Here is a 44,474-nt window from a genome sequence, read left to right as displayed (position 1 = left end):
GAGGGTGTGGGAGAGTAGGTCACCGCCGAACACACATTAGGTCGAGGCCCCAACCACACCGGTTGGGGCCTCCCACATTTAACAACCAACCAGCAGACGCCCCACCACTTACCGCCCTGATCCAAGGGACGCCCCACCACCTACCGCCCTGATCCAAGGGACGCCCCACCACATACGGCTGCAACGCCAAAGGAAGTGATGGGGCATCCGATAAGAAGCGGCGGAACGTGATCGGGCGTCCGGCGGGAAGCGGCGGGAGATGATGGGGCGTCCGGCAGGAAGCGGCGGGAGATGATGGGGCGTCCGGCAGGAAGCGGCGGGAGATGATGGGGCGTCCGGCGGGAAGCGGCAGAACGTGATGGGGCGTTGTAAAAGGGCTGCCAGATTGTTGAACAATCTGAGTTTTTAGGGCATTCTTGGATGAACAGCAATTCGAGACGGAGATCACAATGCCCACCATCGACCTGAACAGTGACGTCGGCGAGTCCTTTGGGAACTGGTCCTTCGGTGATGACGCCGCCATTTTCGAGAGTGTTTCCAGTGCCAACGTAGCCTGCGGCTTCCACGCCGGGGATCCCGTGGGCATCATGGCCACGTGCCAGGCGGCTGTGAAGGCCGGCGTTACCGTCGGCGCCCACCCCGGCTACCGGGACCTGGCAGGCTTCGGCCGCCGGTTTGTGGACATGACGCCCGCGGAACTGACAGCTGACGTCGTCTACCAGATCGGCGCCGTCCAGGCCGTGGCCCTCGCGGCGGGAACCGCCGTCCGCTACGTCAAGCCCCACGGCGCCCTCTACAACACCATCGTGAACCACCCCAAGCAGGCCGGCGCCGTCGTGGCCGCCATCCTCGCCGTGGACCCCACCCTGCCCCTCATGGTCCTTCCCAACTCCGAGATCCAGCGGCAGGCGGATGCCGCGGGGCTCCGCACCGTGGCTGAAGCCTTCGCCGACCGCGCCTACAACCCGGACGGAACCCTGGTGTCCCGCCGCGAACCCGGCGCCGTGCTGCACGAGGTGCGTGACGTCGTCGAACACGTCCTGCGCCTGGCGGGGGACGGCGTGGTCCGCGCCATCGACGGATCGCTGGTGTCCGTCAAAGCGGAAAGCATCTGCCTGCACGGTGACACCCCCGGCGCAGTAGCGATGGCCGCCGCCGTCCGCGCCGCCCTGGTGGACGCCGGCATCCAGATCCAAAGCTTCGCCTAACCATGACCACCACGCAGCAGTCGGCCAACAACGGCCCCCACACGGAACTGACAGGCATCCGCCCTGCAGGAGACCGTGCCATCCTCGTGGAGCTTGCGTCCCTGGACGCCGTCCTCAGCCTCCAGGCCCAGCTCACCGTCCACCCGCAGCCGGGCCAGGTTGATGTCATCGCAGCCGCCACCACCGTCCTCATTACTGCCGATTCAGCCGACTCGGTCCGTGCCCTGACGGCTTATGTGAGCACCCTGGACCTGGAGGCTCCCGCGGACACCGAGAGCGCGCTGGTCACCATCGAGGTGGTGTACGACGGCGAGGACCTGGACGAGGTGGCAGAACTCACCGGCCTGGGCCGGGAGGGAGTGGTGGCCGCCCATACGGGCCAGTTGTGGACCGCGGCCTTTGCCGGCTTCGCCCCGGGCTTCGCCTACCTCACGGGTGAAAACCCCAGCCTGGAGGTCCCGCGGCGACGTTCACCCCGGACAGCCGTCCCCGCCGGAGCCGTGGCCCTGGGGGGCGCCTACTCGGCGGTCTACCCGCGGCAGTCGCCCGGTGGTTGGCAGCTGATCGGCCGCACCGGCGCGGTCATGTGGGACCTCAGCCGGGAGAACCCCGCGCTGGTCCGCCCCGGGGATACCGTCCGTTTCACTGCCGTCCGCGAACAGGCCACCGTACTGCCCAAGGCCTCCCCCGGCCACAGCACAGGGACGGGCCAGGCCGCCGAGGGCCTTGCCGTCCGCAAACCCGGACTGCAGGCCACCGTGCAGGACCTGGGCCGCCCCGGCTTCGCGTCGCTCGGCGTCAGCAGCGCCGGCGCCATGGACCGCGGGGCACTGCGCCGCGCCAACCGCCTGGTGGGCAATGCTGAAGGAGCCGCAGCCGTCGAACTCCTCTTCGGCGGCCTGGAGCTCGAGGCCCTCTCCGACCAGGTCCTCGCGGTCACCGGAGCGGACGTTCCGCTGCAGATCACGCCTCCGGCGCAGGAAACAGGAAGGGGTACGACGGCGGTGCGGCACCCCGGGTGCGGTGCCCCCTTCGCGCTGCTGGCAGGGGAGAAGCTGACGGTGGGCAACGCCACGGCCGGGCTTCGTTCCTACATCGGGGTCCGCGGCGGGATCGGCGGGTCCGAGGCGCTTGGCAGCCGGTCCACGGACACCATGTCAGGGGTTGGCCCGGAACCGCTCAAGCAAGGCACCATCCTCCCCGTGCTCACCCCGAAGCCGGGAAGCTCCGTGGGCCATCCCGAGGCATCACCCCTCCCGGACCATCCCGGGGCCACCGTGCTGCGCGTGGTCCCCGGACCCCGGCAGGACTGGTTCAGCACCGAAACACTGCAGGACTTCCTGGCCCGGGAATGGACCGTCACACCGCAGTCCAACCGGATCGGATTGCGCCTCAAGGGCCACGCCCTCACCCGCAACCGGGACGGCGAACTGGCCAGCGAAGGAACCGTTCGCGGTGCCGTGCAGGTGCCGCCGGAAGGCCAGCCCGTACTCTTCCTCTCTGACCACCCGGTGACCGGCGGGTATCCGGTGATTGCCGTCGTCGTCCACGCCGACCTGGACAAAGCCGCCCAGCTTCCCCCGGGCGCCCCCGTGCGGTTCGCCGCCGCGGAAACCGCCGCAGCACTGCCAGAAACACTTAAGGAAACCTCCCATGCGTAAAGTCCTCATTGCCAACCGCGGCGAGATTGCCGTCCGCATCGCCCGGGCCTGCGACGACGCAGGCCTGGAAAGCGTTGCCGTCTATGCCGACCCCGACGCCGACGCCCTGCACGTTTCCGCCGCCACTGAGGCCTACTCGCTGGCTGGCTCCAGGCCCCAGGAAACCTACCTGGACATCGACAAGATCCTCGCTGTCGCAGCCAAAAGCGGCGCCGACGCCGTCCACCCCGGCTACGGCTTCCTGTCCGAGAACGCCGGCTTCGCGCAGGCTGTCCTCGACGCCGGCCTGACGTGGATCGGACCGTCCCCGGAAACCATCCGGCTCCTCGGGGACAAGGTCAGCGCCCGCGAGGTGGCCGTCCGTGCCGGGGCTCCGCTGGCCCCGGGCAGCGACGGGCCCGTGGCCAGCGCTGCCGAGGTCCGCGCCTTCGCCGAGCAGGTGGGCCTGCCCGTGGCCATCAAGGCGGCGTTCGGCGGCGGCGGCCGCGGCCTGAAGGTAGTCCGGAACCTCGCCGACATCGAGGAAAGCTTCGACTCCGCGGTCCGCGAATCCCTGGCCGCCTTTGGCCGCAGCGAGTGTTATGTGGAGAAGTTCCTGGACCGGCCCCGGCACGTGGAGGCCCAGGTCGTCGCGGACACGCACGGCAACGTGGTGGTGGTGGGCACCCGTGACTGCTCGCTGCAGCGCCGCCACCAGAAACTCGTTGAGGAGGCGCCCGCCCCGTTCCTCACCCCCGAACAACGCGCGGAAATCCATGCTTCGGCCAAGGCCATCTGCCGTGAAGCCGGATACGTGGGCGCCGGCACCGTGGAGTACCTGCTGGACGGCAGCGGTTTCCTGAGCTTCCTGGAGGTCAACACGCGCCTGCAGGTGGAGCACCCCATCACCGAGGAGACGTCCGGCGTGGACCTGGTGGCCGCCCAGCTGGCCATCGCGGCGGGGGAGAAGCTGCCCATCCTGGAGGACCCGGAACCGCGCGGGCACGCCTTCGAGTTCCGCATCAACGCCGAGGATCCGGGCCGGGGCTTCCTGCCGTCCCCGGGCACGGTGGAGTCCTTCGAGGTGCCCACCGGGCCCGGGATCCGCCTTGACACCGGCGTGCGCGCGGGATCCGTGGTTCCCGGACAGTTCGACTCCCTCCTGGCCAAGCTCGTGGTCGCCGGCGCCGACCGGCAGCAGGCCCTGCGCCGTGCCCGCCGCGCCCTGCGCGATTTGCGCATCGGCGGGTTGGCCACCGTTTTGCCGTTCCACCGCGCCGTGGTGGAGGCTCCGGACTTCATTGGCGCGGACGGTCTGGACATCTACACCACCTGGATCGAAAACGAGTTCACCACGGCCCTCGACGCCGACCCCGCGTTCAGCCCCGCCGCGCCGGAGGAACCCCGCCGGACCATCGGGATCGAGGTGGACGGCAAGCGGATGGAGCTGGGACTTCCCAAGGCGCTGCTGGATTCGCTGCTCGACGGCGGCGGCCGGCGCAGTGCAGGCGGCAGGGATGGTGGGGACGGAGCTGACAATCACGCGGAGACCCAGGCGGAGAAGAACGACGGCGACCTGCTGGCCAGCATGGCCGGCACCGTGGTGAAGTGGCTGGCGCAGCCCGGGGCAACGGTCGAGGAGGGCGAAACGGTGCTGGTGCTCGAAGCCATGAAGATGGAGACAGCCGTCGCCGCCCACCGTACGGGGACCCTGGGCGAGCAGTTCGCTGCTGCAGGAGACCCGGTCGCGCCAGGCCAGGTGCTCGCCAATATCGAGTGAGGCCGGGGGCGGATGACAGGGAGTCGGGCCCGGGCAGGGGCAGTAAACCTTTGGTGCAGTTCCGGGCCGATATCGTGGTGCCATGACGTTTGACGAGGTACTGGCCGATCTGCAGGCCCAGGCCAGGACCACAAAGCACGCCGAAACCGGTCTCTGGGTGGCTGCCCAACTGCGCAGCCGCATCGCGGCCGGCCAGCTCAAGCCCGGCTCCAAGCTCGCGGAGGAAGCCCTGCGCGAGGCCCTTGGCGTGTCCCGCAATACCCTGCGGGAGGCCTTCACCGCTCTCCACGCCGAGCACATCGTCACCCGCATCCCCAACCGGGGCGTGTTCGTGGCGCACCCCACGGCGGACGACATCCGCGAGATCTATCGCGTCCGCCGGTTCCTGGAACCCGCAGCGGTGCTGTGGTCCGGCCAGGCCTCCATGGAGGCGCTGGCGGGCATCATCAAGGCCGCCCGGGCCGCTGCCGCGGCGGGCGACATCCCGGGGATGGCCAGCGCCAACCAGGATTTCCACCGTGCCATCGTGGACCGCGCCGGCAGCGAACGGCTCAACAGCCTCATGGACCAGGTCCTGGCGGAGATGCGCCTGGTGTTCCACTCCATGGCCGCCAACCCGGCCTTCCACGAGCCCTACGTGGAGGACAACGCCAAGATCGTGGAACTCCTGGAGGAAGGGCAGCTGGCCGCGGCAGCGGACTTCCTGGCCGCCTACCTGGACCGCGCGGAAGCCCAGCTGCTGGACGCCGTCGGCCGCTAGGCCAAACCTCCGGGAAAAAGGGGGTTGCAGGATTGTTGAACAAAAAGCTATGCTTTAGATCACACCGTTGTTCTGCAGCTCACTTAACCCTGCAGCGCCAACGTGACGGGGCTCCCGCCCCTCGGCGCAGCCCCACCCCGTAAAACGAGGCATCCACGCGCCGGCCCCCACTTTCGCAGACCCTCCACGGGTCCCCTGGGAAGGGATAATCATGCTTGTACTCATCGGGGTGCTGCTGGTGATCGTTGGCTTCGCCATCCGCCTGAACCCCCTGATCGTCGTCACCGTCGCCGGCATCGTCACCGCACTGCTCGGCGGCATGAACCCCGCGCAGATCCTGGACGCATTCGGCACCGGCTTCGCCAGCAGCCGCTCGGTCACTATCTTCGTTGCCGTGCTCCCGGTGGTGGGCATCATTGAGTTCTTCGGTCTGCAGGAGCAGGCCAAGATCCTCATCGGCCGGCTCGCCAAGCTCACCGCAGGCCGCGTCCTGATCGGTTACCTGGCCGTCCGCCAGATCACCGCCGCCGTGGGCCTGAACAGCATCGGCGGCCACGCCCAGACGGTCCGCCCGCTGGTGTTCCCCATGGCCGAGGGCGCAGCGCTGCGCCGTTACGGCCACGTGCCGGAGAAGATCAGCGAGAAGATCAAGGGCCACTCGGCCGCTGCGGACAACGTAGGCGTGTTCTTCGGCGAAGACGTGTTCGTGGCCGTCGGCTCCATCCTGCTGATCACCACGTTCGTGGACACCACCTACCACCTGCACCTGGAACCGCTCCAGCTGGCCCTCTGGGCCATCCCCACGGCCATCGCGGCGTTCCTCATCCACGGCTTCCGGCTCCTGCGCCTGGACAAGCAGCTGGACAAGGAATACCGCGAATACGAGCTCACCGCCCAGAAGGAAGCTGCAGGAGAAGCCAAATGATCAACGTTGAAGCCGTCTACTGGCTGATCGGCATTTTGTTCGTCGCCTGGGCGTCACTGATTGCCGCCGACACCAACCACCCCCGCCGCTGGGGCAGCTCCGCCTTCTGGGGCCTGCTGGGCCTGTGTTTCTTCTACAGCACCTGGGTCCAGGCGGGCACCGCGCCGGGCTGGATCCTGGGCGTGGCTGTCCTCATCCTTGTGGTGCTGGCCTCCACCGGCCTGCTGGGCCACGGGAAGCACCGGTCCTCCACCGGGCCCGAGCGGGAGTCCTACGCCAAGCGGTTCGGAAACAAGCTCTTCATCCCGGCCCTGACCCTGCCGCTGGTCACCGTGATCCTGGTGCTCGCCGCCCCCGTGCTGAACATCGGTGGCACCCCGCTGCTCGATCCCAAGAACACCACGCTGGTAGCCCTGGCCATCGGCGCCGTGGCCGCCGTCGTCGTCGCCCTCCTGATCCTCAAGCCCAAGAACCCGGCGACGCCCATTTTCGAAAGCCGCCGCATCCTCGAGTCCATCGGCTGGGCCGCGCTGCTGCCGCAGATGCTCACCACCCTGGGCATCCTCTTCACCAAGGCCGGCGTGGGCACCGCAGTGGGCAACCTGGCCTCAGGGCTGCTGCCCAAGGGCTCGCTGATCGCGGGTGTGCTGGTCTACTGCATCGGCATGTTCCTCTTCACGGTGCTGATGGGCAACGGCTTCGCCGCCTTCCCCATCATGACCGCGGCCATCGGCTGGCCCGTGCTGGTGCAGACCTTCCACGGCGATCCCGCCATCGTGTTTGCCATCGGCATGCTCGCCGGTTTCTGCGGCACGCTCTGCACCCCCATGGCCGCCAACTTCAACCTGGTGCCGTCCGCGCTGCTGGAAATGAAGAACAAGTACGGCGTCATCACGGCGCAGGTGGGCACGGCCATCCCGCTGCTGGCGGTCAACATCGCACTGATGTACTTCCTGGCCTTCCACTAACCCTTCCCTGCAAAGGAGCAGCATGGACAACGACCTCCGCGCACAGGCGGCCCGGGACTACGCAGCCGTGGTGCTGGGCAACCTTTCCGAGCCCTTCCCGCACTCGGCACACCACACCCAGGTGTCCGCCGACGACAGGCCCACCCCGGAACAGATCCACCCCGCCTTCTACACCTCCTTCGACTGGCACTCCTGCGTGCACATGCACTGGCTGGGGGCCAGCCTGCTGGGTGGCACACCCGGGTCGCCCCTTGGCGGGGCTGCTGGGAAAGGGGCGTCCGACGGCGGCACGGCAGCCTGGGTGGACGCCCCCACCGAGGCGGCGCTCCGGGAAGCGGTGGGCGCCAACCTCACACCGGCCAAGCTGGCGGTGGAGCGGGACTACCTGCTGGCCAACCCGTCCTGGGAGCGGCCCTACGGCTGGGCCTGGCTGATGCGGCTGGCCGCCACGTGTGCCGCCTCCTCCGATGCACAGCTCCGTGAATGGGGCACTGCGCTGGATCCGCTGGTGGACGCCGTGGCGGAGCTCAGCGTGGCGTGGATGGCCAAGGCCCAGTACCCGGTGCGGCACGGGCTGCACACCAACGCCGCGTTCGGCGTCGGCTACATGCTGGATGCCTTCCGGTCACTGGGACGGGCTGATGCTGCCGCGGCGTGCGAGGAAGCAGCCGGCACCTGGTTCGGGAACGACCGCGCCTGGCCGGGTGACTGGGAGCTCAGCGGCCAGGACTTCCTTTCCGCCGGGCTGAGCGAGGCGGACCTGATGCGCCGCGTGCTGTCCGCCGACGAGTTTGCAGCGTGGTTTGCCGGGTTCCTGCCGGAGCTTTCCGTGGAGTCGCGGATCCTGCAGCCGGTGAGTGTGACGGATGAGACCGACGGCTACCTGGTGCACCTTCACGGCCTGAACCTGACCCGCGCGGGACAGGTGGCACGGATCATCGCCGCGCTTCGCCAGTCCGCCAAGCCCGAGGCGTCCGCCGCGTCGGTGGTGCTCGGCGAGGCGCTGGATCCGTTGCTCAAGGCCGGGCTCCGCGGGCTGGAAAGCGGCGACTTCATGTCAACGCACTGGCTGGCCAGCTTTGCGTGGGACGCGCTGGGATCCGTGGCGGCGCTGGACTGACCTTCCAGCAGTGCGCGGCATGAACCAGTCACACTCGGTTTGAACGGACGCGGCGGTGCCCATCTGGGCACCGCCGCGTTAGTCTTTTCCCACCACGCCCGGTGCGTGACCTGGGAGCAGCGGGCAGGGTCGTAATGAGCTGACCGTCCGCCCGCGAGCCCCGAGGAAGCCCATGCGCCAGCACGCCAGCACCTGCCCGTCAGACCCTGCAACGGCAGGGCAAACCGCCACGCTCAAGCCCAGGAGGAAACGGACCAGGCATCCACGGCTCGCCGTGGGGGACAGGGTCCGCTTTGCCGAGGGAACCGTGTCAGGAACGGGGGTGGTGGATGCCGTGACGTCCGACTACTCCGTCATTTGGGTGTGGACGGACGAAGGCCAGGGCCGGCGCATGTTCCTTCAGGGCTACGGAAGCATCGTCACCGCGGTGGTTTAGGTTCGACGGCGAACCCCGGGCCGCCGGGGACGGCCGGCAACGGCCGCGTTCATATGATCAGTATGCGCCGGTCCTTTGCCATCTTTTGGTGAAACAATGGACCTAGGACAAATGCCACGGCGCCGGCCCGGCGACGGCACGTCCGGCCACTCATAGGAGGGGATCCTGATGGACCCCACCACCATCATTGTCATCGTCGTCGTCATCCTGCTGCTCATCGTCGCGAAGATGTCCATCCGGATCGTGCGCCAATATGAGAAGGGCGTGCTGTTCCGGCTTGGCAGGGTCGTCGGTGTCAGGGACCCGGGCCTGACGCTGATCATCCCCGTGATCGATCGGCTGCCGCTGGTCAGCCTGAGGATCGTCACCATGCCCATCCAGTCGCAAGGCATCATCACGCAGGACAACGTCAGCGTCGATGTCTCGGCGGTGGCCTACTACCGCGTGGTGGACGCCGTGAAGTCCGTCATCGCCATCGAAAACGTGGCAGCGGCCATCGACCAGATCGCGCAGACCACCTTGCGCAAGGTCGTCGGACGCCACACGCTGGACCAGACCTTGTCCGAGACCGAACGCATCAACGTGGACATCCGCGAAATCCTCGACGTACTCACCGTCGAATGGGGCGTGGAGGTCACCCTGGTGGAGCTGAAGGACATCCAACTGCCCGAAAGCATGAAGCGTGCCATGGCACGCCAGGCAGAAGCCGAACGGGAAAAGAGAGCGAAGATCATCGCAGCCGAGGGCGAAGCCATCGCGGCCACTGCCCTGGGTGACGCCTCCGACACCATGATGGCCCACCCGCTTGCGCTGCAGCTTCGAAACCTGCAGTCCCTGGTTGAAATCGGCGTCGACAAGAACACTACGGTCGTCTTCCCCGCGCCGCTCATGAGCACCATCGGCGAACTCTCCGCATTCCTGGCCCGCGAAAACCAGGCCGCATCCGCCGGCGGCAAGTCGCCCATCAAGGCGGCCTGAGCCGCGCAGGGAACACACCCGGGCAGGGCCTCAGGGCCTCGTGGCCTCCTCAAGGATTTCCAGCAGGTGCCGGTAGGAGCGGCCGGTCGCCTTGGACATGCCCAGCTCGCAGGTGCGGTTGGTGGAAGCGTAGGCGTCGAACTCCCGCCCGTTGATCTCGCGGGCCTGCCGGTCCGTCGCGGAGTCCGTCAGTTCAGGATGCAGCAGGCCGCGGTCTCCGGCGAAGGCGCAGCAACCCCAGTTCAGGGGCACGAACACATCGTCCGTGACGGCGCCGGCGATTTCCAGCAGTGCCGGGTTGGTTCCCAGCTGGGTGGATGAACACGTGGGGTGGAGGGCGATGGAACCCAACGGCGCAGTAACCGTGAGGCGGCCCAGGATGTGCTGGTGCACGAACTCCACCGAGTCAACAAAACGCAGCCCGGCGTAGCGTTCTCCATCCGCCGCCGCAAGGCGTTTCATGGTGTCCAGGCCTTCGGTGCAGGAAGCGGCATCGCAGACGACGGGCAGTTCGCCGCGGCCGCTGGCCTCGTACAGCCGGTCCAGGACCTTGGCGGTCATGGCCTCATACCCCTGGGAGAAGCCTTTCGACTTCCACGGGGTCCCGCAGCACAGGCTCTCGATGCCTTCAGGAACGGTGATCCGCACTCCGGCGCGTTCGCAGAGGTCCAGGAACGCTTGGGCCGAACCCTTCCCCCCGCCGGCGGGTCCGTCCGCCGGGCCGAACATGGTGCCGATGCAGGCGGGGAAGAACACTGCGGTGCTGCCTGCTTCCGGGCGTGCGCGCCGCTTGGACCCGCCGCCGGGAAGCACTGTGGTGTACGCGGGCACTGCCTCCGGTCCCAGCAGGGAACGGCCGACGGCGGTCGCGGCCTTGGGCAGCGGAGCCGGCATTGCCTTGGCCACCGTCAGGGCCAGCCCGCCGGCGGCGGTCACGGCGCCCCAGTTTTCGGCGGCTTTATTCCAGCCGGCAGCGGCGACGGTGTTCGCGTTCTCCTTACGCAGCCTCCGTACTAGGTCTCCAGTGTTGATCAGCACCGGGCAGGCGGTGACGCACATGCCGTCGGCGGCACAGGTCTGCACGCCGTCGTAGTCGTAGTCCTTGCGCAGGCCGGCGGCGAGGGCATGGTCACCGCGCTGCTCCGCGGCAGCGATGTCGCGCCGAAGCACGATGCGTTGGCGGGGTGTCAGCGTGATGTCCTTGCTGGGACAGACCGGTTCGCAGTAGCCGCACTCGACGCAGCGGTCCACCTCCTCCTCGACGGTGGGGGCCACTTTCAGGTTTTCGATATAGGAGAGCGGCCCATCGGCGAGCAGCACGCCCGGATTCAGAAGGTTGGGCGGGTCGATCAGCCGCTTGATCTCCTGCATGACGGCATAGAGTTCGTCGCCGTACTGGCGGCGGACGAAAGGTGCCATGATGCGGCCTGTGCCGTGCTCGGCCTTGAGTGAGCCGCCCGCGCCGAGGACCAAGTCTACCATTTCGTCAGTAAAGGCCTGGTAGCGCAGGAGCTGGGCGGGGTCGTCGAAACGCTCATTGAGCATAAAGTGGACGTTCCCGTCCTTGGCATGGCCGAAGATCACGGATTCCTCGTAGCGGTGCTCGCGGAAGAGCCGCGTCAGCTCGCCACAGGTGCCCGCCAGGGCGGGGACAGGGACCACGATGTCTTCCAGCAGTGCGTTGGTTCCCGAGGGGCGGGCGCCGGCCACGGCTGTGTAGAGGCCTTTGCGGACGTGCCAGAGGGCAGCCCGGTCTTTCGGGTCGGATGTCAGTGCGAAGGGCGTGGCCAGGTCCAGCGAGTCGAACAGTGGCTGTGAGGCTGCCCGCTTGCCGGACAGCTCTGCGGCGTCGGAGCCCTGGTGTTCCACCAGTAGTGCTGTGTGTCCCTGCACCGGCAGCGTGCGGATCGCAGCCGGGGCGTCGGCGGCACGCTGGGCAACCTTCAACGCCGCCGGGTCCATGAGTTCGATGGTCGCAAGGCCGGTGGAAACGAGGTCCGGCAGGGCCATCGTGGCCGCGTCGAGGCTGTTGAATACCAGCAGCCCGGTGGCGACGGCCGGTTTCACCTCGATGGTCCGGAAGACAGCCTCGGCCACGAAGCCGAGCGTGCCTTCGCTGCCGATCATGAGGTGCATGAGGATGTCCACGGCACGTTCGTAGTCAAGGAAGGAGTTCACGCCGTAGCCCATGGTGTTCTTCATCGAGAACAGTGAACGGATGATGCGGACGGATTCGTCGTTGCCCACCACCCGACGGCGCAGCCTCAGCAGCCCCTCATGAAGTTCCGGCTCCAGCGCGTGCAGCCGCCGGTCGGCGTCGGCATCGGCGGTGTCAATGACGGTACCCGAGGGCAGCACCAGCACCATCGATTCCAGCGTCCGGTAGGTGTTGAACTCGGTGCCGCACGCCATTCCGGAGGAGTTGTTGGCGATGACACCGCCCACGGTGCAGGCGATCTCGCTGGCGGGATCCGGGCCGAGCTTGCGGCCGAAGGCGGCGAGCCGGGCGTTGACGCTGCGTACCGTGGCGCCGGGCTGGACGCGTACCCGTGCGCCGCCGTCGAGCACCTCGATGCCGCGGAAATGCTGGCGGGTGTTGATCAGCAGGCTGTCACTGAGCGCCTGGCCGGAGAGGCTGGTTCCGCCGGACCTGAAGGTGGCGGGAATCCCGAGCTCCCGGCTGCGGCGCAACAGGGCTCCGACGTCGGCGGCATTGCGTGGGGTGGCTACTCCCTGCGGGACCAGGAGGTAGTGCGAAGCGTCGTGGGCCAGGGCATGGCGGTCCAGGTCCCGCGTGCTCACGGTGTCCAGGTCCAGTTGATCGATGGGTGTTCCGGCTCCTGCCGTGGGGGTTCGCATTCGAGGCTCCAAAAATGTCAGGTAACTGTGCCGGGCCGGGGCGCCGTGGCGTCCCCTGCCCGCTGGTAGAACCATTCGATGTGCTCGCGCAGCAGGCGCGCGGCGAGCTCGCCGTCCCGGGACTGGACGGCATCGAAGATTCCGTGGTGTTGGGCGCGGAGGACTTCCAGGACGTCCGGCCAGTCCTCCATCGCGTCCATGGCGCCCTTGACGTAGCCGACGATCGAACCGCTGAGGGACTCCATGATGGTGGCCATTACCTCGTTGCCGGCGAGTGAACTCAGCGCCACATGGAACCTGGCGTCCAGCTCATGGAAGGCTGCCCGGTCCAGTCCCGGGTGGTCCATCGCCTCCAGCAGTTGGGCCGCCTGTTCACGGTCCTCGTCACCGCCTTCACGCGCCGCCCCTGCGCGGGCAGTCCAGGTTTCCAGGAGGATGCGGGTTTGGACGATGTCCTCGACCGGCAAGCGGTTGCTGGCAACGTGCAGCCGGAGGGCGGACGAAAGCCCCGCGGACGGGTCGGAAACAACAATGGCACCGGACATCGGCCCGGAACCCACCGAGCTGCGGACCACCCCCATGGCGTCGAGGATCCGGATGGCTTCGCGCACGGACGCCCGCGATATGCCATAGTTTTCCGCCAGGGTCCGTTCGCCGGGGAGCCGGTCGCCGACTTTGATTTTGCCGGCCCGCAGGTCCGCCTCAATGTCTTTCAGCAGAGCGTCTTGGGTTCGACGGCGGGGGGCTGCTCCGGCTGCGGCGGTTGTCACGGGCGATCCTCAGGGTGGGGGGTGCGGGCCCAGGGCCCGCACCCTTGTTTTGCACGGGCGGTTTGGCTAGGGAAGCATCCATCCCAGGACGGGGGTGGACTGCAGGAAGACAATAGTGCACAGCACCACCAGCAACCCCACGCTCCATCCGACTACCTTACGCAGAAGGACCGATTCCTGGCCGTCGAGGTTGACGGCGGTGGCGGCAATGGCGAGGTTTTGCGGACTGATGAGTTTGCCCACCACCCCGCCGGCCGTGTTGCCGGCCACCAGCAGGTTGGGGTCGATGCCTGCGTTCACGCCCGCCGTCTGCTGCAGCTTGGCAAACAGGGCGTTCGCGGAGGTGTCCGAACCGGTCACTGCCGTGCCCAGCCAGCCGAGCACGGGGGAGAGGAACGCGAAGAAGCTGCCGGTCCCGGCCAGCCACACGCCGATCGAGACCGTCTGGCCCGAGTTGTTCATGACGTAGGCAAGGGCAAGCACCGTGATGATGGTCAGGCCGGCCCAGCGCATCTTGAAGATGGTCCGTCCGATTTCGGCCACGGCATCGCTTACCGTCATGTGGAAGCGGCCCCGGTCATCGAAGCGGGCGTAGACGATTGCCACGACCAAACCCGTGATCAGGAGGAGTGTGCCGGGGCTGGACAGCCACTGGAAGACGTAGATGGTGGACGACAGCGGTTTGCCGTCGGCGCCCACCAGGGCGTCGTGGAGGACCGGCCACGGGATCTTGATATCGGTGGCGGCGAGGGCGGCAGGAAGGTCGACGCCGAGCTTCCAGAGTTTTGCGATGCCGAACACCACAATGACGAGGAAGTAGGGAAACAGTGCGAGCCACGTGCGTGCCGGGGTGAGGCCTTCGCCGTCGGCAGCTTCTGCGGTGGCAACACCGCCTGTGCGGGCAGTGTTGCCACCGCCGTGGCTGCCCTCGGCGGCACCGGCGGCACCTGCGGCAGCGGCCTCCGCGGCGACGCCAAGCCGGTCACGTGCTGCCCCGGTGCCCCTGGGCTTCCACAACCGGAAGAACACGACAGCCGCGCCCAGGCCGACCAGCGAGGCCATGATGTCGGTGAGTTCGTAGGAGAAGAAGTTGGAGCAGAGGAACTGCGCGGCCGCGAAGGAGAACCCGATGACCAGCGCGGCAGGCCAGCAGTCCTTCAAACCTTTGCGTCCGTCCAGGATGAAGAGCAGGATCAGCGGGACGAAGGTTGCCAGCAGCGGCGCCTGGCGGCCCACCATGGCGCCGATGTCCGTGGCGTGGAGGCCGGTGAGCCCGGCGGCGGTGGTGATTGGGATGGCCATGGCGCCAAACGCGACCGGAGCGGTGTTGGCCACCAGTACGGCGGCAGCCGCCCGGAGCGGCGGAAGGCCCAGGGCCAGCAGCATGGTGGCGGTGATGGCCACCGGTGCGCCGAATCCGGCAAGGGCCTCAAGGAGGCCGCCGAAGCAGAAGGCAATGAGGACACCCTGCAGGCGGACGTCACCGCCGCCGATCACATCGAAGACGCGGCGAAGGTCCTCGAAGCGGCCGCTGAGCACCGTCACCTGGTAGAGCCAGACGGCCATGACCACGATCCACAGCACGGGGAAGGCGCCGAAAACCCCGCCCTGGGTTGCGGACAGGAGGGCCAGGCCAGCGGGCATCTTGAAGGCCAGGATGCCCACGGCCAGGGCCACCAGCAGGGCAAACGCCCCGGCCACGTGGGCTTTGGTCTTGGCCACGGCGAGCAGGACAAAGAAGGTCAGCAGCGGCAACAGGCCGACGATGGCCGACCAGGCAACGCTGTTCAGCACCGGGTCAGTGCTGGGGGTGAAGTGGTCCACGGAGTTCCTCCACATTGAGGGGCGAGCGGCTTATTTGGTCAGACCACAATGGTCTGACCACGGAAGTGTAGCCCATCTTTCCTCGATTGTGTGAGCCGCTTCACCTTCCCGGATGGGCTTGTGGGTGGTAGCCATCACATGGTCTACTGTGGTCAGACCATAGAAGCATTCCCAACCCTCCCGGAAGGCCGCCATGAGAATTGCCTTGTTCGCCACCTGCATCGTGGATGCGATGTACCCGGCCACGGCGAAGGCCACGGTCAAGATCCTGGAGCGCCTGGGGCACGAAGTGGTGTTCCCCTCTGGGCAGGCCTGCTGCGGCCAGATGCACGTCAACAGCGGCTACCTCAACGAGGCCGTTCCCGTGGTGGCCAACCACGTGGCAGCCTTCGACACCGCGGACTATGACGTCGCCGTCGCCCCCTCCGGGTCCTGCGTTGCCTCCGTCAAGCACCAGCACCCCATGGTGGCCCGCTCCTGCGGTGACGCGGCGCTGGAAGCCCGCGCGACAGCCGTCGGCGCCAAAACCTATGAACTGTCCGAGCTGCTGGTGGACGTGCTCGGTGTGACCGACGCCGGCGCCCAGCTGGGCTCCTACTTTCCGCACCGGGTCACCTACCACCCCAGCTGCCACGGCATGCGCCTGCTGCGGCTCGGGGACCGGCAGTCCCGCCTCCTGCGGACCGTGCAGGGGATTGACCTTGCCGATCTTCCCGAGGCGGACCAGTGCTGCGGCTTCGGCGGTACGTTCTCCATGAAGAATGCCGATGTTTCCTCGGCCATGCTCCAGGACAAGGCGGCCAACGTCGAGTCCACGGGGGCCGAACTCTGCACCGGCGGCGATGCCTCCTGCCTGATGCACATCGGCGGCGGCCTGTCCCGGCAGGGCAGTTCAACCGCCACCCTCCACCTGGCCGAAATCCTCGCCAGCACCATGGAAGAGCCGGCGTCCGTCACCGGCGAAGTCCGCGTCTCCACCGGAAAGGCCCTCCGATGACCACCTTTTTGGGAATGCCCGCCCTTCCGGCCTACGGCTCGGGCAACCTTTTCGCGGGAGAAACCTTCCCCGCCGCCGCGCACCGCGAACTGGGCAATGCCCAGCTGCGGGCCAACCTTGGCCATGCCACGCACACCATCCGCGACAAACGCCAGGCAGTGGTCTCCGAACTGCCCGACTGGGAGCAGCTGCGCGATGCCGGATCCGCCATCAAGGAGTCCGTGATGGCCAGGCTGCCCGAACTGCTGGAGGAGTTCGAAAAGAACTTCACGGCCCGCGGCGGCGTAATCCACTGGGCCCGCGACGCCCGGGAGGCCAACGACATCGTGGCCGGACTGGTCCGCGAAACCGGCGAAACCGAGGTGGTCAAGGTCAAGTCCATGGCCACCCAGGAGATCGGGCTCAACGAGTACCTCGAGGAGCAGGGAATACAGGCCTTCGAAACGGACCTCGCTGAACTCATCGTCCAGCTGGACCATGACAAGCCCAGCCACATCCTGGTCCCTGCCATCCACAAGAACCGCACGGAGATCCGGGACATCTTCCTCCGCGAAATGCCGGACGCCGACCCGGCGCTCACCGACGATCCGCCCGTCCTGGCCATGGCGGCCCGCGAGCACCTGCGCCGCAAGTTCCTCACCGCCAAGGTGGCCGTGTCCGGGGCCAACTTCGCCATTGCCGATTCCGGCACCCTGGCCGTCGTCGAGTCCGAAGGCAACGGGCGCATGTGCCTCACCCTGCCGGAAACTCTGATCACCGTGATGGGCATCGAAAAGCTGCTGCCCACCTGGCAGGACCTGGAAGTGTTCATGCAGCTGCTCCCGAGGTCCTCCACCGGGGAGCGGATGAACCCCTACACCTCGCTGTGGACCGGCGTCATGGAGGGCGACGGTCCACAGAACGTGCACCTGGTGCTCCTGGACAACGGCCGCAGCGCCGCGCTCGCAGACGGGATGGGCCGCTCGGCCCTGCACTGCATCCGCTGCAGCGCCTGCATGAACGTCTGCCCGGTGTACGAGCGCACGGGCGGCCACGCCTACGGCTCCACGTATCCCGGCCCCATCGGCGCGATTCTTTCCCCGCTGCTGACCGGCATCCAGGCGGAGGAAAACAGTTCCCTGCCGTACGCCTCCTCCCTCTGCGGGGCCTGCTATGACGCCTGCCCGGTGAAGATCAACATCCCGGACATCCTGGTGCACCTTCGCAGCGTGGACGTGGACAGCAAGCGCGGGACAAAGAAGCTCCCCAGCCAGATGGATGTGGGCATGAAGGCGGCGTCCTGGGCATTGTCCTCCGGCAAGCGACTGGGCCTGGTGGAGAAGGGCCTGCCGCTCGGCCGCCTGGCCGCCGGGCCCGACCGGAAGATCACCAGGCTTCCCGGCATCGCCGGCGGCTGGACCCAAAGCCGCGACATCCCGGCACCCCCGGCGCAGTCGTTCCGGGACTGGTGGGCCAAGGAACACCGGGACGCCGGCTCGCCTGGACAGCGGGACCCGGGACACTCCCACGAACCGTCACGAGACGATAAGGAAGCCCAGCAATGAGTGCACGCGAAGACATCCTCACGCGGATCCGGACCGCGTTGCAGGACAGCCCCGAGGCGCCGCAGATCCCCCGGGAGTACAGGGCAGCGTCCGGGATGGGAACAGACGAACTGATTGAACTGCTGGTGGACCGGCTGGTGGACTACAAGGCGCAGGTGGCCGTGGTGCAGGAAAGGGACGTGCCCGCCCGGATCGCATCGCTCCTGGAAGGCGCGAAGACGTACGTTGTGCCCGAAGGGCTCGACGCCGGCTGGCTGGCAGGGAGGGCCGACGACGGCACCGGCAGCTCCCGCCGTCGGACGGACTCTCCGGCGGAACCGCTCAGCGTTGCCGGGCTTGATGGCATCGACGCGGTGGTGACCGGCAGCGCCGTAGCCGTGGCCGAGACGGGAACCATCATCCTGGACGGCAGCGCCAACCAGGGCCGCCGCGCCATCAGCCTGGTCCCGGACCACCACATCTGCGTTGTGAAGGCCGCGGACATCGCCGGCATCCTGCCCGAGGCGCTGCGCAGGATCGACGGGACGCGGCCCATCACCATGATCAGCGGGCCGAGCGCCACCAGCGACATCGAGCTTGAACGCGTGGAGGGCGTCCATGGCCCGCGCAGGCTTGATGTCATCATTGCCCGCTAAAGTCGTGCCATGACCACTGCTGCTCTACGGCCTGTCTACTTCCTGTCGGACAGTACCGGCATCACCGCGGAAACCCTGGGCAACACATTGCTGACGCAGTTCCCGGTGGACAACTTTGACCGCGTCACCATCCCGTTCATCACCACGGCGGAACAGGCCCGGTCCGTGGTGCGGACCATCGACGGCCTCGCCGCCAGCGGGCCCCAGCCCCTCGTCTTCTCCACCGCGGTCAGCAGCGACATCCGGCAGATCCTGGCCGGCTGCAAGGGCGTAATCGTGGATCTGATCGGCACCCATGTGGGCGTCCTGGAGAAGGCGCTGGGAACCCCGGCCAGCGGTGAGCCGGGCCGGGCGCACGGACTGGGGAATGCCGCCCGCTACCAGTCCCGGATGGCCGCCGTGGAGTATGCCATGGAGCACGACGACGGCCAGAGCCTGCGTGCCCTGGAGAAGGCCCAGGTGATCCTGGTGGCGCCGTCACGGTGCGGCAAGACCCCCACCACCATGTACCTGGCGCTCCAGCACGGGATCTTCGCCGCGAACTTCCCCCTCGTGGACGAGGATTTCCAGCGGGACGGGCTGCCCAAGCCGCTGCGGCCTTTCGTGTCGAAGTGTTTCGGTCTGTCCTCCAACCCGCTGCGCCTCAGCCAGATCCGCACCGAGCGCCGGCCCAGCTCGCCGTATGCGTCGCTGCGGCAGTGCGGCTTCGAACTGCGCAGCGCCGAGCAGCTGTACGTCTCGCACCGGATCCCGTACCTGAACTCGGCCACCGTCTCCGTGGAGGAAATGGCGGCCACCATCCTGCAGCGGATGAACCTCAAGCACTAGCGCCCTTTCACAAATGTGGCATGGCGCACATCATGTGGAAAGTGCGCCGGGAACCTGCCACTGTTGACAGGAATTTCCTCCGGCTGCCCACTACCGTGGGCAGCCGGTCCACGCCATGCCACCCCACTGCAAAGGAGCAGCAATTATGACCACAGACGTTCTCTGGTTCTCTGAACTTGGACTGAAGGACCTGGACAAGGTGGGCGGCAAGAACGCCTCCCTGGGCGAAATGGTGCAGAACCTCACCTCTGCCGGCGTCCAGGTGCCTGACGGGTTCGCCACCACGGCGGACGCCTACCGCCGGTTCCTGTCCGACTCCGGCCTGGACCAGAAGATCGCGGACCGGCTGGTAGGGCTGGACACCGATGACGTGACCGCGCTGGCCTCCGCAGGCCAGGAAATCCGGGGCCTGGTCCGCGATACCCCCTTCCTGCCGGACTTCGAGGCGCAGGTGCGCGAGGCGTACCAGCAGCTGGTGGACAAGCACGCCGGCTCCGCGGACCTGTCCTGGGCGGTCCGGTCCAGTGCCACGGCTGAGGACCTTCCCGATGCCTCCTTCGCCGGTCAGCAGGAAACTTTCCTGAACGTCCGCGGCATCGACAACATCCTGCAGGCCATCAAGGACGTCTTCGCCTCGCTCTACAATGACCGCGCCATCGCCTACCGTGTGCACCACAAGTTCGAGCATGCCGAGGTGGCACTGTCGGCGGGCATCCAGCGCATGGTGCGTTCCGACGTCGGCGCGTCCGGCGTCATGTTCACCATGGACACCGAATCCGGCTTCCAGGACGCCGTCTTCGTCACTTCCTCCTACGGGCTGGGCGAAGCTGTGGTGCAGGGCGCCGTGAACCCGGACGAGTTCTACGTGTACAAGCCCGCCCTGGAGGCCGGCCGCCCGGCGATCCTCAAGCGGGGCCTGGGCGAGAAGGCCCTGCAGATGACGTACACCGACAGCAGCGAGGTGGGCCGCACCATTGATTTCGTGCCGGTGGAGGAGTCCCAGCGGGCGCGCTTCAGCCTCACGGACGACGACGTGGAGCAGCTTGCGCGGCACGCCATCGCCATTGAGAAGCACTACGGCCGTCCGATGGACATTGAGTGGGGCAAGGACGGGATCGACGGCGGCCTGTACATCCTGCAGGCCCGCCCGGAAACCGTGCAGTCCCGCCGCGCACCCGGCAGCATGAGCCGCTTCCGCCTGGCCGGCACCGGCCCGGTGCTCGTGGAAGGCCGCGCGATCGGCCAGCGCATCGGCGCCGGCAAGGTCCGGATCCTCACCGCCATCGACCAGATGGCCTCGTTCCAGACCGGCGATGTCCTGGTGGCCGACATGACCGACCCCGACTGGGAACCGATCATGAAGCGCGCCTCCGCAATCGTCACCAACCGCGGGGGACGCACCTGCCACGCAGCCATCATCGCCCGCGAACTGGGGATCCCCGCCGTCGTGGGCACCGGCAACGCCACCGACACGCTGTCCGACGGCCAGGAAGTCACCGTGTCCTGCGCTGACGGCGAGACAGGGTCCATCTACCAGGGCCTGCTGGACTTCAGCGTGGAGGAAACCGGCATCACCACCCTGCCCGAGGCGCCGGTGAAGGTGATGATGAACGTGGGGACGCCGGAGCAGGCCTTCACGTTCGCGCAGCTTCCCAACCACGGTGTGGGCCTGGCCCGGCTGGAGTTCATCATCAACCGGCAGATCGGCATCCACCCCAAGGCCCTGCTGAACCTGGACAGCCAGCCCGAGGATGTGGCCGCCGAGATCAGGAAGCGGATCAGCGCCTACGACAGCCCGCGCGACTACTACATCAAGCGGCTCGCCGAAGGAGTGGCCACCATCGCCGCGGCGTTCGCGCCGGAGCCGGTGATCGTGCGCATGTCCGACTTCAAGTCCAACGAGTACGCCAACCTGATCGGCGGTCCGGCGTACGAGCCGCACGAGGAGAACCCGATGATTGGGTTCCGCGGCGCCTCCCGGTACCTGGAACCGTCCTTCCGGGACTGCTTCGACCTCGAGTGCGAGGCCCTGTCCTTCGTCCGCAACGAGATGGGCCTGACCAACGTCAAGCTGATGATCCCCTTCGTGCGGACCCTGGACGAGGCGCAGGGCGTCATCGAACTGCTCGCCGAAAACGGCCTGCGCCGCGGCGAAAACGGCCTCGAGGTGATCATGATGTGCGAGCTGCCGTCCAACGCGCTGCTCGCCGACGAGTTCCTGGAGCACTTCGACGGGTTCTCCATCGGCTCCAACGACATGACCCAGCTGACCCTTGGCCTGGACCGCGACTCCGCGATCGTGGCCAACAGCTTCGATGAGCGGGACCCTGCGGTGAAGAAGCTGCTCAGCATGGCCATCAAGGCCTGCCGGGCCCGCGAAAAGTACGTGGGCATCTGCGGGCAGGGCCCCAGCGACCACCCCGACTTCGCCGAATGGCTGGTGAAGGAAGGTGTCAACTCCGTCTCCCTCAACCCGGACACCGTGGTGGACACCTGGCTTCGGCTGGCGGGAGCATCGGAGGGTGCTTCGGACAGCGGGGCCCAGGGCGCGGCAGTTGCCGCCGGCGCTGCCTGACCGGTAACGCATAGTTCAAGGGGCGGTTCCGTCACCGGCCGACTGGCCGGTGACGGAACCGCCCCTTGGCGTGGAAAGCCCACCAAATTGGGGGATTGCCGCGTTGGCTGCGGGGGCGATACTGGACGTATGTGGGAGGTGCCGTTCGAGCAGGGGTGCAGGACCGGCGTCGAGCAGGGGAGAGCTGGTAGCCCGGCCCGCGGCCTGAACGGCGGAGGGATTCGATGCATGCCTTGACGGCTTCCATACGCAGGCACCCGCTGCCCTGGTACTTCGCGGTGACCTTCCTCCTGTCCTGGGGCGCCATCGTAACGGCGGTGTGGTTGGTCACCGGCGGCCTCTCACCCACACCGGAACAGTTCCAGCGAACCATCCCTGCCACGGTGCCGGCCATGCTGCTGGGGCCTGCGTTGGCCAGCCTGGTCCTGACAGGGATCCTGTCCGGACGGGAGGGGTACCGGGACCTCTGGACGCGGCTGCTCACCTGGCGGGTCGCGGGTCGCTGGTACCTCTTCGCCCTTCTGGTCGCTCCAGTGACGTTGGCCGCCCCCGTGCTGATGCTCTGGATATCCTCCCTGGATTATGCGCCGAGGATTGCCACGGAGCCGGACAGGGCCGGAACACTTGTCACGGGAGTTGTGCTGGGGCTGGTAGTCGGGCTTCTCGAGGAGATCGGCTGGACCGGGTTCGCCATTCCCAGGGCCAGGCAGCACTACAGCGTTCTCTGGACAGGGGTCCTGGTGGGCGTGCTGTGGGGCGCCTGGCACTTCTTCGTGAACTACTGGGGCGGCGGCGGGACGAACGGCGGCGTGCCCCTGGCGATCTTCATGTCGCTGTGGTTTGCCACGGTACTTGTCGGCCAGCTGACGGCCTACCGGGTGCTGATGGTCTGGGTCTATGACCATACGGGCAGCGTGCTGGTGGCGGCGTTGATGCACGCCAGCCTGTCGGCATTCCAGTTCATCCTCAACCCGCTGACACCTGGCGTTCCCCAGCAGGTCTACCCGTGGGGGCAGGCGGCCACCATGTGGCTGTTGGTTGCCGCCGTGGCACTGACAAGCCGGGGCGAGATGACCGGTCCACGACGGTTCCTGCCCATTCACGTCAGGTCAGGGCACAGGTCCCCGCGCCGGCGCAGGTAACCTAGGGGGTCCTGCGGGTGGCGGGCAGATGCCGTGCGGGGTCGAACGGGTCGAAGGCCGACGCGCCAATCACGAAGAGGCCGCGCTGCGGGCTCCAGAAGTCAGCCAGCCGGGCCTGCACGTTGAGTGGCTGCGGCGTGCCGAGGTCCTCGCCGCCGAGGGTTGCCGAGCTGCGGGAGATGAACCACATGCGCCGGGGCTTGGCCAGGAAGCCCTGCTTGTTGGGTACGCTCCCCGCCAATCCGAGGTGTCCCGCGCCGAGCATGGGCCCGGCAGCGGAACCCATGGTTTTCAGGAACACCTTGTTGGACAAGAGCATGTTCGGCATCGCCGTCATGACCGCGCTCATGGCCGCGGTGATGGGCTTTGATTCGAGCTCCACGTCCCAGGTGAGGTCCACGTCCTGGCCGACTGACACGGTGAAGGACGTGTCGCCCGTCCAGTCGAGGCCTACATCGCACTGGACGGCTTCGTGGAGGCCGGCACTGATATAGCGGGCGCAGGAAACGTCCGGTGCTGCGTCAGCGTAGATGGTCCAGGAGCCGTTCGGCCGGCGCAGCCACACCGATGTGTAGCCGGGGCCCACGCTGGTGAGCGGGAAGCGCCGCATGGCCAGGACATAGCCGGAACTGAAGGGCAGTCCCATCACGCCGTATCCGGAGAACCGCTCGTCATCGCCCGGAGTGAGCGTAGCCTGGTGTTCCGCTTCGAGGGCCCGCGTCCGGATGGTCTTCATGGCTTCCCTCCTCCGCATGGATGGGAGGCTGAGTTTACGCCCGGGCCCTCACGACTACAACGGGCTGTGCCACCCCGGCGGTGCGGTTTCACGCTGCGCTTTCCGCCGCCAGGATCTGCTCGCGGAGGATGTCCGCGTGGCCGCAGTGCTGCGCCAGTTCCCGCAGCATGTGCAGGTACACCCAGCGCAGCGGGAGCGGTCCGCGCCGGTTGCCGGTGACCACGTCATCCAGGCCAAGTGGAGCCGCAGCGGCGCGGGATGCGGCGCAGGCTCCGAGGTGAGCTGCGCGGATGGAGGCTACGGTGTCGGAGTCGTCCAGGATGAACGATTCATCCGGCGTGGCCGGGATGCCGATCTCGCTGCGCGGCCGCCCGGTGAAAGCCTCATCGAACCAGACCTTTTCCACGAAGGTGGCGTGCTTCACCAGCCCCAGCAGGGTGGTCCGGGAGGGAACCAGCCGGCGCCGGGCCTGCTCCTCGGTCAGCCCGTCCAGGCACTCATCGAGCGCGGCCCGGTGCTCATCCAGGAAGAACTCGAACTGGACGCGCTCAGGCTCGTTGATGACGTCGTCCATGGAGTGTATGTGGGAAGGCATACGCAGACCCTAGCAAGCCGCCCCCCAGAGCAGCGCAGCGTCACGCCCGCTCCGGGGGCCGCCGGTGACGGTGGTGGAGTTCATAGTGGTCGAACACATCCGAGGAGGTGTTCCCAACATGGCCGAACTTCCCGCGCAGCACCTAGGCCAGGTCGTCCAGCGCGGCGTAGAGCATCCTGCCGGCAAACCGGAGTTCGGGATTGTCGCTGCCCTGGGCCTCGGAAGCCAGCCCGTGGGCGTAGGCAAGGGTGGCCGGAAGCGAACCCCGCTGCTCCACCTCGTGGAAGTAATAGGTCTCGTTGAAGGACAGGAGATCGATGCTTACGGCGGCCACGTTCTCCGCCATCGATTCCAGCAGCACCGCTGCGTGCCGGGGGTCCAGGGACGCGAGGCCGGAGGGCCCCACGGCTTCCCGGAACAGGTTCAGCTGGTGGGCAAGCGCACGGCGCCGGCTCAGTGCCGGGTAGGTCTGGAGGATCCAGGAAACCGTGGCGGTCAGCAGGCCAAAACCGGCCACTGCCTGGAAAGCCATCACCAGCCGAAGGACGGGATGGATGGCCACGATTTCGCCAAACCCAGCGGTGGAGAGGGCCACCAGGGAAATGTAGAGCGCCTCGGCAAAGTCGGCATGCCGGGGGATGCCATTTGAGTAGGAGAACCCGTCCGGCAGGTGGGGGAGGTACAGCAGCGCCCAGCCCACGGCCGCCAGGGCCGCCCACGCTGCGATGACGGCGGCCATGGCCAGCGGCGCGGCAATGGAGGAGGCTCCCCCGTGGACTTTGCTGGACACCCGCCAGAACGCGCGCATGATGGTCCGCCCTACCGGCCCCGAGCCGTGGGGGTACAACAGCGTCAGGAAGACGTCGGCCACCATCAGCAGAATCAGCGCTGCGCCTACCGCGGTGAAGAGCACGCCCTCGAAGTCCATGCCTCATCTTAGGTGCCGCGCCCTGCCGGTAACGCCGCTCCTGTGGCTAGGCTGGCGGCATGGACTTTCTACTCCGCCAGGCAACGCCGGAGGACGCCGAGGCGGTAGTGCTGATGCAGACGCTGGCGCACGAGGAGTGCTACCGGCACCTGTTGTCGCCGGGCTTTTTCGAGCGGCGCAGGGCCGGCATCCCGGAGCGGGTGGAGCGGCGGCGGCCGTTCCTGGACACCAGGGAGCCTCGGATCCTCGCCTTCGACGCCGACAACCGGCTGGTGGGGTACGCGGACGCGGGCCCGGGACGGGAGGACGACGCTCCTGAAGCGCTGGAACTCTACGCGATCTATACCCTCCGGCACACCTATGGGACTGGCCTGGGGGCAGCCCTGGTAGGTGCCGCCGTGGGCTCCGGCCCCGCCTATCTGTGGGTGCTGGAGGACAATCCCCGTGCCCTGGCCTTCTACCGGAAACAGGGCTTCCAGCCCGACGGCAAGCGCAACACCCTGCCGCCCGAATGGGAGGCGCTGCCCGAACTCCGGCTGGTCCGCAGGGCGGAGGAGGCCACGGGGAGTTGAGGAGGACCTATGGCTACTTCGCGGCGCTGGTCGGCACAGTCTGCGTGGCGTTCATCCTCGCCATGCTTTTCCTCCCGCTGACGCGGACCGTCCGCAGCGATGTGCTGCAGGGCTTCCTCATCGGCTTTGGCCTGGCTTTCGTCACCGCGCAGGCCTACGCCCGGATCAAAGCCGTCAGGGTCAACGGCTGGATCACCATGCCCGGCCTGGGGGACCCCGGCAATGGCGTGCTGATGCGCGCTGCCTGCGCCCAACTGTTTCCCGGCCCCGTGAATACACCGGAAGAGGCGGTCTACTGGTGGGCCAATACGGACGCAACGGGCAGGGAACTGACCGGCCGGAACCGCTACGTCCTCCGGTTCCCGCCCGGCGGCTTGCCGCCCAACAACGCCTTTTGGTCGCTGACCATGGGCGACGCCAGGAACCGCTTCGTCCCAAACCCCCTTCGGAGGTACAGCGTGAGCGACAGGTCCGGGCTGGTCCCCGGCCCCGACGGTTCTGTTGAGGTCTTCATCCGGGCCACGCCCCCTGAAGGAGGCACGTCGAATTGGCTGCCCGCCCCGTCGGGGAAGTTCATTCTGTGGCTGCGTGTCTATGAGCCCGGCCCGGAGATCCTGTCCGGGCATTACGTGGTGCCGCCGGTGGCCAGGGCGGGAGGCCCGACTCCGTGAGGTTGGAACACCTGCTCATCTTCGGCCTCGTCATGGTGGCCACGTGGTGCGCTGCCACCTACTTCTGGCCGCGAATGCTCCTCTCCGTGTTCAAGCGGGCCATCGTGGTCAAGGGATTCGGCGATGGTCCAGTTCCCGTCAATACCCTCTACACCCAGTCGGCGGCCCTTTTCGCAGACCCCCTTAATCTTCCGGCGGGCACCTCGAAAGTGGCATCGGCGGGCGTCAACCGCGACACCCTCCTGACCTTGGGCTGGCTGGACCTCTCCAAGGGGCCGTTGGTGCTCCACGTGCCGGACATGGCAGGACGGTATTACAGCCTGCAGTTCACCAACCCGTCCACCAACACCAACTTCGCCTACGTCGGCAAGCGCACCACCGGCACAGGGCCGGGTGATTTCCTCATCACGGGGCCCGGATGGACCGGTGACGTCCCGGACGGGGTGGGGCACATTGCCTCGCCCCGCCGCTCGGTGCTGCTCATCGGCCGGGTGCTTGTCTACGACGACGCCGACCTGGCAGCAGCCCACAGGCTCTCGACGCAGTTGCGCCTGGCACCCCTGCCGTAACTTCGTAGGGGCACAGCGGACGACGGCGGCACAGGGCCCGGTGCCGCGCCGGGCCTGGGTGCCTCCGGGCTACAGTGCGGTGGCGAGGGTGCGGCCCACTGTGCGGCCGGTGAAGATGCAGCCGCCCAGGAAGGTGCCTTCGAGCGCGTTGTACCCGTGGGCACCGCCGCCACCGAAGCCGGCAGCTTCCCCGGCAGCGTAGAGGCCGGCGATGGGGGAGCCGCCGCGTCCCAGTGCCTGGCCGGAAAGGTTCGTCTGGATCCCGCCGAGCGATTTACGGGTGACCACGTGCAGCCTCACGGCGATCAGCGGACCGGCTGTGCGGTCCAGGATGCGGTGCGGCTTTACGGTGCGGAACAAGCGGTCGCCCAGGTAGCGCCGGCTGTTCCGGATGCCTGCCACCTGGATGTCCTTGGAATAGGGGTTCCGGATCTCGGCGTCGCGCTCCCCGATCTGGCGCTTGAGCTGGGCGTAGTCCAGCAGCGGCTGGTCCGTCAGGGCGTTCATTCCGCGGACCAGGTCTGCCAGGTTGTCCGCCACCACAAAGTCGGCACCGTGCTCCTTGAACGCTTCGATAGGACCGGAGGCGCCGTGGCCCAGCCGGGTCCGGAGCAGGAGTTTGAGGTCCCGGTTGGTGATGTCCGGGTTCTGCTCCGAGCCGGAGAGGGCAAACTCTTTCTCGATGATCCGCTGGTTGAGGATGAACCAGGAATGGTCGTACTGCTGGAGGTCAGGGGTGGCGCGCAGCAGGCGCAGGGTGCCCAGGGTGTCGTAGCCGGGCAGGCCGGGGGAGGGGAGCCGCCGGCCCAGGGCGTCGAACCACAGGGAGGACGGGCCAGGCAGGATCCGGATGGCATGGTCCGGCCAAATGGGGTCCCAGTTCTGGATCCCTTCGGTGTAGTGCCACATGCGGTCGCGGTTCACCAGCCGGACCCCGGACTGGTCGGCGATGTCCAGCATCCGGCCGTCCACGTGCTGGGGCACCCCGGTGACCATCTTCCGCGGGGGCGTCCCCAACCGCTCCGGCCACCACCGACGCACCTGCCCGTGATCGCCGCCGATCCCGCCGGACGCGATCACCACGGCCTGCGCCCGGAGTTCGAATTCGGCAACCACATCGCGGTTCGACGAGACCCCGCGCGGGGACGCGTCGGGTGCCAGCACGGAGCCCCGCACCCCGGTGACCGTGCCGTCGTCGTACGTTAAACCGTCTACGCGGTGCCGGAAATAGAACCGGACGCTGCCTGCCAAGGCCGCCTCCCGGGCCTTGTCCGCAAACGGCTCGGACACCCCGGTGCCGGTGCCCCACGGGACGTGGAAGCGGGGGACCGAGTTGCCGTGGCCGCCGGCCCTGCCGTCGCCGCGCTCCGCCCAGCCCACCAGCGGCGTGAACCGGACGCCCTGCTCCCGCAGCCACGCGCGCTTCTCACCGGCGGCGAACTCCACATAAGCGCGTCCCCACTGCTGCGCCCACTCGTCTTCGGGGTGCGGGCCGGAGAGCCGGTCCCACTGGGCCGACCCCTGCCAGTCCTGCCACGCCAGCTCGACGGAATCCTTCACGCCCAGGCGGCGCTGCATCGGAGTGTCCACCAAGAAGAGGCCGCCCAGGGACCAGAAGGCCTGGCCGCCCAGGTTGGCCTCGTTTTCCTGGTCCACGAGGGCCACGCGCCTGCCCGCGCGGACCAGCTCGTTGCAGGCCACCAACCCGGCCAGCCCGCCGCCGATGATGATGACGTCCGCGTCCATGCGGCCCTGCCCAGCGGCGTGTTCACTCATCGTCCCACTCTGCCATCCGGACGTGCCTGCGGAAACCAGGGCCGGGGGTTAGGCTGGAACCGTCCGCACCAGAAAACCTGGAGAATACGTACGCCATGGCTGATGACGGAGCACCCGCCGCACCTTTTGACCGTGCCGTCCTGATCTTTAATCCGGGGCGGCCCGGGATGGGCCAGCGGATCGAGGCGTTGCAGCGGGACCTGGCCACGGACCTGCCGGGTCTGCGTGTCGATCTGTTGCCTACGGCTTTTGCGGGACACGCGCGCGGCCTTGCGCGCACAGAGGCCGGGCGGGGTACTCCCCTCATCGTGTCCGTCAGCGGGGACGGCGGCTACAACGAGGTGGTCAACGGCGTGATGGACGTTCCCGGCAGCAAGGCCGTTTGCACCGTTGTGCCCGCCGGCAACGCCAACGACCACTACCGGAGCCTGCCGGTGCGAACCTTCGGAGCTGCCGTGTCGGCCGGCGGGGCCAGGCGCATCGACCTGCTGCGGATCACGCTCAGCACCGGAACGGGGGAGCGGATCCTGTACGCGCACTCCTATGCAGGGTTCGGGCTGACGCCCTTGATGGCCATCGGCATCGAACAGGGCGGCAAAGGGAAAGTGCTGGAGCTCATCTCCGTGGCCCGCACGCTCTCGGGGCTGAAGCCGTTCGTGCTTGTCCGGGACGACGGCGCCACGGCGCAGTTCGACAGCCTGATCCTGGCCAACATCTCGCGCATGGCGAAGTACGGCACCGTCAGCGAGTCGCACTACCCGGATGACGGCCGGTTTGAGGTGGTGACGCTGCCCCACGCCGGCCTGATGAAGATGGCACTGATGACGCTCCGCGCCGTCACCCTGGGGCTGGGGCACCAGCCGAGCGTCAGCAGCTACGCCTTCTCCACCCGGGACGCCGTTCCCTGCCAGATTGACGGCGAGGTGTTGTACGTCGAGGCAGGCACCCATGTCCTGGTGGAAAGCGCCAAGGGCGCCCTTGCCACGCTCTGAAGTGTTTGGAGTGTCCGGACCGCCTACGGCTGCACGGCGTCGAAGAACTTGTAGCCCGGGTCCGGCTGGCCCGGCTCCGCCTCATGGGATTTCATGCGAATGAAATCCACGTCCTGCTGGCAAAGCGTGGTCTCGCCGTGGGGATCGCCATTGGCGTCCTGGCCTGTGGCTGCGCTGATTTCCGCTGAGATTGTCCGCGGAAGGATCATGCAACCTGGGTTGGCCAGCAACCACTGCGTCACCGGCGCGGGAAGCCGGTTCCACTGGTCTCGAATACTGATATCTGTCATGGGGTATGCCTTTCGTGGAAGATGCCGGACACTGCCACGCCCGGATGCGGCGGTGCCGGCCGCGGTGTAAGCAGCCGGCACATGGGGAGTAAGGCTTAGTCGAAGTGGATCTCGGCGGCAGCCTTGCGAAGGGACTCAAGGCGCTCTTCCTCAACCAGCCCCTGCGCCTCCAGCTCGTCGCTGCGGTCAGTACGTTCCCGGGCCGCCTGGGCGGAAATGTCGTGCAGGATCGTGCCCACGAGATGGGCCAGGCCCGCCTTGAGGTCCACCAGGTTGGTGTTGGTGATCAGGAGGCGGCGGTCGGAGACATGGAGCTCCACATCGCTGTACCCGGCCTCGCTGAGGCGTTGCCTGGTACCTTCCCCGTGGAGCAGCTCGATTTCGCGGGGCTGGGGCCGGCGCGAAAAGACAGCCGGCACGGTGTACCGCGTGGGGCCCTGGGCAGTGCCCAGGTCATGGGGGAGCGCAGATGCGAGGACTCCGCTGAGCGATAGCGCCGAGTCGGCGCGTACGTCAGAGTCGTGAGTGGTGGTCATGGTGTTGTACCAGCGTTCTAAAGGATGCACTGCCGGATCCCGGGACACGGGCCGGAGGTGACTGGGGCAGGGGATCCGGGTCAGGATCGGCTGCGGGGGAGGGGGGAACGGTGTAGGCCGTCCTGGCCTGTGATTCGCTCGTGGCCGCCCTCGTCGTACCGATTCCCTGCTGCGCCGGCGTCGAGGTCAGTCGGTACGGCGCACGCCGGCCGCCGTGGAAGGCAGCCGGGAATCGGGCTCATTTTCGGGGCAACGGATGTCCTGTCACGATGTCCCGAGATATTTTGAGTCTACGCTCATTAGCGGGTCCTTAGGGCCCGGATGGGGAATGGGATCGCCGAGGGGCGGGCGCCGCCCGGACTGGTAGGCGGAATTGATGACGGGTTCGAGTTCGTAAAAGCACAGTGTGGTTTCCGGGGAGGAATCCCCGCGGCGGACGTTCCCCGATGCGGCCGGCGCTGCTGTGACGCCGCTCACCGTAAATTCCCCGCCGTTCGGCGCGCCAACAGTACGTTTGCTGATGATTTGCATGATGATTGCCCAAGGCACGGGTTTTCACAAGGCCTTTCGCCTCTGGATCGATCAGACATCGACGTCATCGACAAGCAAAAGGAATCAACCATGGGCTTCCTGGACCGTGACCACTCCATCGCCCCGCCGGGCTTCAACCGCTGGCTGGTCCCGCCCGCGGCGCTCGCCGTCCATCTGTGCATTGGGCAGGCCTACGCCACCAGCGTGTACAAGACCGCGCTGGTCAAGCACTTCGGGGCCAGCCTGACCGAGGTGGGCGTCATCTTCTCCATCGCCATCGTGATGCTGGGGCTTTCCGCCGCGGTCATGGGCACCTGGGTGGACACCAATGGCCCGCGCAAGGCAATGTTCACGTCCGCGATGTTCTGGGCCGGCGGCTTCCTGATCGGTTCGGTGGGCATCTTCACGCGCCAACTCTGGCTGGTCTACCTGGGCTACGGCGTGGTGGGCGGCATCGGCCTGGGCATCGGCTACATCTCGCCTGTGTCCACCCTGATCAAGTGGTTCCCGGACCGGCCGGGCCTGGCCACCGGCATGGCGATCATGGGCTTCGGCGGCGGCGCGCTGATCGCCAGCCCGGTCTCCCAGGCCCTGCTCAAGGCGTACGATCCCAACTCCGGCGCCCAGGGCTGGGTGGCCAGCGGCGATGCCGTGGGCAAGCTCTTCCTGACCCTCGCCGTCGTCTATATCGTCTACATGCTCTTCGGCGCGTTCACCGTCCGGGTGCCGGCCGACGGGTGGCGGCCCGCAGGGTTTGATCCCGCGAAGGTCAAGGCGGCCAAGCTCGTGACCACGGAGAACGTCTCGGCGAGGAACGCCATCAAGACCCGGCAGTTCTGGCTGGTGTGGGTGGCCCTGTTCTGCAACGTCACGGCCGGTATCGGCATCCTGGAACAGGCAGCGCCAATGATCCAGGACTTCTTCCGGCAGTCCGACGGCAAGTCACTGGTCAGCGCAGCCGTCGCCGCGGGCTTCGTGGGGCTGCTCTCCATCGGCAACATGTCGGGCCGGTTCGCCTGGTCCGCCACCTCCGACGTCACCGGCCGCAAGCGGATCTACATGGTCTACCTGGGCGTGGGTGCCGTGCTCTACATCCTCCTGGCATTTGCCGGGTCCAGCGCCACCGTTTTGTACGTGGTGCTGGCCTTCATTATCATCTCGTTCTACGGCGGCGGGTTCGCCACCGCCCCGGCGTACCTGCGGGACCTGTTCGGGACATACCAGGTGGGTGCCATCCACGGCCGGCTCCTCACCGCGTGGTCCGCCGCCGGTGTGGCCGGCCCCCTGATCGTCAATGGCATCCTGGACGCGCAGGGCAAGCCCGGCCAGCTGAATGCTGCGTCCTACCAGCCCGCGTTGCTGACCATGGTGGCGCTCCTGGTGATCGGCTTTGTGGCCAACCTGCTGGTCAAGCCGGTCGACGAACGGTTCCACGAACCCCGCCCCGAGCGGCACGAAACTTCCCATGGAGGCCTCAAATGAGCAGCACTGCACACACCCACGGCGCACACGAGCCGGTCCGCAAGTCCACCGGCAGGCTGGTCCTGGCCTGGCTCCTGGTGGGCATCCCGCTGGCCTACGGGGTATTCCAGACGCTGACCCAGGTTGCCGCGCTGTTCGGGTAGCCCGGCGCACTCTTTTGTCGTCACGCGGAGCAGGCTTTCACCGGGGCGGACGACGCCGGCCCCCCGGGTTTCCGCGGTTTGGTCGCCGTCCGTGGGCCCAAAGCGTGCCGTGCGTGACGCGGCTGCGGGGGTGTCAGGCCGCCGCGGGCCGGGCGAGGCGTCCCCGCAGGATGGTTGCGGTGACTAAGGTGACCAGGCTGCAGGCCGCGGCACCCCACAGGATGTCCGTCACGGCCACCAGCGCGGTGAAGTCCCTGAGCACCGCGAACCCCGTCAGCGCCCAGGTGGCGTAGGTGAAAAACCCGAAGAGGGCGGCGCCGGTGACCCGCTGCCGCAGCGTGGCCCGTGGGTCGTTGGGCCGGATGCCGTAGTGGACAAGTCCCGCCACGAAGATGACGTAGAACAGCAACGCGCCGGGAAGGTTGGCCTTGGGCGCCAGCAGCGGGCCGATCTGGTTCTGGTACAGCGGGTTGGCCACCAGCAGGATCCACGCCACGTCCAGCACCGCGAAAATCACGGCGCCGGCAGCGTACGCGGCCAGCCAGTTCTTGGTGCGGGGGCTCATGTTTGGCTCCTTGAATCGGGGGAGGGTGCACAAGGAGTTCGGTGCCCCGGCGGTGGCCGGACTGCTTTCGGAGGGCTGCCTCCCGGCGGACGTTCCGTTCCACCCATACAGACCGGTGTCCGCTCCGAAGAATAAATGGACAACGCCATCACGGCTGAGTTGGAGTTGAATTGCGGTTGTACCCGGAAGGGTGCGGCCAGGATCTGCCGTGCAGCAGCGCGGCGGGCCAGGGGAAGGGGACACGTCCGTGAACGAAAAGAGCCGCAAGGCGCTCATCAGTACTGTCATTGCCGTGGTGGTGGCGGTGCTCATCGCCCTCGCCGGCAGCCAGGGCGGGTCCAGGATCGGCGGGTTCCCGGTGTTTGCGCTGGGGGTGGCCATCGCCTTCGTGCTCCAGTGGCTGGTGTTCATCCCGTCCTTCACGGCGCAGACCGAGAAGTTCTACGACCTCACCGGCGCCCTGACGTACATCTCCATCACGGTGTTCCTGGTGCTCGCTTCGCCGGGAGTGGATGCCCGGGGCATGGTGCTGGCGGCGATGGTGGTGCTGTGGGCCGCACGGCTGGGAAGCTTCCTGTTTCTTCGCATCAGCAAGCACGGCAAGGACGACCGTTTCGACGAGCTCAAGCCGGACTTCTTCCGCTTCCTGAACACCTGGACCATCCAGGGCCTGTGGGTGGTGCTGACCGCCGCGCTCGCGTGGGTGGCCATCACCTCGGACAGGAAGGTGGGCCTGGACGGGTTCTTCTGGGTGGGCCTGCTGGTGTGGGCGGCGGGCATCGCCATCGAGACCGTGGCGGACCTGCAGAAGACCCGCTTCAAGGACGACCCCGCCAACAAGGACCGCTTCATCAGGACCGGGCTCTGGTCCAAGTCCCGCCACCCCAACTACTTCGGCGAGATCACCCTGTGGGTGGGCGTGGCCATCATGGCCCTTCCCGTGCTGCAGGGCTGGCAGTGGGCGGCCCTGGTCTCCCCGGTGTTCGTGGCCCTGCTGCTCACCAAGGGCAGCGGCGTGCCGCCCCTGGAGAAGAAGGCGGACAAGAAGTGGGGCGGCCAGGCCGACTACGAGGAGTACAAGAAGGACACTCCGGTGCTGGTACCAAAACTGAAGTAGGGCTTCCCCAAGCAGGGATTGACGACGGCGGCATCCGGAACGGGGTGCCTCCGTCGCCCGTTGTTCGGTTACGATTTAAGCCATCAAGGGGAGTACTCCCGACTGTGGTTGGCCCGTCAATACGGATGCAGCGATGTATCCCGGGCCACCGGCTCCGGTTTCCAGCCGGGCGGAGGAGACCTTGGCGTCAATGTCAGCGCCTACCCCTTGGAGTACCCGCATGCAGGTCACACCGCTCGTCTGGATGATCACCATCGCCGTGACCATCCTGTTCTTCGTCTACGAGTTCTTCGCCCACGTCCGCAAACCCCATGAACCGTCCATCGGCGAGTCCGCCCGTTGGTCGGCGTTCTACATCGGGCTCGCGCTTGTGTTCGGCGTCGGGATCGGCGTGGTCTCAGGCTGGACCTTCGGCGGCGAATACTTTGCCGGCTACCTCACCGAGAAGGCCCTCTCGGTGGACAACCTGTTCGTCTTCCTCATTGTGATGTCAGGGTTCGCTGTTCCCAGGAAGTACCAGCAGAAGGTGCTGATGGTGGGCATCATCATCGCGCTCATCCTGCGCGGCGGGTTCATCGCCATCGGGGCCACGCTGATTGAGAACTTCTCCTGGGTGTTCTACATCTTCGGTGCCCTGCTGCTCTTCCTCGCGTACCGGCAGGCGTTCGGCGGCCACGATGCGAACCCGGCGGACGGCAGGTTCATGAAGCTGGTCCGCCGTGTCCTGCCGGTCACCCCGGACTACCACCGGGACCGGCTCACCGTTAAGCAGGACGGCAAGCGCTTCGCAACGCCCATGCTGCTTACCATCATCGCCATCGGCTTCGTGGACCTGGTCTTCGCCGTCGATTCGATTCCCGCGATCTACGGCCTTACCAGCGAGGCGTACATCGTCTTCACCGCCAACGCGTTCGCCCTGATGGGCCTCCGGCAACTGTTCTTCCTCATTGGGGGACTGCTGGAGCGCCTGGTGTACCTGGCCCAGGGCCTCGCCGTTATTCTCGCGTTCATCGGCGTGAAGCTCGTCTTCCACGCCCTGCACGTCAATGAGCTCCCTTTCATCAACGGCGGCCAGCCGCTCCTGTGGGTGCCGGAAATCCCCGTCTGGTTCTCCCTGCTCTTCATCGGCGCCACCATCCTGGCGGCCACAGTGGCCAGCCTGGCCAAGACCCGCGGCGGCGGCCCCGGGACCCGAGGAGACGATGTCCCGGCCGGCGAGGACACCGACTCCACGGCCAAAGCGCGGCAGTAGCCGCCGGCGGCTTTGCCGGAGGTACGACGGCGGCGCGGGCTCAGTGCGTGGGCAGGGGAACGGAGGGTGGACAGGAAGGCTTCCCGTTGTTCAGGCCGCGTACACGGTGGCGTAACCATGCGCTGGCAGGGTTTCCCGGTGGGGGACATCAAAAGTCAACGCATTAGGAGCGCCCTCATGGCAGGTCTCAACCGCCGTCGTTTTCTTCAACTTTCCGCCGCAGGTGCGGCCGGTACCGCTATTTCCCAAATGCTCGGCCAGAGCATCGCCCGCGCCGCGGAGATCCCGGCGCACCGCGCCACGGGGACCATCGAGGACATTGAGCACGTGGTGATCTTCATGCAGGAAAACCGCGCGTTCGATCACTACTTCGGCACATTGAAGGGAGTGCGGGGGTTCTCCGACCCGCACCCTGCGGTTCTGCCGTCAGGCAAGGACGCGTTCCACCAGGCGAACGCCACGCGGGAGGTCACGCCGTTCCACCCGGACGCGCCAAACCTGGGCATGCAGTTCATGGAGGACCTGGACCACTCGTGGAAGCTCACCCACGAGGCCTTCAACAACGGAAAGTACGACAAGTGGCTGCCGGAGAAGACAGACGCCACAATGGCGTTCTATGGCCGCCAGGACATTCCGTTCCACTTCTCCCTGGCTGACGCATTCACGGTGTGCGACCAGTACCACTGCTCCGTCCTTGGCCCGACCGACCCGAACCGGTACTTCATGTTCGCGGGCGGCGACGACCCGGGCCGCAAGGGCGGCGGTCCCGACCTGTGGAACAGCGAGAAGGGCTATTGGTGGAGCACCTACCCTGAGGAGCTTGAGAAGGCCGGCGTCAGCTGGAAGGTCTACCAGGACATCGGCGAGGGCCTTGACCCGGCACACTATGAGGGCTGGACCCAGGACGCGTACATCGGCAACTACGGGGACAATTCCCTTCTGTACTTCAAGCAGTACCAGGACGCCAAGCCCGGGAGCCCGCTGTATGAGAAGGCCCGGACCGGCACTTCCGCCAAGACATGCGATGACCTCTTCCGCATCTTCCGCGACGACGTGAAGTCGGGTTCCCTTCCCCAGGTGTCCTACATCGTGGCACCCGAGGCTTACTCCGAGCACTCTAACTGGCCGCCGAACTTTGGCGCCTGGTACGCGGCCAACATCCTTGACATCCTCACGTCCACGCCCGATGTCTGGAGCAAGACGGCCGTCCTGTTCATGTACGACGAGAACGACGGCTTCTTCGACCACATCGTCCCGCCGCACCCGAACACCCCGCAGATTCCCGGTGCCTCCACAGTCTCCACTGCCGGTGAATGGTACGACGGCACCCCCACGTTCTACGGCGACAAGGACGTCCCCGGCCACTTTGGCCTGGGCGTGCGCGTGCCCATGCTCGTCCTGTCCCCGTGGAGCATGGGCGGCTGGGTCTGCTCCGAGACGTTCGACCACACCTCGATTGTCCGGTTCCTGGAAACCCGGTTCGGGGTGGCCTCACCGAACATCACTCCATGGCGCCGGGCCGTCAGCGGCGACCTCACGAGCGCGTTCGATTTCTCCGCATCCGGCGGGGCGGCACCGGCGCTGCCGGACACCTCTGCCTATAAGCCGGCCGACCACGCACGCCACCCGAGCTACATTCCGACGCCCCCGGTCACGAACTCGATGCCTGCGCAGGAGAAGGGCACCCGGCCGTCCCGGCCGCTGGGCTACGCGCTGGACCTCGAAACGAAAATCCAGGCCGGTTCGCTTACGGGCAAGTGGGTGAACCGGGGCACGCTGGGCGCGCACGTGCAGGTCCGGTCGAACCTGCTCCCGGCCGGCCCGTACTCCTACACCATCGGCGCGGGAGCCTCCCTGGATGCGTCGTGGGCGCTGGGCGCCGAGTATGACGTACAGATGCATGGCCCGGCCGGATGGTTCCGGCGTCTTGCAGGTACGACGGCGGCAGCGGACATCCGCGTGACCGTCGCCGCCGACGGCAAGGCACCGCACGCGCAGTTCCGGATTGAGAACACCGGCGCCACGGGTGCAACCCTCACCCTGAAGGACGCGTATGGCTCCGGTTCCCAGGCGCTTTCCCTCAACCCGGGCCAGGCGAAGACCGTCGTTATCCCGACCCCTGGCGGCTGGTACGACCTCACCGTCACCTCCGCCGCTGATCCCAAACTCATCCGCGTCCTGGCCGGCCGCCTCGAAAACGGCGGTCCGCTGACCAGCGACCCCCAGCTCGGCCGCTAACCCGGCCGGAACCGGTGGCAGGGCTGGCCGCTGTCGTCGGCCCTGCCACCCACTCGCCCCCACCTTGCTGAACTGCCCGAGAAACCGGGACGCTCCGTCGCGCCCGCACATTGAAAGGATTTCGCCATGCCCATTGCACTTAAGAACCGGAGGACAGGCGCCCTGGCGCTGGCTGCCGCCGTCGCAATCACTGGCCTCGCCGCCGTCGGCGCTGCTGTGCCCGCGGATGCGCAGACCACGCCGGGCGCTGCTGCCCAGGCCGGCGCGCAGGGGGAGAACGGCCCTGACCATGTTTTCGTGATCATGATGGAGAACCACGGTTACGACCAGGTCATCGGCAACACCGCCGACGCGCCGTACATCAACAGCCTGGCCCAGCGCTACAACACCGCCACGAACTACCACGGCGTGACCCACCCCAGCATGCCCAACTACCTGGCCGCCATCTCGGGAAGCTCGCAGGGCGTCTGGGATGACTGCAAAGCCGGCGCGGACGTCACGTGTGCACCCGAAGAGTTCGTCCCCGGCTCCAGCGACCCCGGGGCCACCGGGCTCCTGACCCCGGCGCAGGCCGCCAGCGCCGCTTCCACCCCGCACATGTTCGCCGGCAAGAACATCGTGGACCAGCTCGAGGACAAGGGCCTGAGCTGGAAGGCCTACATGGAAAGCCTTCCCAGCACCGGTTCCCAGGTGGAGTACGCGCCCACCATCGGATCCTCAACGGTCAAGCTCTACGCCCAGAAGCACAACCCGTTCATGTACTTCTCGGACATCAACTACCCGGGCAGCCCGCGGCTGCAGAACATCGTGCCCCAGGAGAACAACCTGAAGGCCGACCTGGCCAGCGGCAACGTGCCAAACTTCACGTGGATCAGCCCGAACCAGTGCCACGACATGCACGGCGTCTCGCCGTCGGGCGCGGCGCTTGTGGGGATTCCCCAGTGCGGGTTCCCTGACTCCGGCCTGGACCACGGCGCCATTCAGCTCGGCGACAACTACGTGAAGCAGACCGTCCAGCAGATCATGGACTCGTCAACCTGGAAGACCACCAAGTCCAGCATTGTCCTGGCCTGGGACGAGAACGACTACTCCGGATCTGACGGCGGCCCGGGGAGTCCCGTGGGCCAAAACGGCGCTGTCCTCGGCGGCGGCCATGCTCCCGCTATCGTGATCAACTCGGCTGACGGCCCGCACAAGACCACCAACCAGCTCTCGGACCACTACACCCTGCTGTCCAGCATTGAGCACATGTGGCATCTTGGCTGCCTGGAGAACACCTGCTCACCCACCACGTCGGGCACGTTCGAGGAACTCTTCCGCCCGTAACCGCTAAAGTGCCCTAACCGCCCGAACGCGCAGCGGTTCCCGTTCCCCGGAACTGGAACCGCTGCGGCTTTAAGCAGGGTCCACGGCACCAGGGGCCCATAGTTTCGTCTTGACGTTTCAAGTCAGCAGGTATTTCATACGGCTAATTGCGCCGGGCTGACAGGACTTCCGCAATCCGGTTCAGGTAAGGCCGGGCATGATTTTCCCACCATTCGCTGGGGTCGGAGGCGAAGGCAGCGTTGGCGGGAAGTTCAATTACACAACCCATGGTGAGGGTGCAGCCGGTGGCGGTCGGTTCCAGCCGATACGTGGTGCGCCGGTTATTGCCGTCCCGGGCAAGAGGACGCGTGGTCGCCCACCAGGGGCCTTCCTCACCAATGACTTCAATGACGGATGCCGATCCGTCCCGCCCGATGAAGCACTGTTGCTCGCCTACACCCTGAGGTGTACCAGGCACAGTGAATGCGCGCTGGGCGTCTGAGAGGAACGTGGCGCTTTCAGCCGGGCGGATCAAGGACCAGACCGTGTGGGCGTCGTGGGGGTAAGACGCAGAGGCCTGCAAGCTGTGGAGTTTTCCCGGGAGGTTGGCGGCGGCCGCTGATCTCTCCTGCAGGAGCCTGATCCTCTTGTGCCTTCGGTTCACCATTGATTCAACAACCATCAGGGCCAGATACAGCGTCACGGCAACTGCAAAGATTGCCAGCTCGATATCCTTCCGGCCGAATTGGCCGATAACCATGGCGAGCACAAGTATTGCGAGAAAGCCCGCGAAAAACAGGATGTTGTGAAGAATTTTGAAAATGGTGACCACCTGCCCATTATCGAGGCCGGGTTGTTGCCGTAATCGCGAGGGACCGCAGGTTTCACGCAGGAGTCGGGAAGGATTGCCCCAAGCCGGCATGTGTTGAACCGCTCGGCCAGATCGGCATCCCATTCGGCCCGTTCCAGGTTCAGCAGCTGGGTGCGGCTGGCGTTGCCGATCTCGATGCGGTGTTCGCCAGTCAGCGAGAAGAGCAGCCAGGAGTCGACGGTCCCCACCGCTATCCGGCCTGACCGGCAGCCGGCGCGGTCCGGATCGACCTGGTCCAGGAGCCAGCCCAGCTTCAAGGCCGAAAACATAGGGTCCAGGGGAAGCCCTGTACGGGAGCGGACCTCGTGTCCCCACCCTTCTTCATAGGCGGCAGTGGCGCGTTCCGTAGTCCTCCTGTCCTGCCATCCGAGCATCGGGCCCAAGGGCCTGCCGGTCTGCCGGTCCCAGACCACAGCGGACTCGCGCTGGTTGCTCAGGCCGACTGCCGTGACATTCAACGGCCGTTGATCGAGCGGCGACGCCATGGCGGTGACGACGCTGTCCCGGATCTCCAACGCGTCCTGTTCCACCCACCCGGGGCGGGGATCGGTCCGGGAGACGGGGACCGAACTACGGGCCACCACCTGCCCCTGAAAATCGAGTGCTATTGCCTTCGTCGAACCAGTACCTTGGTCCACGGCAACCACGACGTCGGTCGCCTCATGATGTGAAGTAGCGTTCACGCGGAGTTCCTGTTCAGGCATCGGTGCCGGGGGCTACGGAAGCCGACTTTGAGCTTCTGCAAAAGCTGGTGCGCATATATATGCGTATATAAGGTATATATCCTCTTGAAGAGTTTGAAGGTCGCTTGGAGCTGTGTCAAGAGATCGGCGGGCAACCACATGACGGCAGCATGCGGTTTCTGCAACGGCTCGAAGAAGGACCGGCCGCTCCTGTTCGAATGGGCACCCAGGCTGCTAGGGGGAAAGCCTCGTTGGGACAGGGACGCTGCACGTGGCCAAAAAGGCAACAAATGGAAGCCGGAAGAATGGAGAGATGAGAAAGGCCCTCGCCAGTTTCTCCTCCTCAGGGCGGCGAATTTCCCGGAGCTGCTGAGGGCGATCCAACTCACGGAGATCTTTTCTAGTGAGCCGGACCAGGATCAACAGCTAGATGCTAACGAGGGCGGCCAGGCCGCATAGCCGGGCTTCTCGAGTTCCACCGCTGACGAGTGAGCCTCCGCCTCTACTCCCTGGGGCAGCCGAAACTACTCAGCGCTGAAAGCCTGTAATCGGTTGGCCCAACTGAGGGCTTGCCGCGGGAGTAGTCCTACAACGGGATATGTGGCACCGTTATAGGATTACTCCCTTGGGTCTCAACCGCCCACCGCTGCTTTGGCAGCCTGGGACGCGTTCATCCACTCTGTCAGCCATGGTGCACGGACGGAGGACGTGATCCGGCAGTCGGCCACGAAGGTTCCCTTGGCGCCGGCGTCGATCCAGTCCTGGAGCGCGGATAGGTCCGACAAAGACCGGATAACGGCGGACTCGGCACCCAGAGCCCGCGCAACCCCGCTGAAGTCCACTTCGGGGATCAGCATGGGCTTTTCGGTCAGGCCCTGCGAGCCGTACTGGTGGATCTCGGCGCCGTAGGCGGCGTCGTTGTAGATCACCACGATCGCGCTGCGGGCGGCGCCGATCAGTGACTCGAGGTCGGACAGGCCCATCAGGAACCCGCCGTCGCCGGAGGCCAGCACCAGGGTGCGGCCGTCCTCCACGGCACGGGCGGCCCCGACGGCGCTCGCCAGTCCCAGCCCGATCGACTGGAAGGCGGTCCCCACCATCACCAGGTCCTGCGGCCGCGGGATGTTCCAGTACATGGGCGCCCAGCCGATGAAGTGCCCTCCGTCCTGGACCACCGTGCGGCGCTCCGGCAGCACGGCATCCAGCGCGGCGGCCAAGGCCCGCGGGTCCAGCCGGCCGTCCACCGTCTCGCTAGAACCCAGGTCATGCCCCGGCCCCGCAGCCAGCCGCTTGGAAGCTTCCGCGCGCCAGCCAGCCATGGCAGCCTCGCATTCAACCAAAGAGAGGAGCCGGGAAGCCGCAGCCTTCGCATCCGCCTGGACGAACAGGTCCACCCGCGGATTCGTCGGCTGCAGGGCGGTGTCGATCTGGATGACGGTGCTGTCCGGGCCGAGCAGATGCCCGAACCGCATGGTGAACGGGCTCAGGCTGGCCCCGGCCACCAGGACCACGTCGGCCTCGCCCATGAGTCCGGCCGCGGTGTCGGTGCCGAAACCGCCGGCCACGCCCAGGTGCCCCTCGCCATTGAGGAGGTTGAGCGCCAGGGCGGTTCCGGCGGTCAGTGCGCCGATCCGGTCGGCGAGTTCGCGGAGTTCCGGGCCGGCGCCGGCGAGGTGCGCGCCGCGGCCGGCGAGGATCAGAGGCCGCCGTGCCCCGGCGAGCAGGCGGGCCACGCGCGTAAGGTCCGTGCCGCCGTCGTCCGTCACTTCCAAGGCCGACGGCTCAGGAAGGTCCTCGTCCTCAGCCTCGACTGCGGCGAGGTCGTAGGGGATGGCCAGCACGACGGCGGTGCGCCGGGTGAGTGCGTACTCCACCGCTTGCCGGGTGATGGCGCCCGCGGCGTCGCGGGTGACGGTGAAGGTGGCCGCGCCGAGGCCGGCGGCGATGGCGGCCTGGTCCACGTCCCAGGGTCGGGCTCCGCTGGTGGGGGCGTCCCCGGTGACCAGTACGACGGGGATCTGCGCTTGGACGGCCTCGGCCAGGGCGGTGAGCGCGTTGGTGTAGCCGGGGCCGTAGTTGGTGGTGCCCGCGGCGAGCCGTCCTGAAGTGCGGTAGTACGCGTCGGCGGCGGCGATGGCCGCGCCCTCGTGCCGGACCGGGGTGAAGCGCAGGCCCAGCTGCTCCGCGGCGTCCAGGAAGTAGACGTTGCCGTTGCCCATGACGCCGAAGAAGTCGCTGGCATAGCTGCTGAGAACCTGTGCCACGCGGCCGGAGACGGTAAGTAAAGTCATGCAGGAATCGTGCGCCCCGACATTCAGATCGGCAACACGCAAACATCCGGCTGGGACTTTTGGCAGCGGAAGCAGCGGAAACTGAGAATCTGCCCAGTTGTGGCGTGGATCACCCGGGTTTAGTCGGCTGCGCGGGATTCCTGCTCGGACAGCCGGGCCAGGAGTCCGTCGAAGCGGGGTGGCATGAGTTCCAGCACCGAGATGGCCGTGCTGGTGCGCTGGATGCCGTCGATCTCCAGGATCTGGTTGGTGATGCGGTAGAGGTCGCTGGTGCCGCGGGCCACCACCTTGGCCATGAGGTCCGCGTCGCCGGCGGTGGCGTGCACCTCGATGACCTCCGGGATCGCGGCGAGGCCGTTTTCCACCGAGCCGGCGCGCGTTTGGCTGATGTGCAGGGAGAGGAAGGCCGTGAGTTCGTAGCCCAGGGCGGCGGGGTCCAGCCTGCGGCTGAAGGTGCGGAGCGCGCCGCTGCGCTCCAGCCGCGCCAGCCGGGCGTGGACGGTGTTGCGGGCGACGCCGAGTGTCCGGGAGAGTGCCAGGGCGCTGGCTTCGGGGTCCTTATCGAGGGCCAGGATGATCCTGCCGTCCAGGGAATCGAGGGCGCGGGAGGTTGCGATGGTCATATTTTCACCAGGGGTACTAGAAGTTGAGCAGAAGTCCCAATGCGTTGAGGGTATCTTGCATTGTGGCTGGGGTCACAATCATGATCGGTCCTCATGAGCCTTGATCAGATTGCGGCCGACCCGGCCGCCGTCCTTCCGGACACCGCGCTCCCCACCATTCGGGGCGCCGTGACCGGCCTGCTGTCCTACGTCCCCGGCCGGCGCGGCGCAGGCGCGGACATCGCCGCCCTCGCCAGCAACGAAAGCCACTACGACCCGTTGCCCGCAGCCGTGGCCGCGGTGGCCGAGGCGGCCGGCCGGATGAACCGCTACCCGGACATGGCCGCCGTCGGCCTCCGCGAACGGATCGCCCGGCACCTGGGCGTCACCGCGGCGGAGGTGGCGGTGGGGCCCGGCAGCGTGGGCGTCCTGCAGCAAATCATCACCGGACTGTGCGACGCCGGGGATGAGGTGGTGTTCGCGTGGCGCTCCTTCGAGGCGTACCCCATCCTGGTGGAGCTGGCCGGCGCCCGGCCGGTCCGCGTCCCGCTGGACGAGGCCGAGGGCCACGACCTGGACGCCATGGCCGCCGCCGTCACCGGCCGCACCAGGGTGATCCTGCTCTGCACCCCCAACAACCCCACCGGCGTGCCCATCAGCCACCGCCGCCTCGAGGCCTTCCTGCAGTCCATCCGCTCCGACATCCTGGTGGTGATCGACGAGGCCTACGTGGAGTACGC

The 44,474-nt window shown here is 67.1% G+C and carries 39 protein-coding genes and 1 pseudogene (1 of these 40 cut by a window edge); 26 read left to right on the top strand and 14 right to left on the bottom strand.

The annotated features are described in order from the left end of the window. The first annotated feature begins 449 nt into the window (after positions 1 to 449). The 9 genes from AB0313_RS03910 to AB0313_RS03870 all read left to right on the top strand — a co-directional run bounded on the left by AB0313_RS03910 (position 450) and on the right by AB0313_RS03870 (position 9,815). Positions 450 to 1,208, top strand: coding sequence for a 5-oxoprolinase subunit PxpA (locus AB0313_RS03910; RefSeq protein WP_141943236.1), 759 nt, complete (start codon positions 450 to 452; stop codon positions 1,206 to 1,208). A 2-nt stretch (positions 1,209 to 1,210) separates the two neighbouring features. Further along, entirely contained in the window at positions 1,211 to 2,869 is a 1,659-nt protein-coding gene (locus AB0313_RS03905; protein WP_366303743.1) for a 5-oxoprolinase/urea amidolyase family protein, read from the top strand. Next, complete coding sequence (locus AB0313_RS03900) at positions 2,862 to 4,628, top strand: biotin carboxylase N-terminal domain-containing protein (protein ID WP_366303741.1); 1,767 nt, start codon at positions 2,862 to 2,864, stop codon at positions 4,626 to 4,628. Before AB0313_RS03905 ends, AB0313_RS03900 begins: the two co-directional genes overlap by 8 nt. A gap of 82 nt (positions 4,629 to 4,710) precedes the next feature. Further along, positions 4,711 to 5,388, top strand: coding sequence for a GntR family transcriptional regulator (locus AB0313_RS03895; protein ID WP_141943230.1), 678 nt, complete (start codon positions 4,711 to 4,713; stop codon positions 5,386 to 5,388). 211 nt (positions 5,389 to 5,599) lie between these two features. Continuing rightward, entirely contained in the window at positions 5,600 to 6,313 is a 714-nt protein-coding gene (locus AB0313_RS03890) for a DUF969 domain-containing protein (RefSeq protein ID WP_141943228.1), read from the top strand. Continuing rightward, complete coding sequence (locus tag AB0313_RS03885) at positions 6,310 to 7,281, top strand: DUF979 domain-containing protein (RefSeq protein ID WP_141943226.1); 972 nt, start codon at positions 6,310 to 6,312, stop codon at positions 7,279 to 7,281. Before AB0313_RS03890 ends, AB0313_RS03885 begins: the two co-directional genes overlap by 4 nt. Positions 7,282 to 7,303: 22 nt before the next feature. Then, positions 7,304 to 8,401 carry a DUF2891 family protein gene (locus AB0313_RS03880; protein WP_366303738.1) on the top strand — a complete coding sequence of 366 codons (1,098 nt, stop codon included), beginning with the start codon at positions 7,304 to 7,306 and terminating at the stop codon, positions 8,399 to 8,401. Positions 8,402 to 8,573: 172 nt separating this feature from the next. Beyond that, positions 8,574 to 8,837, top strand: coding sequence for a hypothetical protein (locus AB0313_RS03875; protein ID WP_366303736.1), 264 nt, complete (start codon positions 8,574 to 8,576; stop codon positions 8,835 to 8,837). 168 nt (positions 8,838 to 9,005) lie between these two features. Further along, entirely contained in the window at positions 9,006 to 9,815 is an 810-nt protein-coding gene (locus AB0313_RS03870) for a slipin family protein (RefSeq protein WP_366303734.1), read from the top strand. A 30-nt stretch (positions 9,816 to 9,845) separates the two neighbouring features. Here the strand turns inward: AB0313_RS03870 and AB0313_RS03865 are convergent, their stop codons facing one another. The 3 genes from AB0313_RS03865 to AB0313_RS03855 form a co-directional block, all read right to left on the bottom strand. Next, positions 9,846 to 12,674, bottom strand: coding sequence for an FAD-binding and (Fe-S)-binding domain-containing protein (locus AB0313_RS03865; RefSeq protein ID WP_366303732.1), 2,829 nt, complete (start codon positions 12,672 to 12,674; stop codon positions 9,846 to 9,848). 17 nt (positions 12,675 to 12,691) lie between these two features. After that, a complete protein-coding gene (locus tag AB0313_RS03860; protein WP_141943215.1) occupies positions 12,692 to 13,444 on the bottom strand; it encodes an FCD domain-containing protein in 753 nt (250 codons plus the stop codon). A gap of 66 nt (positions 13,445 to 13,510) precedes the next feature. Next, positions 13,511 to 15,268, bottom strand: coding sequence for an L-lactate permease (locus AB0313_RS03855; RefSeq protein WP_174237532.1), 1,758 nt, complete (start codon positions 15,266 to 15,268; stop codon positions 13,511 to 13,513). A 193-nt stretch (positions 15,269 to 15,461) separates the two neighbouring features. Between AB0313_RS03855 and AB0313_RS03850 the strand changes: the two genes are divergently transcribed. The 6 genes from AB0313_RS03850 (at position 15,462) to AB0313_RS03825 (ending at position 22,989) form a co-directional block, all read left to right on the top strand. Then, on the top strand, positions 15,462 to 16,265 hold the full coding sequence (locus AB0313_RS03850; protein ID WP_141943211.1) for a (Fe-S)-binding protein: 804 nt from the start codon (positions 15,462 to 15,464) through the stop codon (positions 16,263 to 16,265). Then, positions 16,262 to 17,809 carry a LutB/LldF family L-lactate oxidation iron-sulfur protein gene (locus tag AB0313_RS03845; RefSeq protein ID WP_366303729.1) on the top strand — a complete coding sequence of 516 codons (1,548 nt, stop codon included), beginning with the start codon at positions 16,262 to 16,264 and terminating at the stop codon, positions 17,807 to 17,809. Before AB0313_RS03850 ends, AB0313_RS03845 begins: the two co-directional genes overlap by 4 nt. After that, complete coding sequence (locus AB0313_RS03840; RefSeq protein WP_366303727.1) at positions 17,806 to 18,444, top strand: lactate utilization protein C; 639 nt, start codon at positions 17,806 to 17,808, stop codon at positions 18,442 to 18,444. Before AB0313_RS03845 ends, AB0313_RS03840 begins: the two co-directional genes overlap by 4 nt. 9 nt (positions 18,445 to 18,453) lie before the next feature. Further along, on the top strand, positions 18,454 to 19,272 hold the full coding sequence (locus AB0313_RS03835) for a pyruvate, water dikinase regulatory protein (RefSeq protein WP_141943204.1): 819 nt from the start codon (positions 18,454 to 18,456) through the stop codon (positions 19,270 to 19,272). Positions 19,273 to 19,417: 145 nt separating this feature from the next. After that, positions 19,418 to 21,847, top strand: a complete 2,430-nt coding sequence (ppsA, locus tag AB0313_RS03830; protein ID WP_307306923.1) for a phosphoenolpyruvate synthase — start codon at positions 19,418 to 19,420, stop codon at positions 21,845 to 21,847. 233 nt (positions 21,848 to 22,080) lie between these two features. Further along, the gene (locus AB0313_RS03825) at positions 22,081 to 22,989 is read left to right on the top strand and encodes a CPBP family intramembrane glutamic endopeptidase (protein WP_366303724.1); all 909 of its coding nucleotides are present in this window, start codon (positions 22,081 to 22,083) and stop codon (positions 22,987 to 22,989) included. A gap of 1 nt (position 22,990) precedes the next feature. Here the strand turns inward: AB0313_RS03825 and AB0313_RS03820 are convergent, their stop codons facing one another. The 3 genes from AB0313_RS03820 to AB0313_RS03810 form a co-directional block, all read right to left on the bottom strand. Then, on the bottom strand, positions 22,991 to 23,725 hold the full coding sequence (locus AB0313_RS03820) for a hypothetical protein (RefSeq protein ID WP_366303722.1): 735 nt from the start codon (positions 23,723 to 23,725) through the stop codon (positions 22,991 to 22,993). A gap of 88 nt (positions 23,726 to 23,813) precedes the next feature. Then, positions 23,814 to 24,320: a DinB family protein gene (locus AB0313_RS03815; protein ID WP_141943194.1), complete on the bottom strand. Its 507-nt coding sequence runs from the start codon at positions 24,318 to 24,320 to the stop codon at positions 23,814 to 23,816. Positions 24,321 to 24,462: 142 nt separating this feature from the next. Beyond that, entirely contained in the window at positions 24,463 to 25,248 is a 786-nt protein-coding gene (locus AB0313_RS03810) for a potassium channel family protein (protein ID WP_366303720.1), read from the bottom strand. 59 nt (positions 25,249 to 25,307) lie between these two features. Between AB0313_RS03810 and AB0313_RS03805 the strand changes: the two genes are divergently transcribed. From AB0313_RS03805 to AB0313_RS03795, 3 genes are read left to right on the top strand one after another with little or no spacing between them, the layout of a single operon-like run. Further along, positions 25,308 to 25,820: a GNAT family N-acetyltransferase gene (locus AB0313_RS03805; RefSeq protein ID WP_307306935.1), complete on the top strand. Its 513-nt coding sequence runs from the start codon at positions 25,308 to 25,310 to the stop codon at positions 25,818 to 25,820. Next, a complete protein-coding gene (locus AB0313_RS03800) occupies positions 25,817 to 26,491 on the top strand; it encodes a DUF1214 domain-containing protein (RefSeq protein WP_222116075.1) in 675 nt (224 codons plus the stop codon). Before AB0313_RS03805 ends, AB0313_RS03800 begins: the two co-directional genes overlap by 4 nt. Further along, positions 26,488 to 27,060: a DUF1254 domain-containing protein gene (locus AB0313_RS03795; protein WP_366303717.1), complete on the top strand. Its 573-nt coding sequence runs from the start codon at positions 26,488 to 26,490 to the stop codon at positions 27,058 to 27,060. Before AB0313_RS03800 ends, AB0313_RS03795 begins: the two co-directional genes overlap by 4 nt. A gap of 69 nt (positions 27,061 to 27,129) precedes the next feature. Here AB0313_RS03795 and AB0313_RS03790 read toward each other — a convergent pair whose 3' ends face one another. Then, on the bottom strand, positions 27,130 to 28,806 hold the full coding sequence (locus AB0313_RS03790) for an FAD-binding dehydrogenase (protein ID WP_366303768.1): 1,677 nt from the start codon (positions 28,804 to 28,806) through the stop codon (positions 27,130 to 27,132). 125 nt (positions 28,807 to 28,931) lie between these two features. Here AB0313_RS03790 and AB0313_RS03785 point away from each other — a divergent pair, with 125 nt between their 5' ends. Continuing rightward, positions 28,932 to 29,828: a diacylglycerol kinase family protein gene (locus AB0313_RS03785; RefSeq protein WP_141943188.1), complete on the top strand. Its 897-nt coding sequence runs from the start codon at positions 28,932 to 28,934 to the stop codon at positions 29,826 to 29,828. A 23-nt stretch (positions 29,829 to 29,851) separates the two neighbouring features. Here AB0313_RS03785 and AB0313_RS03780 read toward each other — a convergent pair whose 3' ends face one another. Then, positions 29,852 to 30,118 (bottom strand): hypothetical protein, encoded by a 267-nt coding sequence (locus tag AB0313_RS03780; protein ID WP_307306944.1) that lies wholly within the window; start codon positions 30,116 to 30,118, stop codon positions 29,852 to 29,854. Between the two features lie 95 nt (positions 30,119 to 30,213). Further along, a complete protein-coding gene (locus tag AB0313_RS03775; RefSeq protein WP_366303714.1) occupies positions 30,214 to 30,684 on the bottom strand; it encodes a hypothetical protein in 471 nt (156 codons plus the stop codon). A gap of 591 nt (positions 30,685 to 31,275) precedes the next feature. Between AB0313_RS03775 and AB0313_RS03770 the strand changes: the two genes are divergently transcribed. Both AB0313_RS03770 and AB0313_RS03765 read left to right on the top strand, forming a co-directional pair. Continuing rightward, a complete protein-coding gene (locus tag AB0313_RS03770) occupies positions 31,276 to 32,667 on the top strand; it encodes an OFA family MFS transporter (protein WP_366303712.1) in 1,392 nt (463 codons plus the stop codon). Then, positions 32,664 to 32,810: a hypothetical protein gene (locus tag AB0313_RS03765; protein ID WP_307306954.1), complete on the top strand. Its 147-nt coding sequence runs from the start codon at positions 32,664 to 32,666 to the stop codon at positions 32,808 to 32,810. Before AB0313_RS03770 ends, AB0313_RS03765 begins: the two co-directional genes overlap by 4 nt. A 133-nt stretch (positions 32,811 to 32,943) precedes the next feature. Here the strand turns inward: AB0313_RS03765 and AB0313_RS03760 are convergent, their stop codons facing one another. Further along, positions 32,944 to 33,375: a DUF2177 family protein gene (locus tag AB0313_RS03760; protein WP_366303710.1), complete on the bottom strand. Its 432-nt coding sequence runs from the start codon at positions 33,373 to 33,375 to the stop codon at positions 32,944 to 32,946. Positions 33,376 to 33,622: 247 nt separating this feature from the next. On the opposite strand from AB0313_RS03760, the gene AB0313_RS03755 reads away from it, so the two are divergent. The 4 genes from AB0313_RS03755 (at position 33,623) to AB0313_RS03740 (ending at position 39,308) form a co-directional block, all read left to right on the top strand. Beyond that, on the top strand, positions 33,623 to 34,492 hold the full coding sequence (locus tag AB0313_RS03755; RefSeq protein ID WP_366303708.1) for a DUF1295 domain-containing protein: 870 nt from the start codon (positions 33,623 to 33,625) through the stop codon (positions 34,490 to 34,492). 220 nt (positions 34,493 to 34,712) lie between these two features. Beyond that, positions 34,713 to 35,744, top strand: a complete 1,032-nt coding sequence (locus AB0313_RS03750; RefSeq protein ID WP_366303706.1) for a TerC family protein — start codon at positions 34,713 to 34,715, stop codon at positions 35,742 to 35,744. Between the two features lie 177 nt (positions 35,745 to 35,921). Then, entirely contained in the window at positions 35,922 to 37,982 is a 2,061-nt protein-coding gene (locus AB0313_RS03745) for a phosphocholine-specific phospholipase C (RefSeq protein ID WP_366303704.1), read from the top strand. Between the two features lie 126 nt (positions 37,983 to 38,108). Then, positions 38,109 to 39,308: an alkaline phosphatase family protein gene (locus tag AB0313_RS03740; RefSeq protein ID WP_366303702.1), complete on the top strand. Its 1,200-nt coding sequence runs from the start codon at positions 38,109 to 38,111 to the stop codon at positions 39,306 to 39,308. Positions 39,309 to 39,450: 142 nt separating this feature from the next. Here the strand turns inward: AB0313_RS03740 and AB0313_RS03735 are convergent, their stop codons facing one another. From AB0313_RS03735 to AB0313_RS03720, 4 genes and pseudogenes are all read right to left on the bottom strand, one after another. Continuing rightward, the gene (locus AB0313_RS03735; RefSeq protein WP_366303770.1) at positions 39,451 to 40,119 is read right to left on the bottom strand and encodes a hypothetical protein; all 669 of its coding nucleotides are present in this window, start codon (positions 40,117 to 40,119) and stop codon (positions 39,451 to 39,453) included. A 104-nt stretch (positions 40,120 to 40,223) separates the two neighbouring features. Further along, a pseudogene (locus tag AB0313_RS03730) lies at positions 40,224 to 40,862 on the bottom strand (FGGY family carbohydrate kinase); the annotation flags it as partial. Positions 40,863 to 41,473: 611 nt separating this feature from the next. Continuing rightward, positions 41,474 to 43,132, bottom strand: coding sequence for a thiamine pyrophosphate-binding protein (locus AB0313_RS03725; RefSeq protein ID WP_366303700.1), 1,659 nt, complete (start codon positions 43,130 to 43,132; stop codon positions 41,474 to 41,476). Positions 43,133 to 43,251: 119 nt separating this feature from the next. After that, on the bottom strand, positions 43,252 to 43,755 hold the full coding sequence (locus AB0313_RS03720) for an Lrp/AsnC family transcriptional regulator (protein WP_043454256.1): 504 nt from the start codon (positions 43,753 to 43,755) through the stop codon (positions 43,252 to 43,254). 93 nt (positions 43,756 to 43,848) lie between these two features. Here AB0313_RS03720 and hisC point away from each other — a divergent pair, with 93 nt between their 5' ends. After that, positions 43,849 to 44,474, top strand: the 5' portion of a protein-coding gene (gene hisC / locus AB0313_RS03715) for a histidinol-phosphate transaminase (protein ID WP_366303698.1). It continues 499 nt past the right edge of the window; 626 of the gene's 1,125 nt are visible here — the first part of the coding sequence; its start codon is at positions 43,849 to 43,851; the stop codon falls past the right edge of the window.

Origin of the sequence: Pseudarthrobacter sp. NPDC080039 (assembly GCF_040702335.1) — a bacterium.
Classification (GTDB): domain Bacteria; phylum Actinomycetota; class Actinomycetes; order Actinomycetales; family Micrococcaceae; genus Arthrobacter; species Arthrobacter enclensis_A.
The sequence above is the reverse complement of the archived record's forward strand: the minus strand, read 5'-3'. Positions and strand labels throughout refer to the sequence as shown.

What these genes read in the sequence shown, in the direction of transcription:
- AB0313_RS03910 (WP_141943236.1), top strand. Translation starts at nt 450, where the DNA reads ATGCCCACCATCGACCTGAACAGTGACGTCGGCGAGTCCTTTGGGAAC.
- AB0313_RS03905 (WP_366303743.1), top strand. Translation starts at nt 1,211, where the DNA reads ATGACCACCACGCAGCAGTCGGCCAACAACGGCCCCCACACGGAACTG.
- AB0313_RS03900 (WP_366303741.1), top strand. Translation starts at nt 2,862, where the DNA reads ATGCGTAAAGTCCTCATTGCCAACCGCGGCGAGATTGCCGTCCGCATC.
- AB0313_RS03895 (WP_141943230.1), top strand. Translation starts at nt 4,711, where the DNA reads ATGACGTTTGACGAGGTACTGGCCGATCTGCAGGCCCAGGCCAGGACC.
- AB0313_RS03890 (WP_141943228.1), top strand. Translation starts at nt 5,600, where the DNA reads ATGCTTGTACTCATCGGGGTGCTGCTGGTGATCGTTGGCTTCGCCATC.
- AB0313_RS03885 (WP_141943226.1), top strand. Translation starts at nt 6,310, where the DNA reads ATGATCAACGTTGAAGCCGTCTACTGGCTGATCGGCATTTTGTTCGTC.
- AB0313_RS03880 (WP_366303738.1), top strand. Translation starts at nt 7,304, where the DNA reads ATGGACAACGACCTCCGCGCACAGGCGGCCCGGGACTACGCAGCCGTG.
- AB0313_RS03875 (WP_366303736.1), top strand. Translation starts at nt 8,574, where the DNA reads ATGCGCCAGCACGCCAGCACCTGCCCGTCAGACCCTGCAACGGCAGGG.
- AB0313_RS03870 (WP_366303734.1), top strand. Translation starts at nt 9,006, where the DNA reads ATGGACCCCACCACCATCATTGTCATCGTCGTCGTCATCCTGCTGCTC.
- AB0313_RS03865 (WP_366303732.1), bottom strand. Translation starts at nt 12,674, where the DNA reads ATGCGAACCCCCACGGCAGGAGCCGGAACACCCATCGATCAACTGGAC.
- AB0313_RS03850 (WP_141943211.1), top strand. Translation starts at nt 15,462, where the DNA reads ATGAGAATTGCCTTGTTCGCCACCTGCATCGTGGATGCGATGTACCCG.
- AB0313_RS03845 (WP_366303729.1), top strand. Translation starts at nt 16,262, where the DNA reads ATGACCACCTTTTTGGGAATGCCCGCCCTTCCGGCCTACGGCTCGGGC.
- AB0313_RS03840 (WP_366303727.1), top strand. Translation starts at nt 17,806, where the DNA reads ATGAGTGCACGCGAAGACATCCTCACGCGGATCCGGACCGCGTTGCAG.
- AB0313_RS03835 (WP_141943204.1), top strand. Translation starts at nt 18,454, where the DNA reads ATGACCACTGCTGCTCTACGGCCTGTCTACTTCCTGTCGGACAGTACC.
- ppsA (WP_307306923.1), top strand. Translation starts at nt 19,418, where the DNA reads ATGACCACAGACGTTCTCTGGTTCTCTGAACTTGGACTGAAGGACCTG.
- AB0313_RS03820 (WP_366303722.1), bottom strand. Translation starts at nt 23,725, where the DNA reads ATGAAGACCATCCGGACGCGGGCCCTCGAAGCGGAACACCAGGCTACG.
- AB0313_RS03815 (WP_141943194.1), bottom strand. Translation starts at nt 24,320, where the DNA reads ATGCCTTCCCACATACACTCCATGGACGACGTCATCAACGAGCCTGAG.
- AB0313_RS03810 (WP_366303720.1), bottom strand. Translation starts at nt 25,248, where the DNA reads ATGGACTTCGAGGGCGTGCTCTTCACCGCGGTAGGCGCAGCGCTGATT.
- AB0313_RS03805 (WP_307306935.1), top strand. Translation starts at nt 25,308, where the DNA reads ATGGACTTTCTACTCCGCCAGGCAACGCCGGAGGACGCCGAGGCGGTA.
- AB0313_RS03790 (WP_366303768.1), bottom strand. Translation starts at nt 28,806, where the DNA reads ATGGACGCGGACGTCATCATCATCGGCGGCGGGCTGGCCGGGTTGGTG.
- AB0313_RS03785 (WP_141943188.1), top strand. Translation starts at nt 28,932, where the DNA reads ATGGCTGATGACGGAGCACCCGCCGCACCTTTTGACCGTGCCGTCCTG.
- AB0313_RS03780 (WP_307306944.1), bottom strand. Translation starts at nt 30,118, where the DNA reads ATGACAGATATCAGTATTCGAGACCAGTGGAACCGGCTTCCCGCGCCG.
- AB0313_RS03770 (WP_366303712.1), top strand. Translation starts at nt 31,276, where the DNA reads ATGGGCTTCCTGGACCGTGACCACTCCATCGCCCCGCCGGGCTTCAAC.
- AB0313_RS03765 (WP_307306954.1), top strand. Translation starts at nt 32,664, where the DNA reads ATGAGCAGCACTGCACACACCCACGGCGCACACGAGCCGGTCCGCAAG.
- AB0313_RS03760 (WP_366303710.1), bottom strand. Translation starts at nt 33,375, where the DNA reads ATGAGCCCCCGCACCAAGAACTGGCTGGCCGCGTACGCTGCCGGCGCC.
- AB0313_RS03750 (WP_366303706.1), top strand. Translation starts at nt 34,713, where the DNA reads ATGCAGGTCACACCGCTCGTCTGGATGATCACCATCGCCGTGACCATC.
- AB0313_RS03745 (WP_366303704.1), top strand. Translation starts at nt 35,922, where the DNA reads ATGGCAGGTCTCAACCGCCGTCGTTTTCTTCAACTTTCCGCCGCAGGT.
- AB0313_RS03740 (WP_366303702.1), top strand. Translation starts at nt 38,109, where the DNA reads ATGCCCATTGCACTTAAGAACCGGAGGACAGGCGCCCTGGCGCTGGCT.
- AB0313_RS03725 (WP_366303700.1), bottom strand. Translation starts at nt 43,132, where the DNA reads ATGACTTTACTTACCGTCTCCGGCCGCGTGGCACAGGTTCTCAGCAGC.
- AB0313_RS03720 (WP_043454256.1), bottom strand. Translation starts at nt 43,755, where the DNA reads ATGACCATCGCAACCTCCCGCGCCCTCGATTCCCTGGACGGCAGGATC.